The 57671-nt window shown below is 47.5% G+C and carries 50 protein-coding genes (1 of these 50 running past the window's edge); 25 read left to right on the forward strand and 25 right to left on the reverse strand.

What is annotated here, in order from left to right; translation table 11 throughout:
• Nucleotides 1-754: 754 nt before the first annotated feature.
• Entirely contained in the window at nt 755-1015 is a 261-nt protein-coding gene (locus RJ60_RS16350; RefSeq protein WP_258006329.1) for a hypothetical protein, read from the reverse strand.
• A gap of 98 nt (nt 1016-1113) precedes the next feature.
• On the opposite strand from RJ60_RS16350, the gene RJ60_RS12970 reads away from it, so the two are divergent.
• The 6 genes from RJ60_RS12970 to RJ60_RS12995 all read left to right on the forward strand — a co-directional run bounded on the left by RJ60_RS12970 (nt 1114) and on the right by RJ60_RS12995 (nt 7408).
• The gene (locus tag RJ60_RS12970; protein ID WP_103134985.1) at nt 1114-2451 is read left to right on the forward strand and encodes an MATE family efflux transporter; all 1338 of its coding nucleotides are present in this window, start codon (nt 1114-1116) and stop codon (nt 2449-2451) included.
• A 297-nt stretch (nt 2452-2748) separates the two neighbouring features.
• Nucleotides 2749-3852, forward strand: coding sequence for an ABC transporter substrate-binding protein (locus tag RJ60_RS12975; protein WP_103134986.1), 1104 nt, complete (start codon nt 2749-2751; stop codon nt 3850-3852).
• 65 nt (nt 3853-3917) lie between these two features.
• On the forward strand, nt 3918-4859 hold the full coding sequence (locus RJ60_RS12980) for a branched-chain amino acid ABC transporter permease (RefSeq protein ID WP_103134987.1): 942 nt from the start codon (nt 3918-3920) through the stop codon (nt 4857-4859).
• Nucleotides 4860-4864: 5 nt separating this feature from the next.
• The gene (locus tag RJ60_RS12985; RefSeq protein WP_103134988.1) at nt 4865-5911 is read left to right on the forward strand and encodes a branched-chain amino acid ABC transporter permease; all 1047 of its coding nucleotides are present in this window, start codon (nt 4865-4867) and stop codon (nt 5909-5911) included.
• Nucleotides 5908-6702, forward strand: a complete 795-nt coding sequence (locus tag RJ60_RS12990; protein ID WP_103134989.1) for an ABC transporter ATP-binding protein — start codon at nt 5908-5910, stop codon at nt 6700-6702. The genes RJ60_RS12985 and RJ60_RS12990 overlap by 4 nt, the downstream gene beginning before the upstream one ends.
• Nucleotides 6692-7408, forward strand: a complete 717-nt coding sequence (locus RJ60_RS12995) for an ABC transporter ATP-binding protein (protein ID WP_103134990.1) — start codon at nt 6692-6694, stop codon at nt 7406-7408. Before RJ60_RS12990 ends, RJ60_RS12995 begins: the two co-directional genes overlap by 11 nt.
• 12 nt (nt 7409-7420) lie before the next feature.
• On the opposite strand, the gene RJ60_RS13000 is transcribed toward RJ60_RS12995, so the two are convergent.
• The 12 genes from RJ60_RS13000 to RJ60_RS13055 all read right to left on the reverse strand — a co-directional run bounded on the left by RJ60_RS13000 (nt 7421) and on the right by RJ60_RS13055 (nt 20019).
• On the reverse strand, nt 7421-8050 hold the full coding sequence (locus RJ60_RS13000; protein WP_103135101.1) for a glycerol-3-phosphate acyltransferase: 630 nt from the start codon (nt 8048-8050) through the stop codon (nt 7421-7423).
• A gap of 10 nt (nt 8051-8060) precedes the next feature.
• Nucleotides 8061-8834, reverse strand: a complete 774-nt coding sequence (locus RJ60_RS13005) for a DUF1295 domain-containing protein (protein WP_258006331.1) — start codon at nt 8832-8834, stop codon at nt 8061-8063.
• Nucleotides 8835-8840: 6 nt separating this feature from the next.
• A complete protein-coding gene (locus tag RJ60_RS13010) occupies nt 8841-10655 on the reverse strand; it encodes a DAK2 domain-containing protein (RefSeq protein ID WP_099828609.1) in 1815 nt (604 codons plus the stop codon).
• A 136-nt stretch (nt 10656-10791) separates the two neighbouring features.
• The gene (locus tag RJ60_RS13015) at nt 10792-10992 is read right to left on the reverse strand and encodes a cold-shock protein (RefSeq protein WP_099828610.1); all 201 of its coding nucleotides are present in this window, start codon (nt 10990-10992) and stop codon (nt 10792-10794) included.
• 185 nt (nt 10993-11177) lie between these two features.
• The gene (locus RJ60_RS13020) at nt 11178-12593 is read right to left on the reverse strand and encodes a hypothetical protein (protein ID WP_258006332.1); all 1416 of its coding nucleotides are present in this window, start codon (nt 12591-12593) and stop codon (nt 11178-11180) included.
• The gene (locus RJ60_RS13025; protein ID WP_103134991.1) at nt 12580-13860 is read right to left on the reverse strand and encodes a DUF58 domain-containing protein; all 1281 of its coding nucleotides are present in this window, start codon (nt 13858-13860) and stop codon (nt 12580-12582) included. The genes RJ60_RS13020 and RJ60_RS13025 overlap by 14 nt, the downstream gene beginning before the upstream one ends.
• Nucleotides 13847-14797, reverse strand: coding sequence for a MoxR family ATPase (locus tag RJ60_RS13030; RefSeq protein WP_103134992.1), 951 nt, complete (start codon nt 14795-14797; stop codon nt 13847-13849). Before RJ60_RS13030 ends, RJ60_RS13025 begins: the two co-directional genes overlap by 14 nt.
• A 151-nt stretch (nt 14798-14948) precedes the next feature.
• Nucleotides 14949-15914: an extracellular solute-binding protein gene (locus RJ60_RS13035; protein WP_374704117.1), complete on the reverse strand. Its 966-nt coding sequence runs from the start codon at nt 15912-15914 to the stop codon at nt 14949-14951.
• A gap of 63 nt (nt 15915-15977) precedes the next feature.
• Complete coding sequence (locus RJ60_RS13040) at nt 15978-16766, reverse strand: ABC transporter permease (RefSeq protein ID WP_099828613.1); 789 nt, start codon at nt 16764-16766, stop codon at nt 15978-15980.
• Entirely contained in the window at nt 16766-17650 is an 885-nt protein-coding gene (locus RJ60_RS13045) for an ABC transporter permease (protein ID WP_103134993.1), read from the reverse strand. Before RJ60_RS13045 ends, RJ60_RS13040 begins: the two co-directional genes overlap by 1 nt.
• Complete coding sequence (locus tag RJ60_RS13050; RefSeq protein ID WP_103134994.1) at nt 17640-18767, reverse strand: ABC transporter ATP-binding protein; 1128 nt, start codon at nt 18765-18767, stop codon at nt 17640-17642. Before RJ60_RS13050 ends, RJ60_RS13045 begins: the two co-directional genes overlap by 11 nt.
• A gap of 70 nt (nt 18768-18837) precedes the next feature.
• Nucleotides 18838-20019 (reverse strand): DUF401 family protein, encoded by a 1182-nt coding sequence (locus tag RJ60_RS13055; RefSeq protein ID WP_103134995.1) that lies wholly within the window; start codon nt 20017-20019, stop codon nt 18838-18840.
• Nucleotides 20020-20085: 66 nt separating this feature from the next.
• On the opposite strand from RJ60_RS13055, the gene RJ60_RS13060 reads away from it, so the two are divergent.
• Nucleotides 20086-21021, forward strand: a complete 936-nt coding sequence (locus tag RJ60_RS13060) for an alpha/beta hydrolase family protein (RefSeq protein WP_103134996.1) — start codon at nt 20086-20088, stop codon at nt 21019-21021.
• 579 nt (nt 21022-21600) lie between these two features.
• On the opposite strand, the gene RJ60_RS13065 is transcribed toward RJ60_RS13060, so the two are convergent.
• Nucleotides 21601-22560 (reverse strand): GNAT family N-acetyltransferase, encoded by a 960-nt coding sequence (locus RJ60_RS13065; protein ID WP_103134997.1) that lies wholly within the window; start codon nt 22558-22560, stop codon nt 21601-21603.
• Nucleotides 22561-22679: 119 nt separating this feature from the next.
• On the opposite strand from RJ60_RS13065, the gene RJ60_RS13070 reads away from it, so the two are divergent.
• Entirely contained in the window at nt 22680-23849 is a 1170-nt protein-coding gene (locus RJ60_RS13070; RefSeq protein WP_103134998.1) for a TraB/GumN family protein, read from the forward strand.
• 573 nt (nt 23850-24422) lie between these two features.
• Nucleotides 24423-26924, forward strand: coding sequence for an ABC transporter substrate-binding protein (locus RJ60_RS13075; RefSeq protein ID WP_103134999.1), 2502 nt, complete (start codon nt 24423-24425; stop codon nt 26922-26924).
• A 433-nt stretch (nt 26925-27357) separates the two neighbouring features.
• Here RJ60_RS13075 and RJ60_RS13080 read toward each other — a convergent pair whose 3' ends face one another.
• The 4 genes from RJ60_RS13080 to RJ60_RS13095 form a co-directional block, all read right to left on the reverse strand.
• Nucleotides 27358-27981: a class II aldolase/adducin family protein gene (locus tag RJ60_RS13080; protein ID WP_102818706.1), complete on the reverse strand. Its 624-nt coding sequence runs from the start codon at nt 27979-27981 to the stop codon at nt 27358-27360.
• A gap of 924 nt (nt 27982-28905) precedes the next feature.
• On the reverse strand, nt 28906-30312 hold the full coding sequence (locus tag RJ60_RS13085; RefSeq protein WP_103135000.1) for an FAD-binding oxidoreductase: 1407 nt from the start codon (nt 30310-30312) through the stop codon (nt 28906-28908).
• A complete protein-coding gene (locus RJ60_RS13090) occupies nt 30309-31307 on the reverse strand; it encodes an electron transfer flavoprotein subunit alpha/FixB family protein (RefSeq protein ID WP_103135001.1) in 999 nt (332 codons plus the stop codon). The genes RJ60_RS13085 and RJ60_RS13090 overlap by 4 nt, the downstream gene beginning before the upstream one ends.
• Nucleotides 31300-32097, reverse strand: a complete 798-nt coding sequence (locus RJ60_RS13095) for an electron transfer flavoprotein subunit beta/FixA family protein (RefSeq protein ID WP_103135002.1) — start codon at nt 32095-32097, stop codon at nt 31300-31302. The genes RJ60_RS13090 and RJ60_RS13095 overlap by 8 nt, the downstream gene beginning before the upstream one ends.
• Before the next feature lie 396 nt (nt 32098-32493).
• On the opposite strand from RJ60_RS13095, the gene RJ60_RS13100 reads away from it, so the two are divergent.
• The 14 genes from RJ60_RS13100 (at nt 32494) to RJ60_RS13165 (ending at nt 46161) form a co-directional block, all read left to right on the forward strand.
• Complete coding sequence (locus RJ60_RS13100; protein ID WP_103135003.1) at nt 32494-34347, forward strand: diguanylate cyclase domain-containing protein; 1854 nt, start codon at nt 32494-32496, stop codon at nt 34345-34347.
• Nucleotides 34348-34518: 171 nt separating this feature from the next.
• Entirely contained in the window at nt 34519-35487 is a 969-nt protein-coding gene (locus RJ60_RS13105; protein WP_103135004.1) for an ABC transporter substrate-binding protein, read from the forward strand.
• 82 nt (nt 35488-35569) lie between these two features.
• Nucleotides 35570-36265 carry a deoxyribose-phosphate aldolase gene (deoC, locus tag RJ60_RS13110; protein WP_103135005.1) on the forward strand — a complete coding sequence of 232 codons (696 nt, stop codon included), beginning with the start codon at nt 35570-35572 and terminating at the stop codon, nt 36263-36265.
• A gap of 14 nt (nt 36266-36279) precedes the next feature.
• Nucleotides 36280-37803: a sugar ABC transporter ATP-binding protein gene (locus tag RJ60_RS13115; protein ID WP_103135006.1), complete on the forward strand. Its 1524-nt coding sequence runs from the start codon at nt 36280-36282 to the stop codon at nt 37801-37803.
• 1 nt (nt 37804) lies between these two features.
• Nucleotides 37805-38797, forward strand: a complete 993-nt coding sequence (locus RJ60_RS13120; RefSeq protein ID WP_103135007.1) for an ABC transporter permease — start codon at nt 37805-37807, stop codon at nt 38795-38797.
• 6 nt (nt 38798-38803) lie between these two features.
• Nucleotides 38804-39208 (forward strand): VOC family protein, encoded by a 405-nt coding sequence (locus RJ60_RS13125; protein ID WP_099830474.1) that lies wholly within the window; start codon nt 38804-38806, stop codon nt 39206-39208.
• 27 nt (nt 39209-39235) lie between these two features.
• The gene (locus RJ60_RS13130; RefSeq protein WP_103135008.1) at nt 39236-40168 is read left to right on the forward strand and encodes a ribokinase; all 933 of its coding nucleotides are present in this window, start codon (nt 39236-39238) and stop codon (nt 40166-40168) included.
• Complete coding sequence (xylB, locus tag RJ60_RS13135) at nt 40165-41694, forward strand: xylulokinase (RefSeq protein ID WP_103135009.1); 1530 nt, start codon at nt 40165-40167, stop codon at nt 41692-41694. Before RJ60_RS13130 ends, xylB begins: the two co-directional genes overlap by 4 nt.
• A 44-nt stretch (nt 41695-41738) precedes the next feature.
• Nucleotides 41739-42488: a GntR family transcriptional regulator gene (locus tag RJ60_RS13140; RefSeq protein WP_103135010.1), complete on the forward strand. Its 750-nt coding sequence runs from the start codon at nt 41739-41741 to the stop codon at nt 42486-42488.
• 14 nt (nt 42489-42502) lie between these two features.
• On the forward strand, nt 42503-42904 hold the full coding sequence (gene rbsD, locus RJ60_RS13145; protein WP_103135011.1) for a D-ribose pyranase: 402 nt from the start codon (nt 42503-42505) through the stop codon (nt 42902-42904).
• Complete coding sequence (locus RJ60_RS13150) at nt 42904-43557, forward strand: orotidine 5'-phosphate decarboxylase / HUMPS family protein (protein ID WP_258006348.1); 654 nt, start codon at nt 42904-42906, stop codon at nt 43555-43557. Before rbsD ends, RJ60_RS13150 begins: the two co-directional genes overlap by 1 nt.
• Complete coding sequence (hxlB, locus tag RJ60_RS13155; protein WP_103135013.1) at nt 43554-44114, forward strand: 6-phospho-3-hexuloisomerase; 561 nt, start codon at nt 43554-43556, stop codon at nt 44112-44114. The genes RJ60_RS13150 and hxlB overlap by 4 nt, the downstream gene beginning before the upstream one ends.
• A gap of 14 nt (nt 44115-44128) precedes the next feature.
• Nucleotides 44129-45115, forward strand: coding sequence for an aldo/keto reductase (locus RJ60_RS13160; protein ID WP_103135014.1), 987 nt, complete (start codon nt 44129-44131; stop codon nt 45113-45115).
• 11 nt (nt 45116-45126) lie between these two features.
• On the forward strand, nt 45127-46161 hold the full coding sequence (locus RJ60_RS13165; RefSeq protein WP_103135015.1) for a zinc-binding dehydrogenase: 1035 nt from the start codon (nt 45127-45129) through the stop codon (nt 46159-46161).
• Nucleotides 46162-46430: 269 nt separating this feature from the next.
• On the opposite strand, the gene RJ60_RS13170 is transcribed toward RJ60_RS13165, so the two are convergent.
• The 7 genes from RJ60_RS13170 to RJ60_RS13200 are packed head-to-tail and all read right to left on the reverse strand — an operon-like array spanning nt 46431 to nt 54446.
• On the reverse strand, nt 46431-47441 hold the full coding sequence (locus RJ60_RS13170) for an ABC transporter ATP-binding protein (RefSeq protein ID WP_103135016.1): 1011 nt from the start codon (nt 47439-47441) through the stop codon (nt 46431-46433).
• On the reverse strand, nt 47438-48415 hold the full coding sequence (locus RJ60_RS13175) for an ABC transporter ATP-binding protein (RefSeq protein WP_099830483.1): 978 nt from the start codon (nt 48413-48415) through the stop codon (nt 47438-47440). The genes RJ60_RS13170 and RJ60_RS13175 overlap by 4 nt, the downstream gene beginning before the upstream one ends.
• Nucleotides 48412-49503, reverse strand: coding sequence for an ABC transporter permease (locus tag RJ60_RS13180; protein ID WP_099830484.1), 1092 nt, complete (start codon nt 49501-49503; stop codon nt 48412-48414). The genes RJ60_RS13175 and RJ60_RS13180 overlap by 4 nt, the downstream gene beginning before the upstream one ends.
• A gap of 1 nt (nt 49504) precedes the next feature.
• On the reverse strand, nt 49505-50473 hold the full coding sequence (locus RJ60_RS13185) for an ABC transporter permease (protein ID WP_099830485.1): 969 nt from the start codon (nt 50471-50473) through the stop codon (nt 49505-49507).
• Nucleotides 50474-50528: 55 nt separating this feature from the next.
• Nucleotides 50529-52274 carry an ABC transporter substrate-binding protein gene (locus tag RJ60_RS13190; RefSeq protein ID WP_099830486.1) on the reverse strand — a complete coding sequence of 582 codons (1746 nt, stop codon included), beginning with the start codon at nt 52272-52274 and terminating at the stop codon, nt 50529-50531.
• A gap of 40 nt (nt 52275-52314) precedes the next feature.
• Nucleotides 52315-53430: an anhydro-N-acetylmuramic acid kinase gene (locus RJ60_RS13195; RefSeq protein ID WP_099830487.1), complete on the reverse strand. Its 1116-nt coding sequence runs from the start codon at nt 53428-53430 to the stop codon at nt 52315-52317.
• Complete coding sequence (locus RJ60_RS13200; protein ID WP_103135017.1) at nt 53427-54446, reverse strand: serine hydrolase; 1020 nt, start codon at nt 54444-54446, stop codon at nt 53427-53429. The genes RJ60_RS13195 and RJ60_RS13200 overlap by 4 nt, the downstream gene beginning before the upstream one ends.
• Before the next feature lie 917 nt (nt 54447-55363).
• Between RJ60_RS13200 and nagZ the strand changes: the two genes are divergently transcribed.
• Together nagZ and murQ are read left to right on the forward strand one after the other, a co-directional pair.
• Nucleotides 55364-56902, forward strand: a complete 1539-nt coding sequence (gene nagZ / locus RJ60_RS13210; RefSeq protein ID WP_103135018.1) for a beta-N-acetylhexosaminidase — start codon at nt 55364-55366, stop codon at nt 56900-56902.
• 1 nt (nt 56903) lies between these two features.
• Nucleotides 56904-57671 carry the 5' portion of an N-acetylmuramic acid 6-phosphate etherase gene (gene murQ / locus RJ60_RS13215; RefSeq protein WP_103135019.1) on the forward strand. Its footprint extends 141 nt past the window's final position, so 768 of the gene's 909 nt are visible here — the first part of the coding sequence; it begins with the start codon at nt 56904-56906; its stop codon lies beyond the right edge, outside the window.

Raw genomic sequence — 57671 nt, forward strand, 5'->3', positions numbered from 1 at the left:
GTTTGAAGCCTCCACCTGCATGGCGGCTTCGAGGGGCCCTCCCTCATCTTCGATTAAGCATGGCTTGAAGTTTCCTTCTTCGCCTTCTTGGCACACACGAACCCGCAACCCCCAACCCCGCCTTTTGCTTTCCCTTACAACTTACAACTTGTCACTTGCAAGTGTTCGCGTTTTTCGCCGCGTGGATCGAGATTCTGACAAGGACCTTCGTCAGCTACGAAAAGCAAGAAAAGACTGTCATCCACGTAGAACCTTCCCTTAAATCCACTCACTTAGCCTGACCTGTAATGCTCCTGTTCAGGGTCATCCCGTGATGGTTTTGCACGGGATCTGGGTTTCGTCTCATCGATCTCTCTCGCCTAGCTTTCAGCGGATCTTAGCCCACGAAGCCGGAACTAGCCTTTGCTCTTAATACACCCGATCTTCTTAACCCGTTTCTGATAAACCGCCCCTAAGAACCCGAATTCCTTAACCCGTTCCTATACTAGGCTCTTCCGCCCGGCGAAGTCGGAACTGGGCTTTGCGAAGCAAAGACTGGCCGCACGAAGTGTGACTGGTCTGCGTTAGCAGACTGGCCAGGCGGAGCCTCACTGCTATTTTGTTGCTTCCAGGCGCATAAACGCCAGCATCACTTCCGCCGATGTTCTTCGGCGCATCACTTCCTCGCGCAGCGAGCCTCACTTCTCACCTAAGGTGGCATCACTTCCTGACGAAGCCAGCCTTGCGTCCGCCGATGGTTTCGGTGCTTTGCGTCTTATTCCGCTCTTTCCAACCCCCAACCGTTATCCGCAACCTCGGTATTTTTTTCTCCCTCCTGGCGCGAAAGCGTCAGCATCACTTCCCCGGATGTTCCTCTGGGCATCACTTCCTCGCGCCAGCGAGCCTCACTTCCTGCCGGAGGCAGCATCACTTCTGCATCTTGCAACTGATCTTTTGCTCTTACCAACCCCCTACCACGAGCGGCGTGCAAAAGTATCACTGGCGCGCAATTTCCATCTTGTTCTTTGTTCTTCAAACCTCTGACCACCGTCCTCTAACCTCGGCTTCGCTTCTTATTTCGTAACGAATATGTTATAAATAAGTTGGTACGCATTCGAAATCATAGGAGTGAACATGAAACGAGTCAATATACTGAATGAGAAGATGATGGCCGCTCTCTTGAAATTGTCCTGGCCAGCGGTTATCACCATGTTATTTCAAACAGTCTACAACATGGTTGATGCTTACTGGCTTGGAAAACTAGGGAAGGTAGAGATCTCTGCACCGACGATTGCGTGGCCAGCGATATTTCTTCTGATTTCTATCGGTGGCGGACTTGCCGTAGCCGGGCTCGCACTTGTCTCTCAGAATATCGGAGCGGGCAGAAAAGAAGAGGCTTCTCATGTCGCCGGACAGGTAATATCGATAAGTTTCATTGTTGCCGTTGTTCTAGGTCTGCTTGGAGCGGTCTTTTCCGAAATGGTCTTGAAGCTTCTCAGCATTCCACCCGAGCTTCTCTCGGTGACAAATACGTATATGAGAACCATCTTCCTTGGAGCTCCGTTTACCTTCACAATGTTCACCTTCAACTCACTATTCACTGCCATAGGAGACACGAAAACCCCGATGTATCTGATGGGAATTTCCGTATCGGTAAATGCAGTGCTCGACCCACTTCTGATCTTCGGAATAGGCTTTCCGAGACTTGAGGTCTTTGGGGCGGCGCTTGCTACAGTTGTTTCCAGAGGACTTATAGTAATAGTTGCGACAGTCATTTTGTTCAAGGGGAAGAGAGGGTTCAAAGTCCAGTTGAAAGATCTCTGGCCAAGGTGGAATACTCTTACTAGAGTTCTGAGAATCGGTCTGCCGTCTTCGGCCGGGCAGTCGATAACGGCACTTGCCTTTCTGATAATAACTTCGATAGTTGCCAGATTTGGCTCCGTGGCAACTGCCGCTCTCGGTGTAGGCAACAGAATAACATCGCTTGCAACGATGTTCTCATTCGGCCTATCTCAGGCAACATCATCGATGGTTGGGCAGTATCTCGGGGCCGGAAGGAAGAATGATGCTTATTCAGTTGTATGGAAAGCGACGGGAATAAATGTGCTGATTGTTGGAATAATCTGCACAGGGACATTCTTCTTCGGAAAGGAAGTCACCGCATTCTTCATAGACGACCCGCTCGTTCTTATCGAAGGCGAGAAGTACTTCAGGATAGTCTCCTTTTCGATACCCTTCTTTGCTAGTTACAACATATTTGATATGGCCTTGAGGGGATCAGGTCACACTGTGCAGTCTATGGTACTTAACATCTCAAGATTGTGGGCTATCCGTCTCCCATTGATATATATGTTTGGTCTCTCTCTTGGAACCACGGGAATCTGGTACGCAATGCTCATCAGCAATCTTGTAATTGCTCTTGTGGCGGCCGTTGTTATTCTGAGGAAAAGTTGGCTGAACCCGGTAATATAGAAGTCGCAATGTCAAGTCTATTCAGAGGCGACTACATCCGCTTACACCCGATGTCTTCGATATGTTACCAAAATTCGCTTCATTGTTGCACTTGTTCATATTTCCTTATCGTCTTTAGTGGTAGTATTCGTACAACATGCAAGAGCTCGTATATCTTCGTTCGAGCTAGTTAGGCGTACTTTCGGGGGAATAATTAGCTTAGAACTCTGAATTTTGCACCTGTGAGGATTTGTTGAGATCTCACGATTATTGGGTTAGTCTCATTCACTTGTAACCACTTCAGGAGGAGGTAGAAGTATGAGAAAACTCTTTGTAATTCTTTTAGTCGTAATTCTTTCCGTGTCAGCACTTGCTTCAATCAAGGTGGGAGCAATTCTTCCTATGACGGGTGGAGTCGCTGCCTTTGGCCAGATGATTTGGCAGGGTGTCGAGCTCGCTAATGAGCTCTTTCCAGAAGTACTTGGGGAAAAGATCGAAATTGTCTTGCTTGACAACAACTCCGACAAGGTTCAGGCCGTTAACACCGCCCGCCGCGCAATAGAACAGGAAAAAGTAGTTGCGATTATCGGCCAGGTGATAAGTTCGAACACGATCGCAGGGGGAACGGTTGCAGAAGAGAACGGAGTCGCGATGGTATCACCAAGTTCAACTAATCCTCTCGTAACGCAGGACAAGAAGTATGTTTCTCGTGTCTGCTTCAGCGATCCATTCCAGGGAGTCGCGGCAGCTTTGCTTGCATTCAACAACATGGGTGCAGAAAATGTTGCCGTCTTCGTAGACGTTGAGCAGGATTACGCAGTCGGATTCGCGAATTACTTCAAAGAGACTGCACTTGAGCTCGGGGGGAGCGTTTTCTATGAGTATTACAAATCTGGAGATCAGGACTTCACCGCTCAGGTCTCTGATGCTATATCCAAAGGAGCCGGTGCCTTCTTTATCCCTGGGTACTATCAGGAGATAGCCCTTATTGCTATCCAGGCAAGGCAGCTGGGTTTTTACGAACCGATAATCGCAGGTGACGGCGCGGCCGTTCCCGAGACGATTGAAATCGGTGGAGATGCCGTCAACGGTTTGTACTTCACCACTCACTACGATGCCGGAAGCCCTGCGCTGACTGAGAACGCAAAGCTCTTTGTCGAAGCGTACACTGCGAAGTACGGCGAAGCACCAGGAACATTCACTGCCCTCGGGTTTGATACTTATCTCGTTGTAAGGGACGCAATAGAACGTGCGGGGAGCACAGATAGAGAAGCCATTGCCGTGGCCGTTAGACAGACAAAGGATTTTCCTGCCGTGACGGGGATAATCACGATTGATGAAAATGGCGATGCGATAAAGTCCGTAGCGATTGTAAGGATCGAAGACGGCAAGTTCGTGTACGATACAACGATCAATCCATAGAGCAGGCGGGGCTTTAATCGGCCCCGCCCTCTTCTTTCTCTTTCCAATCGGCCGGAGGTGTGAACTTGGATCCTAAGACTCTCTTACAGAACTTTGTCAACGGTCTCAGCCTTGGTTCCCTCTACGCATTGATAGCCATAGGTTATACGATGGTGTACGGAATCTTGAGGCTGATCAACTTTGCTCATGGAGATATCTTCATGATGGCTGTCTACTTTGCGTTTTTCTTTGTGACGCTGGCGCAGTTACCGTGGTATCTGGCCGCGGTACTCGCGATCTCTTGTGCGGCACTTCTTGGATTCACGGTTGACAGGATCGCCTACAAGCCGATAAGGAATGCACCGAGAATATCTGCGCTAATAACTGCAATCGGGGTCTCTTTCTTCCTCGAAAGCCTTGCCGTCGTCATCTTTTCGGGTATTCCCAGATCCTTCAGAACCATCTTCCCTCAGTCTTTGAACGAGATGATAATAATCGGAGGCCAGGTCGAGATGAAGTACGGCAGAGAAGTGATAGTTGGAGGAATAAGATTCCCCGTCATCTCCCTCATAACGCTAATCGTTGCTGCAATAGCACTGGTCTTTCTTTGGTGGTTCATTTTCAAGACGAAAGTTGGGATGGCGATGAGAGCCGTTTCTCTCGATATCCAGACAACATCGCTAATGGGCGTGAATGTTGATAAAGTGATTGGAATGACGTTTGCTCTAGGTTCGGCGCTTGCGGGAATTGGTGGCATACTCTGGGCGATCAGGTATCCACAGGTGTGGCCTTACATGGGATTCATACCTGGAATGAAGGCGTTTGTCGCCGCCGTTTTTGGCGGGATAGGGTCGGTACCGGGAGCGGTGCTGGGTGGGCTGATACTTGGAATAACCGAAGTAATGATGGTCGGGATAATGCCTGGAGCAGCAGGTTACCGGGACGCATTCGCTTTCATTATTCTGATTGTTATCCTTTCTTTGAAGCCTTCAGGGCTCATGGGTAAACCGGAAATAGTGAAGGTGTGAATGGTATGTCGAAAAAGACCAAGACTCTACTCACGCTGTCTGCCCTGCCGGTGATAGCGCTTCTATTGTTTCTCTCGCAGGAACTGCTGAACAGCTACTATTCGAGAATAATAACTCTAATCGGAATATATGGAATAATGGCGGTAAGCCTCACACTTGTCAATGGCATTTCTGGTGTCTTCTCCCTTGGGCATGCCGGCTTCATTGCACTTGGTGCATACACTTCCGCCCTTTTGACTCTCTCTCCCCAGCAGAAGGAGATGACTTTTCTAATCGAGAAGCTGATCTGGCCCCTCAATTCGATCCAGATCCCATTTTTCTGGGCGACGATAATTGCGGGTTTGGTTGCTGCATTGTTCGCCTTCTTCATCGGATGGCCATCTCTTAGGCTCACCGGTGACTACTTTGCTATTGCAACTCTCGGTTTCTCCGAGATAATAAGAATCTTAGCTCTCAATCTCAATTCGATCACTAACGGGGCACTCGGTTTGAAGGCACTTCCCGATTACTCAAATGTTTGGTGGGCATGGGGTTGGCTACTTGTGACAGTCGCATGTGTGATGAGTCTTTCTTACAGCTCCTTTGGAAGGGCCTTGAGAGCTATTAGGGAAGATAGAGTAGCGGCACAGGCTATGGGTATCAACGTCTTTAAACATCAACTGATGGCATTTGTAGTAGGAGGGTTCTTTGCGGGTATCTCAGGCTCTCTGTACGGGCACTGGCTAAGCACAATAGATCCCAGAACAAACACTTTTGGCATCCTTCTCACATTCAATGTACTGATAATGATCGTGCTTGGCGGTCTGGGGAGCATAACAGGAGCGATTATAGGGGGTGCGCTATTCGCATTCTTGAGCGAATGGCTGCGATTCCTGGAAGGACCCATGAATCTATTTGGCTTCAAAATCATGGGGATGAGCGGGATGAGAATGCTTGTTTTCTCCGGTCTCTTTGTAATAATAATGATCTTCTGGCCTAGAGGAATAATGGGAAGGAGCGAGTTCTCCTGGGAGGGGCTCGTCTCACTCTTCAGGAGAGGAGAAAAGAAATGAGCCTTTTGACTCTAGATAATATTACGATGAAGTTTGGAGGACTCACGGCCATAGGAGAGGTAAGTCTTGAGGTAAAGGAAAGAGAGATATTCGGGCTTATCGGACCTAACGGAGCCGGTAAGACAACAGTATTCAACATGATTACCGGCCATTACAGGCCAACAGAGGGGCGAGTTCTATTCAAGGAGAAAGAGATAACGGGACTGCCGCCGGACAGAATTACCAGAAATGGAATTGCCAGGACTTTTCAGAATATAAGATTGTTCAAGGATCTCACAGTTCTCGAGAATGTTATGGTGTCTCAACATCATACTATTGCCAGCAACGGAGAGGCTATGAGCTGGTTCTTCAAGAGCGTTTCAAGAATAGGCTATTCGCCAAAGGAAAGTGAAATGAGATCTAAGGCGGTAGAGCTCTTGAGCGTTTTTGATCTTGACGGACATGCAGACGAGAAATCCAGCTCTCTTCCTTATGGTTCACAAAGACTTCTTGAGATTGCAAGAGCCATGGCTACTGGTGCAACTCTACTCCTTCTAGACGAACCGGCCGCCGGAATGAATCCCTCGGAGACAATTGGCCTGGTGAATACCATAAGGAGAATCCGGGACGACTTTGGCTTAACCGTATTGCTCATAGAGCATGACATGAAGCTTGTGATGGGTCTATGTGAGAGAATCATGGTTCTAGACCATGGGAGGACGATTAGTGAAGGAAATCCCGCCTTTGTTCAGAAGGATGTGAAGGTTATCGAAGCTTATCTGGGAAGGGAGTGGGTTACCCTTGGGAAGTGAAATCCTCACTGTAGAAGAACTTCAGGTTTCCTATGGAGTTATTAAAGCCGTTAAGGGTATTACCCTCTCCGTAGAAGAAGGCAGTATTGTGACGATAATCGGTTCAAACGGAGCGGGCAAGAGCACAACTCTTGGAGCTATCAGCGGCTTGATAAGGCCATCCGGAGGATCCGTATCGTTCAGAGGGAATAACATAAACCGACTTGGTGCCGCTAGAACAGCAAGAAGAGGAATATCTCTCGTGCCTGAAGGAAGAAGAATATTTTCGAATCTTACGGTTAGGGAGAACCTTCTAATGGGTGCATACAACAGAAAAGACAAATCGGAAATCGAAGCGAACTTCGATACGGTTTTATCCCTCTTCCCGGTACTGAGAGAGAGACTTAAGCAACTGGGCGGGACGCTCTCGGGTGGAGAACAACAGATGCTGGCGATAGGCCGCAGTCTTATGGCAAACCCAGATCTGATTATGATGGATGAACCTTCACTTGGTCTGGCGCCGATTGTCGTCGAAGAGGTTTTTGAGGCTATTGAGAAGCTTAGTTCTAAGGGAGTAACGATACTCCTGGTTGAACAGAACGCCGCAAAGGCTCTGGAGATCTCTAGATTCGCTTACGTCCTTGAAACGGGAAGGATAACCCTTCAAGGACCGGCAAAGGAATTGCTCGAAAGTGAAGAAGTACGCAAGGTGTACCTGGGTATCTGAAAACATTCACCTTTAGGCTCCCCGTTGCGGGGCCTCTTTCTTTTTTCTTATGTGCGCCCTCAGCCCCGGTTCTTCTCCACGCAAAATCCTTTGGATATTCTCGAGATTTCTGCCTATCATAATCACTGCAATGGGTATCAGCAGAAGAGATATTCCCCATCTGTATCCGAAGATTCTGAAAAGGAAGATCATTACTGAAGAGACGGCGATAACACCCGGAGCTGCGTAGTCCGTAATCGCGATAAAAGCGAGAAGTATGACCATACAGATCAGCGCGACCTGGTAATCAAGACCTACGAGGCCACCGGCCAATGTGGCAGTTCCCTTACCACCCCTGAACTTCAGAAAGATGGGATACATGTGGCCGATTGTCGCGAAACTTGCCGCAATGAAGAGCATCTGATATGTCCAATGAGCTGAGAGCCCTTTGATTATAAGAATCGTGCCCATTCCCTTCATGAAGTCAATTGCCCCTGTTAGTATGCCAATCTTCCAGCCTTTAACGGCCACCATATTTGAGGCGCCCATGTTTCCTGTGCCCTGCTTTCTTATATCAAACCCATAGAGAATCTTCCCAAAAAGAAACGCTGTTGGAATAGATCCTACTAGATAAGCGAAGATGGCGGAGTAAACAACTTCCATGTCAATCACGCTACTTCTTTCGTGGGAACCAGGGAATGAAGGCGTTGGTCTCTTTCAAGTACTCTTTGAAAGCAGGGTAATCTCTGTACTTCCTCTCCAGATAAGGTACCCCCGAGACGAATCTCAACAGTATGGTTATGGTTATCGGACTTATGATAGCCCAAAGTCCGCCATCGATAGAAAGGGCAATCACGAAAATGCCCCACCACTGCACGGCTTCTCCGAAATAGTTTGGATGCCTAGAGTACCTCCACAGCCCTCCAGTCATAACCTCTCCTGGCTTCTTGGTTTTCACAAAAGCCTTTAGCTGAGCATCGGCGATCGATTCGACAGCAAACCCGGAGGCCCATATCAAAATGCCGAGTATATCGGCAAGTCCAAATTCCCGGCCTGAATGGCTATTTATCAACATGACGGAGTACGATATTATTAACATGAAAACCCCCTGGAGCATATAAATCTGAAGGAAGGATCTTACAAGTACCTTGTCTCCCCATTTCTCCCTCATCTGTAAGTAGCGAAAATCCTCTCCCCGTCCCCAATTCCTTCTGAATATGTGGGTACTCAGCCTCGTTCCCCAGAATGTGATCAGCGTGGTTGTGATTATCTGCCTGGCGTTGAACTCACCGTACACGAAGAGCGTGAAAAAGGCCACCATAACGAACCCGGCACCCCAGCCGATGTCTACGACAGAGTTATCCTTCTTCGCTGTCCCGATTACGAAGAATGCAGACATATAGGCGACTACGACTAAAGCATTGAAAAGGATCACATATGCCATCATTGCACCTCACTTTATTCTTACATCGGGGGCCCATGTGTCGCTTTTGCAAAGTACTGAAACGCTTATAGCTCCAACTCCTGCGCTGATGCCGACAACAGGAGAGACCTCCATTATGTATTCAGGCTTCCTGCCGAGCAGTTTGGTCAGACTGTCTTCATAAGCCTTTGCCGTTTTATGAGCGTGGGCATGGGTTATATTGTATGAGACAACGTTGCACTTGCGGTTCAGCTCCTCGACGAATCCAAGTATCTTCTTCATATTGCCCAACTTGCTGAAGGCCTTTCCATAAAGCTTTGAATTGCCTTCCCTGTCGACTGAGACTATTGGCTTCAAATTCATCACCTTTCCCACAAGTCCAAGAACAGGGCTTACCCTCCCGCCTTTCACCATGTATTTGAGAGTATTGACGCTTACGAAGATCCTCGTGTTTTTTGTCAGGGACTCGATCGTCTCGACGATATCATCGTGGACACTCCCTTCTTCGATCATCCGGGCGGCCTTCAGTGCTAGCAGGCCGATCGATCCGGAAACATGGCGGGAGTTGATAACACTGATCTTCTTCTTTAGTTTTTCGGCGGCTTTGGTGCTTGCGTTCCACGTGCCGCTGAGTTTGTCTGAGACATGAATGGCGATTATTGAGTCATAGTGAGTTCCTAGAAAGTGGTAAAGGTTCTGGAGAGTGTTCATACCAGGTTGTGCTGAAACGGGGTATTCATCTGCGGAATCGAGCAAAGAATAGAACTGATCGGCCTTCATGGTTATCTTGTCCAGATACTGGCTTTGACCAAAGTTCAGATAGAGAGGAACCATCTGAATCTGGTAGTAGTCTATCACTTCCTTCGGCAAGTCGCATACCGAATCAACAACGAGAGCGATTGGGTATTTCCGTTTCTGGCTAACTCTATACTGCATCTCCATGTCGTCAACCTTCTGCTGAGTGACAGCACCGAAATCTTTAAGCTTGTAAAACAACTCAGCCGGTTCGTTTGTGTGAACATGAATTCTTACTTTGCTCTCGGTGCCGGCAACAAGAGCGGAGTCTCCAGATTCGCTAATGATTGACTTAATTCCTTCGATATTCAGTTTAGTACCTTCAATTATCGCTTCAGTACAGAATCTATTCTCAATGTTCCCTTCGTCGATGTGAACGTGATTTCTTAGCTCAACATCAGGGATTATCTCATCTTCGAGATTCACACTCTTGCCGCTTAGAAAGGTTTTGATCCCTTCAATAAATGCAACAAAGCCCTTTGCGCCGGCATCGACTACGCCGGCCTTTTTCAGTATGGAGAGTTTCTCAGGGGTTTCTTCGAGCGACTTCTGAGCGACTGCGTGCGACTGAGTTATCACTTCGAGCAGCGATTTGTCGGAACCGTCAATAGTATTGAGAGCATCGGCCCAGTCTTTCATAACGGTCAGCATAGTTCCTTCAACTGGAGTAACCATTGCGTTATAAGCGTAGGATATTGCTTCTTGAGCCGCTCGTGCGAAAGTCTGCCTGTCTATGCTTTCACGATTTCCTATTGCAGTACTGAGCCCATGCATGTACTGGGCAAAAATCGCTCCTGAATTTCCCCTCGCACCCATTAAAGCAGCATCAGCGATTGATCTGGTCGTCTTGCCTATCGATTTGGAGACAGAGGTGAGCTCAAGTATATACTTCATCGTTGAGGCGAGATTAGTTCCGGTGTCACCGTCTGCGACCGGGAAGACGTTTATCTTGTTCAAATAGTTTTGCTCCTTGATAACAGCCGTAGCACCCGAAGAGAAGGCACTGAAGAACATGGTTCCGTCAAGTAGATTCATTGATCTGGAGTCCATCGTTTCCTCCCGTTGTTTAGTTTGATTATTGATATGTTAGCACAAGGATGAATGATTAGTCAGATGATCATAAGGGAGAGCGACAAAAAAATCGCCCGCTAAAAGCGGGCGATCCGGTTCCTATATGGACAATCGATTACTTCGCAATTCTAACTTTTGCTGCCTGAGGACCCTTTGGACCGTCTTCAACATCGAATTCGACTCTCTGTCCTTCGTCAAGGGTCTTGAAACCGTCCATCTCAATAGCTGAAAAGTGAACGAAAACATCCCCACCGTCATCCTTAGTAATGAATCCATAACCTTTTGTTCCGTTGAACCACTTTACTGTTCCTGTCATACCTAAATGTTCCTCCTTAAAACTACCTTGCACCACTTGCAAAGCGATAGTGTCCTTTGGACAGATTGATTATAACACAGACTTTCGAATAAAATGCAAGTTGACCGCAAAATTAATTTGACTATCTCTAATATTCAGGCGTTTTGTCTTTGAAACAATCACCAAAACAAAATCCGTAACATCCTTTACATGGCTGTGATAGCCGTCTCCAGCGATTTAATTAGTTCCAAAAAAAGTCTTTCGAATTTCTCGCAGCTGGTTCTTTCCGGATCACGATTTCCATACTTGACAGGAACATATATCGCTGTCAGTTTGGTCAACAGACTTTTTGTTATGCCCTTTGTTTGCCAGACCAGTTCGTACGGAGTCAGCTGACGATAATCGCTAAAGTACATTTCTCTGAGCCATTGATAAGCTGATATTATGAACTCCTTCCCTTCTCCATATGCGGGGAGTTCGGTTACAATGCGATGCACTTCCTCCTCGATTGGTTCTTCTGCCTCAGGCGTCGAAGGATTCATCTGGCGTCTTCTAGTGATAAAGAATACCATGTAGGCAAGAGCCGCCGAGAGAAGGGCTATACCGGTGAGGGTGGCAACTCTTAGGATCAAGTAGAACGACCGCCCGGCACTGGCAATCTCTACAGACGGAGGCTCGCCTTCCTCCTGCCGAGCAACTTCCCCTCCAGAGGAAGGCATAGAAGTTGAAAGATCGCTGGAGATACCGCCTGTTCCAAATACGATATCTTCTGAAAGCGGTAACGATCTTAGGTACATGAAACCCCCGACAAGAACTACAACTACAGATACCAATATCATAAGAGGCGGAACAAGTCGTACCCACCCTTTGAATTCTCTCAGAGCCTTCCTTGCCACTGAAATCACGAGAATCAGGATGATTGTGTAGAACCCAAAGAGAAAGATAGAATCTATGAAGCCGACTTCGAGGACCTCTTCTGGAATAGCGATTTCAAAACCGCCGTCGGCTCTCTGTGCCATTGAAGATTCTGCTTCTTCAGAGAAAAATGAAGGTTGCTCCTCGTCTCTCGAAGACTCTATCTCGCTTTCTGAGACCTCAGAGACAGCGGCTCTGTTTGCTGAAGGAATCAACCCTCCTCTGTAATCGCCCAGAAGGGCTATGGTCAGCAGAGGAAGAAGGACCGCTAGAGTAAGGAAGACTCTTGGTGCCTTCGGTATTAGAAGCAGTCTTACGAATATCAATATCAGAGTGACATAGGCTCCAGTGTGGTGTAGAACGGGACTAACCGAAAGAGAAAATCCCACAATGAAGACTCCTGCAACTGAGATGTATTCGTTTCTGTCCATCGAGAGAACGATTCCTGCCATAGCTCCCAGTGCGGAAACCGACAGAGCTAAACCGCTTCTCAAAACTCCAAACAACAGAATAGTTGTTGTGAATAGCAGGGTTGGAAGAAGCAAGTAGACGCTGCACCCCGTCTTTGTTCGTCCGAGGTAAAAGAGAAAGGCTACAAGTCCAGCAAGACAGACGGCAAAAACGGCTCCTCCAGCGAAGAACAACTGCACGAAGCAGATCAAAAAGACTGTAGCGGCCCCCGTCACCGAGGTTCTATCGATTCTCAAGATCGATCAGCACCTCCTGGATCGACTGATTGTCTCCTACGATACGTACGATTATCTGTTCCTGTTCAAGAAGGACGGCACGCCTTCTGAGCTCTTCGATAGTTCTGGGAAGCATTTGGTAAGAGATAGTACGTTTGGTCCACGGTTCTCTGGGATTGAACGGAACAATAATAACAACTACACGGCTTGAGTGTGACCTTGCTTTAAGCAGATGCGGCAGGATCTCCTCTCCGAGATAAAGCGAGACTATTACGACCGTAGTTGAGGGATCGAAGCGTTCAAGATCTCCTTCCAGAACATCTGGAAGCTGGGGGCCCTGATCACTGCCTTTACTTTCGGAGAGCGCTTCGGCGAAATCTGTCCAGTCTCGGCCCGAATCGCTCAGCCTAAGTATCTTTTCACCGACAACTACGAGTCCTATACTTCCTCCAGTTTCATATGAGAACCTGACAAGACCAAGAGCAAGCTGGACTGCGATCTCTTCATAGTCGATTCTGATTTTCTCCCACACATCGCGGGCGAATATCTCCTTTGAAAGGTTGAGGTCGAGGTAGAGCAGGGTTTTGCTAACGGCGGTGTAGCCAAACTCCTTGCTCATGAGTTTTCCGAGCCTGGCAGATGCGTTCCAGTGGATCCTGTTAAGAGGCTCTCTTTCATACTCCTTAATACCCTTGAAATCGACCGGGTCCTCCATCAACTGGAAATCGCTTCGCTTACCTGGAAGGAGTTCTCTGAGTCTCAGGGGAAAGGAATCGAGATTCAGGACTCTCGGAAGCACAAGAACGGATTCGACTGCCGAATATGTTGCAGTGTGCGAGAAAAACCTAAGCGGATCTCTTGAAATGAGAACTACACGCGATATATCTTTCTTACCTCGCTTCCTGAAAGTCAGCCTAGTTTCTACTACAGAGTTATTGTCCGAAGAAAGGATTACTGAACTCTCCTCGGATCCAAGGTATTCTCTCTCCGCTCTTATGACAGGAAATATAGTACAGTTAAGAGATACCAGAGAGCCACCTTCGATTGTGTATTCAACAGTGAGAGATTCACCGGAGAAAAGCCTTTCTCTATCCGGGGAACGACTGATAACTAGCTTTCTTATAGTCGCTCTTGTGATGCAGTAATAGAGCCATACAATTGCTGAGAGAGTGAGGAATGTTGCCGAATACGCGTTGAAGAACAATATCGACCAGCAAATGGAAACTGCCGTCATTATTATTAGCGGTTTTCCTTTCGAGTTTATCTCCTCGAGTTCAAGCCTCTTCATAGTCCATAGGGATCGGTACAGACTCGACGATGTCCAGAACGATTTCTCTGCTAGATCTCCTCATGAGACGGGCTTCTGGCTTGATCATTATTCTGTGAGAGAGAATATCTGGAGCCACTTCCTTTACATCGTCGGGAATGATGTAATCCCTGCCTCTCAGTCCGGCTAGAGCCCTGGCGGTTTCCATCAAAGCGATTGAACCTCTTGGACTAGAGCCTAGCTGAACATCTTTGTGTCTTCTTGTTGCATTGACAATGGAGACAATATACCCGAGAAGGGAGTCCTCAATTGCGACCTCTTTGACCAGCCGAAGGACTTCGTTCAGCTCCTCGCAATTGGAAACAGATCCTAACGAAGTTATCGGATGCTCCCGAAAGATTCCCTTAAGCAGACTCTTCTCGCTTTCCTCGCCTGGGTAGCCCATTGTCAAAGATATGGCAAATCTATCCAGTTGAGCTTCGGGAAGAGGGAAAGTCCCTTCAAATTCGACGGGATTTTGAGTCGCAATAACGAAGAAGGGATGCTCCATATTGAAGGTCTTGCCGTCTACTGTGACTTGTCTCTCTGCCATAGCTTCGAGTAGGGCAGATTGCGTTCTCGGAGTTGTTCTGTTCACTTCGTCGACGAGAAGAATCTGGGTGAAAACCGGCCCCCTTCTGAACGTGAACTCTTTGGTCTTGAGGTTAAGAATACTGATGCCCGTAACGTCTCCTGGGAGAAGGTCGGGAGTACACTGCAGTCTGTTGAAATCGAGTCCCAGGGAAATGGCCAGACTTCTGGCCAACATCGTCTTCCCAACTCCGGGTACATCGTTTATCAAGACGTGGCCGCCGCTCAAAAGGACTGCGAGAACTCTCTCGATAATAGGTTCTTTGCCTACTATCACTTTCGATATGTTATTGGTGAGCTTGCTTCCGAAATCTTCAATGGAAATCATAAACCACCTCTTCAAATTCTATGACCTGTAGAGTCTAGCACAGGTTAACGCAAACTATCAAAGATATGTGACTCCCAAAGAAAAAGCGTATCTCTCTGAAAAGGAGATGCGCCACTTTCGTCAAGCTCAAAGAATCTTCAGAGTATCCACACTAGAGACCGAAACGAATCTCGTTCCACAGAGTGTTGTAAAGTCTAAGGTCCGGCCCGAGATCTTTGATCAATTCGGTGCTTTCCATTTCTTCAAAGGTGTAGACGGGCTCTTCCTCCATAAGCTCTCTAGCAGGCACGTTTGGAGAGGGAAGAAGTAGATAGTCTGAGATCATAGCCGCTATCTCGGGTCTCAGAATGAAGTTTATGAACAGATGAGCGTTCTCAACGTTATTCGAGCCTTTTAGAATAACGAAACTGTCGATCCACATCGTGCTGCCCTCAAAGGGAATGAAGAAATCGATGTCCTTAAGCTCTTCTTCGGTTGCCTCATAGAAGATGTTTTCTCCGTATCCGTGGACTACCCAGAACTCACCGGAGATTATTCCTTTGGCAAAGAGCTCGTTATCAAACTTGGCGATATTTCTCTTCCAGTTCAGGATTAGGTTCTTTGCTTCCTGAAGCTCATTGACATCGGTCGTGTTGACCGAGTATCCGAGATACTTCAGGGCGGCCCCAAAGACCTCTCTCATGTCGTCGAGCATTGTCATCTTTCCCTGGAGTTGAGGCAGTTCGAAGATCTTCCACGACCTCGGATAACTCTTGATGTACTTCGTATTGACTGCAATTCCCGTTGTTCCTACCATATAGGGGATGCTGAAGTTGTTGTTAGGGTCGTAATACATCTGTTCTATGACATTGGGATCAATATTGGCAAGATTGGGAACCAGCGACTTGTCTATCGTGAGCAGCATCTCTTCCTTGATCATTATGCTTGTGTAATCGGCTGAAGGCATAGCAAGATCGTAGCCGCGGGCACCTGCTTTGAGCTTTGCAAACATCGTCTCATTTGAATCGTAAGTGTCATAAGTCACTCTAATGCCGTACTCCTGAGAAAAAGCCTCGATAACCTCATCTGGTATGTAATCCGACCAGCCGTAGATGATCAGATTTCCCTGACCTAGCATCAGCGCGGAAACCAGAAGCGCAACAGCTGTAATGGTAAATCTCTTAATCAATAATCCCACCTCCTAGAAGATTAGCTTTCTGAATCTGCTTCCAAAGAAGGAAATAAACATAGTACCAACCAGAAGCAGTGTGGAAAGCGCGTTTATTACCGGGGAGACCCCGAACTTAATCATTGAATAGATCTTTAAAGGCAGTGTTGTAGATCCCGGGCCGGCGACGAAGAATGTTATTACGAAATCGTCTATTGACAGAGTGAGACTGAGCAGGAAGCCGGCAATGATTCCGGGCATGATAATTGGAACGATCACTTTTCTGAAGACCTCATGGGTTTTGGCTCCAAGATCTCTTGCAGCTTCAACCACAGAATAGTCGAAGTCTTCAAGTCTGGTCATAACCGTTACGGTAACGTAAGAGACACAGAAAGTAACGTGTGCCACGAAGATCGTAAAAAGGCCAAGAGGAACGCCGACGGCGACGAAGAAGATCAGCATCGAGACTCCCATCAAAATGTCCGGGATTATCAGAGGCGTGTACACAAGAATGCCCAGATAACCCTTCAGCCTTGACTGATACCAGTAGAGAGCCATAGCTGAGAACGTTCCTATCGCTGTGGCGGCCAGAGAAGAGGTCAATGCGATTATTACTGTATTGAGAAATGCCCTCCAGACATCGGCCTGTCTGAACAACTCGGAATACCACTTCAGGGTGAAGCCCGTCCAAGTAACTCCCTGTCTTGCGCTGTTGAAAGAGAGTACAATAAGCGCCACGATCGGCAAATAGAGAAAGACGAAGGCGAGCGTTGTGATCGTCATGGAGAATCTACGTCTTCCAATAACCTTCTTTGTCTCCATCAGATCTCTTCCTCTCTCATATAGTTTTCGCGGATCGTAAGCCGCCTCTTATTCTGTACCTTGTTTATTCTCATGTAGACCAGCAGGCCCAACGTAGATATCAGCAGGAAGATCATTGAGATCGCCGAGGAAGACGGCCAATCTCTTGCCACAGTAAGCTGTCTTGCAATAAGGTTTCCGAGCATAGCTCCATCCGTTCCGCCGACCAGATCGGGAATCGCGTATGAGCCGAGAGCGGGAATGAAAACTAGAATGATTCCCGCAATAATGCCTCCTCTAATGGAAGGAATAAGAACCTTGAAGATGGCCTCGGTTCTCTTCGCTCCTAGATCCATTGCAGCCTCAATAAGCCGGAAGTCGAACTTCTCTATTGCACTATAAAGAGGAAGAATCATATAGGGGAGATACATATACACTATGACAAGGATCACCGCACCTGTTGTATACATTAGAGTAAGAGGCTCTTCAAGACCGAGCAGCTGCAGGAAAGAGTTAATTACCCCGTTTCTGCCCAGAATGACCATCCAGCCGAATATCCTTACGAGGAAGTTGGTCCAGAAAGGAACGATAACAAGAGTGAGGTAGATGTTGCTTCTCTTCGATGTCGCTATGAAGTAGGCAGTCGGCAAACCGATTCCCAGGCAAATCACGGTGGCAACCAGAGAAATCCAAACAGTCTTCCAAAGTATCTGCCAGTACCCTGCGTTACCCAGCATCCGAGTGTAGCTTTCCAAAGTGAATGGAAGCTCCACTCCACCATATATTCCCGACGTCAGGAAACTGTACAGTATGATGATGAAATATGGTATCAGAAAGAAAACCGTCAACCAGAGAACTCCAGGCATCGAAACGAGGAATCCGGCCAGATTCCGATTACTCTTCAACTGGAACACCGCCCGTTTCTCTAAGAACGTAGCTATCATCTGCGAACCACCAGACAAAGACATCATCTTTCCAGGAGATGATGACTTCGTCTAGCAGATATCTAACATGCTGCTTGAACGCTTTCATATAGTATTCGCCGATAGCTACGGTGTACTTCGTCTGGTTTCCAAGATAAATGGTCTCGTCGACCACTCCCTTCAAGACGTTGAGCTTGGCGCCTTCGGGGACAACGGGTTTGTCCTTTGTAATCTTCACCTTCTCGGGCCTCAATGAGACCTGTATTTCCTGCCCCTCTCTTACTTCCATATCCTTGTAGAACCAGACTTTTCCGAATCTCTCGGTAACCAGCAGGAAGTATTCGGATTCTACTTTCTCGACGTTCCCGGTGAAGAAATTCGTCTCTCCAATGAAATTAGCAACAAAAGCATTCACCGGGCTCTCGTAGACCTCGAAAGGAGTCCCCAGCTGAATAATCTCTCCATCGTTCATCACGGCCACATGGTCGGAAATCGACATGGCTTCGCTCTGATCATGAGTCACATATATGAAGGTGATCCCCACTTCATCATGTATCGTGTCAAGCTCAACGAGCATGTGCTGTCTAAGCTTTGCGTCCAGTGCGGCGAGAGGTTCATCAAGCAGCAACACGGCAGGGTTTCCCACAAGGGCTCTTGCGATCGCCACGCGTTGTTTCTGACCTCCGGAGAGCTGTGAGGGCATCTTTTCAACGTGTCCGTTGAGGCGTGTAAGATCTATCATTTCCTTAACCTTGCGCCGGATTTCATTCTCGGGTTCCTTCCTGAGTCTCAGGCTGAAGGCTATGTTCTCAAAAACACTCAAATGAGGAAAGAGTGCGTAATTTTGAAAGACGGTATTTACTTCTCGTTCGTTGGGAGGAGTTCCAATTATGTTCTTGCCATTGAGAGTTATATTGCCGGAGGTAGGGTCCTCAAACCCGGCTATCATTCTTAGAATAGTTGTCTTTCCGCAACCGGAGGGCCCAAGAAGAGAGAAGAACTCACCCTGTTCTATCTTAAGAGAAACGTTGTCCACAGCTGTAAAAGAGTTATCGAAAACCTTCGTCACGTTCGATAGGACAACGGAGTGTTCTTTCAACTATTCTCACCTCCAGTCATCGTTAAAGCAAGTAACAGTATACCCTACAAAGCTCCGGAATTGTGTTAATTCAATTTGACTTAAGGAGTACAAAGACAACTACACTTGCCGTTATTGATAGCAAAGTAGCAACGGCAATTCTCCTCACAATTCTTGGATACTCAACCTTGAAGTATTCGCTCGTCAATACTAGGCAGAGATGGACTGGTGAAACAAGAACTCCCACAACTGCAAAAGTGTAGGCGAGAATCGTTGTAGAGAGTGTACCATAACCGTTGCCCATACTTAGAATCAGTGGAAGACTGAGTCCGACGCCGGCCTGAGTTACCCCAGTCATGAACCCCATGAGAAAGGGCAGAAGTACTACGAGAGTCAGCGGTGCAATCGACCAGGCCGTAAGTTCCGAACCCATAGATTGTGGAATCCCGACGGTCTCAACGAGGTTCTTGTAGAAGAATACTGTTAGAAGAAGAATGAAAGTCTTGTATTTCAAAGAAGAAACGAGAACCTTCTTCTTGTTTTTGTTTATAAGCATATATACTATCGAGGTTCCCAGAACTGCCAGCCACCCTGGCTGATTGAGAATTACAAGCACGATCACGGCGATAATCGGCCACGCGCTGATAATAAGCTCTCTCATCGCGAAATGGCTGTAACGGATTCTAATAGGTTTGCGAATCATAAGTAGATAGCCCGCAACAAGCGCAACGGCCCCAATGGGCATTAGCCATATTACCAGTGTGTTCAAACTGATTCTAGATATCCCCGAGGCAATTACGAGGGCTGGATAGAGCGGCCAGAAAAACTCCATCGCGTGTCTGAACCAGTAATTGAACACTAGTCCGTCTTCATTGGAAATCGTGGGATCGGCCCTTGCCAGATCTTTCACCATTGGAGCAGAAAACATCGCCCCTCCAGGCATTGGAAGAAGACCGATTATTGCCGGCATAAGGGCTATCGAGACTCTCGGTTCGGGGAAAAGCCTTTCAATGGCTTTCACAAACCTTGAAGAGTTGCCGCTCTTGTCCATTGTTTCTCCCATGAGATAAATCGAGAAGACTGTAATGATAACCTTCCAGAATTCCCAGTCTGTAATCTCTTCAACAAACGCACTAAGATAGTTTGTCGGGGAGATCATTAGCACAATACCAAGACCAATGACCGAGATCAAAAGCGATAAGGAAATGTCTTTGAGGATCTTTAGAGATACAATTAAAACAACGATAGCTATTGCAACTGCTAGAGTGTTCATTGATTCCTCCCAAGGGTACAGGTTAGCTTATCGAATTATTATATAATTTTGTTGAGGTAGAAGTAAATGGAGAATGTGGTTTTTGCAAGACGTTATTCCGATCATCCTGAAATAATAGAGAGATCCGATAGCGATAAAGGCTCAAGAATAATTCTGAAGTCCAACTATCCGAGTGGCTTTTCAGAGAACGGAGATCTTCCTCTATACCTTTACAACGGAGGAAGAAAGGGGACTGTTCTCTTCTTTCATGGAAGGGGGGAAAAGAACCTCGATTACCTGAGGTGGTTTCCCGAAAACCTTGCGAAGACGGGTTACTCCGGTGCTATGATGATACTTCCCTATCATTTCGAAAGAACCCCCATAGGCTACAGATCGGGAGAGCTGTTTCTCGATCCTAGAACAGATGTTCTTAGAGAGCGTTTTGAAAACGCGGTTGTTGACGGTCTTACATGTTTGAATTACCTCAAATGGGAGTGCCCTCCCCCTTACTTTCTGATGGGATACAGCTTTGGAGGCTTCATATCTGTCATAACGGCGGCTCTCGACAGGTCGATCTGCGCACTCTCGCTCGTCGTCACGGGCGGGAATTTCTACCACATAACCTGGAAGAGCTTCGTGACAGGTGTGATGAGAGTCAAATACGAAGAGGACGGGTCCTGCAACAAGGAGAAATGCAAGAAACTGCATAGTGAAGATTACGAGAGATACATCCGTTCCTTGGAGGGCCCTGAGCTGGAAATCGGCAGTGCTCCAATATCTTGCTTTGAGTACGACCCACTGACATTCGCGAAGTTTGTCAAGTGTCCGACTCTCATAAACGGTGCCCTCTTCGACATTTTCGTCCCCAGACGCTCCACAAAGGAACTCTCAGAGAGGATACCAAATTCGACACTCCGATGGATGCCTACAGGCCATTTGACCTCAATACTCCTCAAGAAGACGATTCTGAAAAGATCAATAGATTTCTTCGAAGGAAAATGTAAGAGGGAAAGCCGGGGTTAGATCTTCGTGGCAAGAGTTAGGAGATAAGAAATTGGTGCTCCGTTGAACGGCGCGAGAGAAAGAGTCTGTTCATCGTTCCAGAGCAGAGCGAGGATCTGTTCTTCGTTCTTGGTTTAGATACAAAAACCACGAACACGAATTCTGAATGGAGTTCATAATGACGGATTCTTCGCTCAGCGACCAGCGGATTTTTTCTCTTAAGTACACAGCGGTTCTTATGCTTGCAACTTGGAACATGCAACTCGCAACTGTTCTTTCGAAGGACGGGTCCTTGCTCTTGGACGGTCAACGGATTACGTCTCTTTCCAGCGTTCAGCGGCTCTTTTTTTGCTTCCTGCGAAGCGGCATCACTTCCCCGGATGTTCTTTCGGGCCTCACTTCCTGCCGAAGGCAGCCTTGCGTCCGCCGATGTTCTTCGGCGCCTACCTTTAGTCTGATCTTTTGTTTTTCGCACCTAGATCTTGCAACCTGGAACTGGCAGCTGGTCTCGGCCGCGAAGCGAAACTGGCGAAGGCGAAGCCTTCACAGGCGCTATGATTTTCGCCTTTTGACTGGACTCTGTCAGCAGACTGCTCCTCATCACACGTAATCAAAACCGTAGTCTGGAAGAGTTATAGGAAGACCCTTGAACTTGCTGCAGCATAGAATCTCCTGGTTAAGCTCGGCCAAAGAGAGTCTTTCAGCACTCTCCAGAAATCTGTCGTAATCCTCCGAAAGCATTACCTCGGTGAAATAGCTTTCCATCTGATCGAAGAAGTGGCGTTTCGAAATGACCTTTGCCGTTCCCGGAAACTCGCATGGCAGGCTTTCTTCGCTTCTGAATAGTCTGTCGGCGATTATAGTGCACTCTTCAAGTCCTTCTTTTTCTATGAAGCTTCTTGTCAAGGATATTACGTCCTTGCTGCTGCCTCCATATTCCACAACGTGATTCCCCGTTTCCATTTCCACAACGGTGATGTACGCTCTGTCGTTGATATAGGTCTTTGTCTTTCTGGCCACTGCGTATCCTGTCGAGAAGATCTTCTCAAAATCCGAAAAGCTTCTGATGTATCTGACGGGTTTCAGTCGGTACAGGTCAAGAATCCTTCCGATGTCGGTACGCTTCGCTTCTCTCATCGCGGTTGCTCTACCATGTTTCACTACAATCTTTTTGAGACCGGGGGGTTTGACCGCTCCAAAACGCTGATACATCCCTCTTCCTCCGGATATGATGAGCAGTGATAGTCCCAGATCTATAGCCAGTTCCTCTGCCTTGGCAAGAGTCACGGCGCCGTAATTCTTTCCGCGGTAGTCTGGGTGAGTGCATAGCGAACCAACGAGTCCAACTTTCATTCTGTGACCGAATAGAGATATTTCTCTGGGAAGGAGCCCGATCATCGCTACAGGTCTTCCAGCCTCTTTGACAACGGTTATGTTCTTAACGTTTTCCTCGGAGAAAAGCACAGGAAAGATCTTGCCCATTTCAGTATTGAAGACCAGAGATGCGAGCTCAATAGCTCCTTCGAGATCTCCGATCTCAGCTCGGACGGGGCTGCTCAAGAGAACACCTCCCAACATCATCTTAATCAGCTATATAATTGATAATCTCATAAACACGAGTTAGCTGCAAGATTTATGATTAAATAGAGTTTGATAATTAAATCGAAAGGGTGATTTCGTTGTCCGAGACAGTGCACAGAATAATGCTTGATGACAAAGAATTGATAGTTATTGGTACCGCCCACGTATCAAAGAACAGCGCCGAAGAAGTGAAGACGATCATTGAGGAAGAGAAACCCGATTCCGTTGCTATAGAGTTGTGTAATTCCCGTTATCAATCGATGCAGGATCAGGATAGATGGAAGAAGACCGATATCGCAAAGGTTGTTAAGGAGAAGAAATCCTTTCTTCTTCTGGCAAATCTCATACTCTCTTCCTATCAGAAGAGAATGGCGAAGCAGATAGGAATTCAAGCTGGACAGGAGATGCTGCAGGCTATTGAGTCGGCAAAAGAGATAGGAGCGCAGCTTGTTCTCGCGGATAGAGATATTCAGGTTACTTTCGCAAGAATATGGGGAAATCTCGGCTTCTGGGGAAAGACGAAACTCTTCTTCACTCTCGTTCTGTCAATTTTCAGCGATGAGAAGATAACCGAAGAAGATCTTGAAAAGATGAAGTCGGGTGATATGCTTACATCGGCTCTTAGTGAACTTTCAAAGTCTTTTCCGCAGCTGAAGGAGACTCTTATTGACGAGAGGGACAAGTTTCTTGCCCAGAAGATCAAGACGGCTCCCGGAAAGAAAGTAGTCGCAGTCGTTGGTGCCGGACATGTCCCGGGTTTGAAAGAGGCTATAAAAGAGGATCAGGACCTTGCGGCACTCAGCAAGATCCCTCCGAAGAAGAAGACCGGTAAGATTATCGGCTGGACCATATCAATAGTCATTATTGCTCTCATAGTATCTACTATTATCGTGAACAGGGATGCCGGATTAGACCAGATACTGGCCTGGATCCTCTGGAACGGATCGCTTTCTGCTCTGGGGACTATTGCAGCTCTTGGCCACCCTCTCTCTATATTGACTGCTTTCTTCATCGCTCCGGTGAGTTCCTTGAACCCTATTCTCGCTGCCGGGTGGTTTGCCGGTCTTGTGGAGGCGCTGGTGAGAAAGCCAAAGGTCTTCGACTTTGAAAACTTGAACGAAGATGTAAGTTCATTCAAGGGGTTCTGGAAAAACAGAGTAACTAAAATCCTTCTCGTTGTTGTCTTCGCGAACGTTGGAAGCAGTGTGGGGACTTTTATCGGGGGAGCCGAGGTCATTAGGATCTTTGTTAAGTCTTTCTTCGGATAAGAGGATGCCTGCGTTCTTGAATGCTTTCATTGTAGAACAAAGAGACTGACGAAATTGCTGAGAGTGTACCCAAGGTTGGTTTCTAGGAGCACATAGGTTCCTGAAGGAAGGAATTTCAAACAGCCGGCTACTTCTGATCGGGAGAAGATTTGCCGATTGGGCCCTTGCAGCCTACTTTATTCTTGATGAAGATGGTTTCTCAGTTGCGTAGAATGTCCTTGGCACGGTGAGCTTATCGAAGGAGAGGGATACGTCGATAGAGAGAAGTAACAGACATCGGTTTATCCGGCAAATTCTCAGTAACTAAGGCTAGTTTGTTCTGTAATGCATCACAATTAAATCTACTCAAGAGAGAAGTTCTTCGTCTTTTGAGTCCAAATGTAATATAATAGTATCGTAAGACATTGCTTTTTTATGAAGCGTTGATTACTTCAGTATCGATCATGGATTACACTGTTTTTTTTGCTCTTTGATAATCTCTCTCGTTTCTTGTCATTACCTAGGTGAAACATCTTTATCCCAGTCAAAACTGTGTCTCTTACGAACTGGCAACTACAAAAGGAGGCGAAAAAAGTGAAGAGAAGACTAACAACTTCTGTGTTAGTGATATTGTTGCTGCTCGGCGGGCTTGCGCTTGCAGTGCAGAAGGGGCCCTATCCTGATCTTGTCTATTTCAACGTTAGGATGTCCGAAGATATCGCTCTGAAAGATACTGCCGAAGGGATGACCGATATCTTCATGTGGGGTCTATCTGGTCCCCAGATCTTCGGACTCGATCAGGCCACCAGAGACAAGCTCGATTTGTATGCCGTTCCATCCGGTTCGTGGTCGCTGCTGATGAACCCGATTCCCAACGAAGCGCCCTATGTAGTAGAAGTTGGGGGCAAGGAGTACTTCAATGCCTTTGCTATCAGGGATATCAGGTTTGCGATTAACGACCTGATTAACAGACAGTACCTAGTCGATGAGATTCTTGGAGGTGCAGGCACTCCGGCCTTCACTATGGCTACAACGGGACAGCCTGGAACGTACCGTTATAACCTTCTCGCAACGAAGTTTGGCTTTACAGCAGAGGGTAACGAGGCAAGAGCTTTGGAAGTAATAGAAAGCTCTATGCAAGCTGCGGCTAATCTTCCGGAAAATGTCGGAAGGCTTGTGAAGAGAGCCGATGGCTTCTGGTACTTTGACAATGAGCCCGTTACGATCAAAATCGCCATTAGAGTGGACGACCCTCAAGGCCGCCTAAAGGAAGGAGATTACATCGCCGATCAGCTGGAAAAGGCAGGACTGAAGGCTGAAAGGCTTTATTGGGACAGGATCAAATGCAGCAGCGTTGTTTACGGTGGAGATCCGGCGGAATTCACCTGGCAGATGTACACAGAAGGCTGGGGAGCAGGAGCAACAAGAGCCTTCTGGGAGCATATCGTCGCCCAGATGTATGCCCCGTGGTACGGGTACATGCCAGGTGGAATGACGGAAGGCTTCTGGAACTATCAACAGGATGAGATTGATGAGGTTACACTGAATGCCTATACCGGAAACTTCCTGACCGAGGAGGAGTACTGGGAACTGGCGCTGAGAGGTCTTGAGCTGGGTCTTGAGGATGCAGTCAGGATATATGTTGTAAATCAGTTGGATTTCTTCGTTGCCAACTCGGCGAGACTGAAGCAAAGATTCGCTTATGGGCTTGGGGACGGTCTCAACACCTGGTCGATAAGAACTGCCGTTACAGATGACCGAACGCTATTCATAACGCAGTTCTCAGCTATGGGGTCGCTCTTCATGGATGCCTGGGACCCGATAGGGACGGACGGTTTTGACAGCGTATACTCGAATTACATAGCCGGAAACCTTTATGATTCCGCGATGTTCGAAAGTCCGGCATCAGCTATCCCCACACCTTTAAGAGCGGTACCGGTTGAAGTTGAAACCAGGGCAAGGCGTAACGAAGAGGGAGATGTAGTAGGCGACTTTGATGTTCCCGCAAATGCGATAAATTACTGCCCGTTCAACGAAGCCTGGCTGAAGGTTGGAGAAGGGAAAAAATCGATGTCTATGGCTACGTATGAGTTCAGATTCGGCAACTTACATCATGGACAACCAATTTCGGTAGTTGATTTTCTGTACGCTCAGGGCTTCCAGATGGAATGGGCCAACAAAGAGGGCGATGATGACCTCCAGTACGAGCGGGCGTATTCCTCGTCGCTTAAGAATTCGTTGGATACTATAATAGGCTGGGTATTGAACGAGGATGATACCATAACGGTGTATTTCGACTACAACTTCCCCGCGAGCAAGGAAAGAGTTGCTAGTTGGGGAGCGCCGGGTATAAGTGTCTCTGCATCGGGCCATGCGGTCGGTTGTGCATGGGAGATCGCAGAAGCAATGTCGTTGCTTGTAACTGAAGGCAGCAAGTCCGGCACTTCTTACTCAATAACTATGGATCCTGCCTTCACCGAAGTCGATGCTATTGCTCCTGCGTGTGTGAAAGACATCAGAGCTAAACTTGTCGAGATGAAGGAAAGGAAACACATTCCAAACTACATCAAGGAGTTTGTGGATGAGCAGTATGTTCTCGAGAGATACGATGCGGCGATCAAATTCATAGACAACTACGGTCATGCTTACATCAGCAACGGTCCGTTCTATCTCTCAAGGTTCGATTCAACATCTAACTTCATGGAACTAAGAGCTTTCAGAGATCCAAGCTATCCATTTGAAGACACCTACTGGATAGAGGAACTGAAGACGCTAAGACTGGAGATTGAGAGTATCGAAACCCCCGCCTTCATAGGGAAGGGTAGCGATCTTCCAGTAACGGTTCACGTCGCGGAAGTCACGTACCCGATTGACGAGTCGGTTCCTGCGACAGTCGGAGAAGTAACGGTTTCTTTGATTATCGGTCAGGAAAGTGTCGAGTTCAAGGCTGTTATGGTCCAGCATGGCGTCTTCGAGTGCACGATACCGGCAAGTGTGTTTGAGAAACTCGAGTCTGGATCATACGTTATCATGGCTATTGCGGAGCTTGAAGGAGCTATCCCAGCTTCGGCTTCCACTTCGGTGGTCCTCTTCTGATAGCTTTCTGAAGAGCTATTTGAAGAGTAGTTCGCAATTTGGAGAGGTAGTGTTTTTTGCACTGCCTCTCCTTCAGTTTCTCAAGGAAACGCGGGTTCGAGAAATGAGGTGCGATGAAAGAGATTTTGCTCTGTAAGGTAGATCTCGAGAATCTTCTGCTGTCTGCAAGACGGCAGTCACTGTTGGACAAACTCAACGTCTATCGATGAATGAGAATGGGACCAGTTCATGACCGAGTGAAGATAACTCAAGAGATACCCCAGAAAATCTGGGATCTTGTTACTTCATGAAGCATGGCTACAAGGAGAAGAACTCTTCTTAAGTCTCAAGAACTCTCTTTTGAACAGACCCGCAAATAGGGTATCGAAAGTCGTCTCAACATAAAAGAATCAGAAATCGCTCCAGTGAGATTAGTTTAGAACCTACGGTGCTTCTAGTATCCCCTAACTTTTCTCAAGAACCTTTCAACTTCTTCAGAAGGGATCTCCAGATGGCCGGGCCTTGCGCCTGAGAGATGGGTTATCTGCGCCAGAAATTCCAGTGTTTCGAGCTTGGCGTAAGCCTCTTCTATGCTTTTACCGGTAACAGTGACACCGTGATTCCTGAGAACAAAGGTTCTCGAACCCTGCTTCAGGCCTTCACCGAATACCTCTGCGAAATCGTCTGTGCCTGGCATTTTGTAGGGCAGATAAGTTATTGGAGCCAGCATGAGCGCCGTTTCGGGCAGGACGTTTACCGGGAACTCCTTCTGTTGAACGGCCATAGTCGTTGCATGAACAGGATGAGCGTGAAAAACGGATACAACTTCGTTACACTCTCTGTAAATCTTCAAGTGCATCCTGTATTCAGACGATGCTTCTCTTCTTCCTCTCACCTTGTTTCCCGCAAGATCGACCTCAACCAGATCCTCTTCCGTCAAAAAATGCTTCACCATTGTTGTAGGAGTTATCACAATATGATCTCCGATTCGAACGCTCATGTTTCCGCCGGTGCTTTCCGTTAGTCTTCTGTCCCACGCCAGCCTTGCAAAAAGGACCAGTTCTTCTCTCAAATCCATAATGGCCTCCATTCTGTTCGATATTCTGCTCTATATAATATAGAATGAAATAATTATAAGTCGATTTTATTATAGCGGGTTACTTTTCTTTGCCGAGAACAGTTGCAAGTTGTCAGTTGCAGTGTGCCAAGATGACGTCAAGGACTGTCATTCGAGAGCTTAAACTTCTGAGCCTGCGCTGGAATCCACTCACTTTCTCATCCTGTAGTGGTTCTGTACGGGATCTAATCTCGACCGTCTTGAGCTGCGGACGATGTAAGAGGTTTGAGGCTAGAGGTCAGAAAGGCAAGATCTAATTGCTCTTCTTACCTCTTACCTCTTACGTCTTTTTTTTGCGATCTCGATCTTGCGAATTAGTGCACACCCTCTGCCACTGCTTGGCCCTCCTTTTTCAAGAGAGGACTTAAGATCAGGATCATCAGGAGCCAAATGCTGCATACACTGCCAAGAGAGAAGAAGCATAATATGATTTCTTTTAGCTCCCTAACTTATGGGTAATGATGAACTCTCGAGAGAGGATCAAGAGCTTTTCAAGGCTTTTGGAGATCCCGGACCCTTGCCTGCCCTCTTTGCTTTTCCCTTCTCTTTATTCATTTAAATGGAAGGCTTGACCAAAAACGAAGAACAGATCCTCGCTTTGGAACGAATAACGGGTTCTTTGTCAACGAACGGAGAACCAGTTTCTCTTGCTCTTTCGAACCCCCAACCACAAACCTCCGACCCCGGCCTTCGCTCTTACAACTAACAACTTGCATCTTGCAACTGATTTTTCGCTCTTACCAACCCCCAACCTGCAATCCCCGACCTCGGCTCTCCCTTCACAGCGTTCAGCGTATCCTAGCAAGCAGCGAGCGGCTCTTTTCGGCGAACCAGTCTCTTTTGCTCTTCCAACCTCTGACCACTGACCTCTAACCTCGGTCTATTTCAAAGATCGACAATCTTCCCTGGATTGAGCACATTGTTCGGGTCAAAGACCTTCTTTATGCCGCGTATTAGTTCAAGCTGGGATTCATCGATTATCGATGCGAGATACTTCTTTCTCTTGATTCCTATGCCATGTTCTCCGCTGATACAACCTCCGAGCTCTGTTGTTTTCGAAAAGAGCTCCCGTTCGGCAAGCGGGAGATTTCTGTCCCATTGGTCTTGAGGAAGGTTTCCTTTTATGAAGGTTACGTGCACATTTCCATCGCCTGCATGACCAAAGGAGATCATCTCAAGACCATACTTCTCGGCTATCTCTTCGGATGCTTTTATCAGTCTTGGTATACTTGCCATCGGAACGGAGACGTCTTCCATGCTGTGTATTGGGCTTACTGCCGCGAGGGCTTCAGCAATCGATTTTCTTGCCTTCCATAGTTTGTCTCTTGTATTTCTGTTGTCCGCCACGAAGGCCTCAAGACCACCGGCGGCCATAGCTGCCTCGCCTAGCTTCACATAGTCATCAAAGATCGAATCCTTGCTGTTGCCTTCTACTTCAATTATCAGATGGGCTCCGGCATCTGAGTATGGGAACTCCACATTCAGGAATCTGCAGGTTGCTTTGATAGATGAGGCGTCCATGAATTCAAGAGAAGTCGGAACAACTCCGGAGCCGCTCATTAGTTTCGGCACTGCTGATATCGCAGTATCAATATCTGGATAGGGCACGAGCAGTGCGACTGAATACTTTGGCTTCGGAAGGAGCCTTAGGATAATTTTGGTCACTATTCCAAGAGTTCCTTCCGAACCGACCAAGAGGTGAACGAAGTCAAATCCGCTGACATCTTTGAGCCTCTTCCCGCCGAAAGTTGTCACCTCACCGGAAGGTAGAACCACCTCGAGACCGTAAACGTGAAATCCGGTGGGCCCATACTTCATGACCTTATTTCCGCCGGCATTCTCAGCAACGTTACCCCCGATCGACGAGCTTTCGCTGCTGCAGGGATCCCCCCCATAAACAAGGTTGTGCCTGTCTGCCAGTTTCTGGATCTCTCCGGTGATAACCCCCGGCTCCAAAGTAATCATCATGTTGGCTTCGTCGAATTCAAGGATCTTGTTCATCTTTTCAAAACTCATGACAATTCCCCGGAAAGACGGAACTGCACCTCCGGATAGTCCGGTTCCTGCTCCACGCGGAGTTACTGGAATCAGATGCTCGTTTGCAAATCTCATAATCTTCGAAACCTCGGCAGTGCTCACCGGGAAAGTAATTACCTCGGGTCTCACGGCTTTCACTTCTGCCGTCTCATCTCTCGAGTATCGATCCAGAGACTCTTCGTCGTACTTCACAGGGATTTGTAGATGCCTTTGAAGCTCTTCTATTAGGTTGGCATTAAGCTGTCCGTATTTCATTTTTTCACCTCCGACTCGAGGGCTTCTACGAGATCGTTCAAGATCTCTACGGCATCTCCTACAAGCCCGATGTCTGCGAAGTTGAATATCGCTGCGTTTCTGTCTCTGTTTATTGCAACTATGAATTCAGCAGTCTGCATTCCTGCAATGTGCTGAACGGCTCCGGAAATTCCTGCAGCGATGTAGATCTTCGGCTTGACCGTGTGGCCGCTTAGTCCTACCTGGGCTTCATGTCCGACCCACTTCGAATCTACTATCTTTCTGGAAGCACCTACGGTCCCATTAATCAGCTTTGTAAGTCTGTAGATCGGTTCCATGTTCTCAACTTTTCTGAGACCCATCCCTCCCGCGATTATTACCTCTGCGTCTTGAACGCCTTTCTTTCCTTCGCCTATTGGTTTGAACTGGAGAAGCGTTGCGTTTGTCTCGATCATCTCTGGAGTAACCTCGAAGGATTCCGCTTCGCCGCTTCCCATGTAGGGTTCCTTCAAGGCCGAGAATGTCTTTGGCCTAACCGTTGCCATCTGGGGCCTGTGGTTAGGGGTCTTGATCGTAGCCATTATATTGCCTCCGATTGCCGGTCTGGTTTGCAGCAGATTTCCTGTGTCCTCCTCAATATCCAGTCCGGTGCAGTCGGCAGTAAGGCCGGTCTTCAACAGCGCGGCCAGTCCGGGCATGTAGGTTCTCCCCGAAGTCGTCGCCGGGGCAAGCACGATTTCCGGCGAGAGTTTCTTGACGATCGCGGCAAGAGTCTTTGTGTAGGGCTCAAAGTTGAATCTTCCGAGACTCTTATCTATAGCCATGATAATTTTGTCGGCCCCACCGGAGAAGAGGGATGCCGTTGCATCTTCTTCAAGTCGATTGTCAGAGAGGACCGCTACCGAAACGTTGAAGGGACGCTTGAGTGAAAGTTCTCGGGCCTTCCCCAGTAGTTCATATGTACTCGAATGGATTTCGCTTCCTCTTCTTTCTGCGATTACCAGGAGATCACTCATGATTCACCTCCAGATATGGAAGCAGTCTCTTTTTTATCTCATCTATCCCATGTTTTAGATCGCTTCCTTCGTACATCTCGACCTTTCTTGAGAGTTTTGGGGTTCCTATCCTTACTACTCTCGTAGGTGAACCAGTCAGACCGGTCTCCGATGGATCCATTGCAAGAGAATCGTTTCCGATTCTCTCAACGGGCGCATCTTTCGCCAGTTTCTTGCCACTCAATGTCGGAAGTCTCGGCTCGTTAACGTCTTTTGTCACCGATATTAGTGAAGGCAGAGGGAGATTCCATATCTCTTTGCCGTCCTCTACTTCGCGTTCAACGGTAATCCCGTTATCCTCGAGATCGACTATGCTGGAAACATAGGTCGCTACCGGTATGCCCAGCATGGCTCCCGTCTCGGGTCCGACCTGCCCTGTCTCGCCGTCTGTTGCCTTTTCCCCAGCAAGGATCAGGTCAAACGGGCCTTCTCTTTCCGCGAATCTCGCTAGAGCCATGGCTGTGGCCCATGTATCGGCTCCCGCAAATCTTCTGTCTGTAAGGAGAACCGCCCTGTCGGCTCCCATGGCAATCGCCTCTCTTACGGCCTCTTCTGCCACAGGAGGTCCCATAGAGACCACGGTGATCGAATGATCACCTGCTTCCTTAAGCATCAAAGCGGTCTCCAGCGCATGAAGGTCAAGCGGATTAATAACTGTCCCAACTCCTTCTCTTATCATCGTCCCCGTTTCGGGATTGAGCTTAACTTCATCGGTATCCGGAACTTGTTTTAGAAGAACAAGAATCTTCAAAATGAACTCCCCCTCGAACTGTCATCTCTATTCAATATTAATACACAGGTCGATCACTTTCTCACAGGAGAGCAGCAGGTAAACAAACTCGGCTTGAGAGATTGGTTCTGTCTGATTCGGGAAGAAGAGAATCCGCGAAACCGTTACGGTTCAAAAAACCAAACCAATGAATGAATGAAGAGAATGAAATACCAACACTTTGCCGGAAGTGAACAAACCTATCGAGCACAATTATGATTATATTACTCTTAAGTTAGGTGAGAACTTACGAGATTTGCTACTTGCAATGAATATAGCTATTACAGTCAATACTCAATAGACTGCTTTTCATGAAGACTTTCTTGTTTTTTGTAATGATCGTGATATGATATTTGGGACCGGGGTGAATCGACAATAATGAAGAAAACCTTTCTCACATTGCTTGTATCGATTCTGTTGTTTACATCAGTAATTGCAGAAAAGCTCGTTTTTGGTGGGGATAATGCTTATCCACCGTATGAGTTTGCTGATAAAAACGGCGAGTCCACCGGTTTCAATGTCGATTTGATGCGTGCGGTTGCAGACTCGGCCGAACTGGATATTGAGATTGAGCTTGGTGAGTGGAACAATGTTGTCGAAAAGCTTCAGTCGGGAGAACTTAACGGTCTATTAGGGATGGCCGTTACTCCCGAGAGACAGAAGATATATAGCTTCTCGATTCCCCACAATACCCTCCATATGGGGATATTCTATAGAAAGGGTCAAAAGGAAACGACAGTTGAAGACTTGTTCGGTAAAGAAATAGTAGTTCAGCGCAACGGAGTTATGCATGATTATCTGCTCGAGAATTCAATTACAGACAAAATCATTGCCGTTGAATCTCCGATAGAGGGACTGAAGCTTCTATCCTCAGGAAGTGGCGACTTTGGTCTTTTCGAGAAGTACCAATGTCTCTACTTTGCCAAGGAGAACAAGATCGATAATCTTGAAGTTTCGAGTACCGCGCTCTTCGATAGAGACTACGCTTTCGCAACGGCAAAAGACGACTTCGTTCTTCTCAATAAACTGAATAAGGGCCTCCTGCTTGTAAGAGAGAGCGGGGAATACGGCATGATTTTCGAGAAGTGGTTTGGCTCTGCAAACTGGTTCGAACAGAATAAGAAGCATCTGTTGGTGGCCGCAGGACTTCTCGTTTTCTTTGCCATTGGTCTGTTTTTCCTCTGGTTCTGGAATCACACTCTTAAAAGACGTGTCAAGGCAAGAACCGAGGAGCTTGAGAAGAAGGCAACTGAAAACGAGCGCCTGAGGGCCAAGATAAGAAGTCTCCACGATATTGCCTTCAAGATGGAGAGCTGCACAGAAGAAGAGGAAGTCTATGATCTCATTGTTAAAGCAGCCACCGATATTCTGAGTTTCGACTATTACACTCTGGATGTTGTTGAAGGAGACTATCTAGTTGTCAAAAGACATTCTGGTAACATTGAGGTCAACTCTCGCGTTCCGAAGTATGAGGGGATTGCGGGAAGAACATTGAGAACAGGGAAGACAGTGATCCTCGATGACATCTCGAAAGAAGATGATGCTAAGCCTTCAAGCAGTAAGATTAAGGCACTACTTAGTGTTCCTATTGGAAGTTTCGGTGTTTTTCAAACGGTCACCATTGAATCGGGAAGCTTCAAACAAGAAGATGCCGAGCTTGCCGAGTTGTTGATGCTTCACGCTCTTGGAGCCTTTGAAAAGATCAAGAAAACTAAAGAAATACGTTTCCTTGCTTTCCACGATTCGCTGACTGGCCTCTACAACAGGACCTTCTTCGATGAAGAAGTGTCCAGGGTTGACACTTCGAGGAATCTTCCGATTTCAGTCATTTTTGCGGATGTCAACGGGCTGAAGGCACTAAACGATTCCTTCGGCCATTTCTACGGCGACGATTATCTGAAGACGATATCTCGCACAATTAAGGAATCCTGCAGGCACGAGGATCTCGTCGTTCGATGGGGTGGAGATGAGTTTGTTGTCCTTCTTCTGAGAACAGACACCGAAAAGGCAGAGGAAATCGTCTCAAGGATAGAGGAAAACCTGAGCAAGGTGGGATGTTTCTCTGTGGAAGCTAGCGCCTCTTTTGGAGTTGCCACTAAGAAAGATCTGGTAACTGATTTTTATGACGTACTTAGGAATGCAGAACTTGCAATGTATTCGAAGAAAAGAGAACTGAACAGTAAGACTGATTCCAGAGGGCCAAACTTTCCAGAAGCAATCCGCGATGATTAAGAGTGATTAAAGACGATTATGTCTTCTTTCTGACTCCAAACTTCTAATTACGAAAATTTTCTCTGTTTTTCAAATTTGTTGCGAGTTCGTTCGCTTGCTATAATTATTTTGTTTGTACGTACATGTGTACGTGCGTATGTACAGAACAACCATATAAGGAGGGTTTTGCTTATGCGTAAAGTACTTATGTTACTCGTTATGGCTTCACTTCTATTCGGAGCCACTCTAGGTTTTGCAGTTTACGAAATTGCCTTCATAGTTAAGGCAACCGACTCTGACTTCTGGCAGTACACAATTGTGGGTGGCAAGAATGCCGAACACGATCTCCAGGGACTAGTTAACGTCACGGTCTACGGACCTCCGTCCGAAGCCGATATCGATCTTCAGATATCCATACTCGAAGATGTTGTTAACAAGAAGCCTGATGCAATAGTCATCTCATCCACAAGTTCAGAGGCTCCTTCTCTTATTCTGGATGAAGCTTTCAAGCAGGGAATCAAGATAATCCTTATTGACAACTTTGTCTATGACACTGGTTACAACTCATTCCTCGCAACGAACAACGCCGTTGGTGGCGCTGCTGCCGCTGACAAGCTAGTTGAGGCTCTAAAGGCTAACAACAAGCCTCTCGACGGAAAAGTTGGCTTGATTAGCGCCATGGCTGGTGTCCAGGTTCTAACCGACAGAGACAGTGGATTCATGAACAGACTGAAGGAGATCGCACCCAATCTGACAGTTCTTCCGACGATCTATGTTGACAATGACATTTCTAGAGCAGCCAACGCAGCAGAGGATCTACTTGTTGCTCATTCCGACCTGGTTGGTTTCTTCGCTGACAACAACCACACTGGTATCGGTGTTGCGAGAGTTATCGAACAGAGAGGTCTAGAGAACCAGATAATGGCCGTTGCTTACGACTCGGATCCTCTGGAAATCGAGGCACTTGACAGCGGAGCACTTAAAGCACTTATTGTTCAGGACCCCCATGGTATGGGATATAAGGGTGTTATGTACGCCTTCATGGCAATTCACGGCGAGCCTCTTCCCGAATACTATGACACTGGTGTCTATATCATCACCAAGGACATTCTTGAAGAGTCTATGGAGATACTTGATCCATTTTCTAGAAAGAGGTATTGATTCTTAAGTTGTTTTAAATGAACACGATGGGCAGCGAAAGCTGCCCATTTTCAGAAATTCTTGCCTATCCCGGGAGGTACTTATGAATAGAGATATTCCTTTTAACAGGCGTTTCGATAACACTTTGTTGAATCCTGAATCGAAGTGGGAGGATATTGAGAACTTCGTTGACGAAACACTAGAGTACAATTTCAGAAATGTAGTTGTTCCGTGGTATGCGATCCCTACTTATGTCATTGAAAAAGTGGAGGGAAGTGAAGTTGGAATTAACGTGGGTCCAGGAGGGTTTCCGCTCGGCATGGTTCCCATTGAGTTGAAAATGAGGGAAATCGAATACTACATGTCTCTCGGAGAGGCGGTTACTGATTTCGACATAGTGATCAATGTTTCCGCTGTGAAGTCGAATAAATGGGATCTCGTTGAGAGAGAGTTTGTAGTTCTTTCTGAGAGAGTGAAGAAAGGAAACAGAATCTGCAAGTTTATAATAGAGACCAGCAGACTCACAGAAGATGAAATTGTGAAAGTCTGTGAACTTATAGTTGATGTGCCAACAATAGATTTCGTTAAGACCGGGACTGGTTTTGGCCCAAGAGCAACGTCTTATCGCGATGTTGAACTGATTAACTCCGTCGTTTCCGGGAAGAAAGAGATCAAAGTTTCCGGTGGCGTCAGGACTCTCGAACAGGTCGAGAAATTCATGGAGCTGGGAGCGACCGTTTTCGGCTCAAGTGCCAGTGTTTCAATTCTCAAAGAGTATGAGAAGAAATACGGGAGCTAAAGGAGTGCGATGGCATGCCTGATGAAAAGACTGTAATCGAGCTTGAAGGGATAAATAAGAGTTTCCCTGCTGTTAAGGCTCTTGACGACGTCTCCCTCTCCGTCAAGAGTGGTGAAGTAAGGGGTCTTGTAGGAGAGAACGGAGCAGGTAAATCAACTCTGATAAAGATAATTACAGGAGCTTACACGAAAGATTCGGGGGCCATGATCTTCGAGGGAAGCGAAGTGACCAGGAACTCTCCTCTGATTTCCAAGGCACTCGGGATATATGCTGTCTATCAGGACGTTATGGTAACGCCCGATCTTACCGTTGCGGAGAATTTCTTTCTTGGACAGCAGCCCATGATCGGTCCATTTGTCAACTGGAGAAAGATGTACAAAGAATCCAAGGACTTTCTGGATGAAATAGGGTTGGATATAAACGTTCACAGAAACATCAGAGAGCTAAGTATAGCCGAGAGCGAAATGATAACTATTGCCAAGGCGCTATGGCAGAAACCGAAACTGGTCATTTTCGACGAACCCACTGCCGTTTTGACAAGGAACGAAACGAAAATTCTGTTCAGGATCATTAGAGATCTAAAAAAGAAGGGGACTGCGATTATCTACATTTCCCATAACCTTGAAGAAGTCTTCGACATCTGCGATACGGTGACGGTTTTGAAGGACGGAGCTACAGTTGGAACATATACCACAGAGGAACTTGAAGATGTTGAGAAACTAATCCCCCTAATGGTTGGAAGATCAATAGAAGAAATGTACTATAAGAAAGATACGGAACCCGGCGAAGAGCTTTTGAGAGTAGAGAATCTCTCCGGCGACAGATTTGAGAATATCTCTTTCAATGTAAGGGCCGGCGAAGTGGTCGGACTTTTCGGTCTTGTCGGTGCAGGAAGAACGGAAATAGCGAGAGCTATTTTCGGAGTCGACAACCGAAGTGAAGGACGTATCCATGTAAGGGGTTCAGATGTTCCAATCAAGAATCCTAAAGATGCATTGGTACACGGAATCGGTTATCTGCCGGAAGACAGAAGAAAACAGGGGATATTCTTGCAGCAGGATATTGATTTCAATATAAACATAATCAATTTTGGCAAAACTATGACGGGTCCTCTAATCAACTATCGGAAAGCACACATGCAAGCAAGAGATTATGTCGACAAACTCTCCATAAAGATCGGGAGCATATTCCAGAAAGTCTCTGAGCTGAGCGGTGGAAACCAACAAAAGGTTATTATCGCGAGATGGCTCTGCAAGAACACTGATGTACTGATATTCGATGAACCGACTGTCGGAATCGACGTTGGAACTAAGTCTGAAATTTACAAGTTGTTCGGAGAGATTCTGGCATCCGGAAAGGGAATTGTTCTAATCTCTTCCTATCTTCCCGAACTAATGGGAATGTCTGACAGAATCTACGTAATTTCAAACGGAAAGATGGCAGCCGAGGTGGAAAAGAAAGACTTCTCAGAGGAGCATCTCTTGACACTGGCAATGAAGAACCTTGTTTCGAAAGAAAAGATAAAGGAGGCAGTCTGAAATGGCTGGAAAGAGGGATAGAAAGGCTTTTACCGAAAGAAACCTTCTGATAATCTTAGTTGTGATGTGGGTCTTTCTGGCCATCGCAACAAAAGGAAACTTCTCGTCATGGGCTAACATTACTAATTTGATCAGGCAGTCCTCGATAAACGGTGTTGTTGCGATAGGAATGACTTTGATTATCATCACTGGAGGTATAGATCTATCTGTTGGTTCTATAGTAGGTCTCAGCGGAATGGTATTCGCGATATTCACTTCCACAAGAGGAGAGTTCCAGTTTCCGACCTTTGTAGGAATACTTATCGCTCTTGGAATAAGTGCGTTGGTAGGGCTGATAAATGCCGTGGCGGTTCATGACGGAAAAGTGCCTGCCTTCATAGCAACGCTTGGTATGATGACGCTCGTAAGAGGCGTTGTTATGTACATCTCAAGCGGGAGAATGGTTACCGGTGTTCCTACTGAGTACAGGCAGTTTGCAGTTGCCGAATTTCTCGGGATACCGGCCCTGGCATGGACGTGGATTGTTCTTGCAGCTTTTATGATGTTTGTGTTGAAGTATACGAAATTTGGAAGGAATCTGTATGCCATAGGAAGTAACGAGGAGGCAGCCAGACTATCCGGTATCAATATCCGACTTAATATGTATTCCTTCTACATCGTTGCTGCGATTTTCAGTGCTATAGCCGGTTTGATGCTCGGAACGAGAATGGCTGCAGGAGTACCGACTGGAGGAAACGGCTACGAGCTGGACGCTATAGCCTCGGTCGTCATCGGCGGAGCCAGTCTTAGTGGTGGAGTCGGTACTGTTCTTGGTACGGCCATGGGTGCCCTGATAATCCAGACGATCAGAAATGGCGGTAATCTGCTGGGAGTAGATCCCTTCATAATGCAGATTGTCATCGGAGCGATTATCATACTAGCAGTATTCTTCGACCAGTTTGTGAAGAGTAGAAAGAAGGGCGAAGGTCTGAAGAAACTCTTAAAAAAGGCGTGATAGATAATGAAGATAAATAAGTTCTTTCATGTGGCAGTAGAAGTTCCAAATCTCGATGATGCGTTAGAGTTCTATATAGGTCTTCTCGGACTGAGACTTGTCAACAGAGAGAAGCTTCCTGAAAAGAAACTCGAAGTAGCATTTGTTGCCGGCGAAGGCTGTGAAATAGAGCTCATGTGTTACGAAGATAGCAAAGAGAGGGAGTTCGCTCCCGAATCACAGTCTCACTTTCAGCACCTCTCTTTTGTTGTGGATGACATTGAAAAGGCAATGGATTACCTGAAGAGCAACGGCATTGAACTCGAATCGCCCGATCCCATCCCGGTTTTTGACGGAAAAATCTTCTACAACACGTTCAAGGGTCCGGGCGGTGAATTGCTGGAGATCGCTGAAGAGAAGAGACCCAGATAGAATCATTAGATTGCTTGGAGGTATCAAATGAATAAAGTGACGGTATTCGGTAGCTATGTCATGGATCTCACTACCCTTTCTCCCCACATTCCCGTTGTAGGAGAGACTGTCTTTTCCGGTCCATTCAAGATGGGCCCTGGAGGCAAGGGATTCAACCAGGCTGTGGCTGCCAGAAAGGCTGGATCTGATGTCAAGTTCATGACGAAGATCGGCAAAGACTTGTTTGCTCCATTTGTCAAGAATGCATTTGACAGATTTGGAATTACTAAGGAGTATCTTCTCGAGTCGGATACTGCCGGAACCGGTGTCGCTCTGATAATAGTAGATGAGAACAATGGAAACAACGCTATTGCAGTTGCACCGGAGGCATGCAATGAGTTGACTATTGATGATGTAAAAAGGAATAGAGATATCTTCATTTCTTCCGATGTTTTTCTTACACAGTTTGAAGCAAATCTCGACGCAACTTATGAGGCGATAAAACTCGCCAGGGACTCCGGGGCAAGAGTCTTGTTAAATCCCGCACCCGTAAAGGAATTTGATCATTCGATCCTCAAATATGTCGACGTTATTATGCCAAACGAGATAGAGGCCAGCCTCATGACAGGGATTCCCCTCGACGGCATGGATTCGATAGAGGAAATAGCATCTGAATTGAAGAAGTCGGTGGACACTGTACTGATAACTCTTGGAGGTAGGGGAGTCTACTGTCCATCGATAAATGGAGGACTCGTCCCCGCCTGCAGGGTGAAGACTATCGATACAACCGGGGCTGGAGATGCATTTGCCGGCGTTTTTGCGGCATATCTCTCAAGGGGAGAGGGATTGGAAAGAGCTATCGACTACGCTCGAGCCGGAGCCGCTATTTCCACGACAAGATTCGGTACGTCTCCTTCAATGCCGGAAAGAGAAGAAATCGAAGCTCTCGTTAATGAGATGATCGGGGGCGATAAGAAATGAAATACGTCATCGCATACGATCTGGGAACTACCGGGAACAAGGCGACACTCTATGGAGTGGACGGAAAACTCCTGGCGAGTTCTTTTTCGGGTTACAAGACCTATCATCCCGGTCCGAATCAGGTAGAGCAAGATCCTCTGGAGTGGTGGGAGTCCGTCAAAAAAACCACCTCGGAGCTCATCGGGAGGGCTGCTGTCAATCCTGAAGAGATAGTCTCTATAAGCTTCAGCGGACAGATGATGGGAGCCATCCCCGTGGACAGGGACGGAAAGCTTCTTAGAAGAGCCATCATATGGGCCGATCAGAGAAGCGTCGAACAGTCGGAAAGGCTCGAAGACGTCGGCAATGATTTCGTCTACAGGCTTACAGGATCGAGGATAACACCAACGTACTCCGGCCCGAAGATTGCCTGGATAAAGGAAAACGAACCTGAAATATACAATATGGCGTATAAATTTCTGAATGCAAAGGATTACATCGTCTCCAGGTTTACCGGAGAGTTCGGAACGGACCATTCAGATGCGTCGATGACGCTTCTCTTCGATATCGAGAACCTGAAGTGGTCGGAAAAACTCGTTGAGGTTCTCGGACTTGATATGGAGAAACTTCCTGCCGTGACCTCCTCAACGAATGTCGTCTCAAAGATTCTTCCGAAAGTGGCTGAGGAACTTGGACTGTCGAAGAAGACTCTAATAGTCCGCGGCGGCGGAGACGGCGCCTGCGCCTGCCTGGGAGCAGGGGTTGTCAGTCCAGACGAGGCTTATCTCTATCTTGGTTCGTCGAGCTGGGTAAGCACATGCTCCAAGGAACCGCTCTTCGACGAGAAGTCGAGGACATTTAACTTCGCATATCCCATTGAGGGTTTCTATTGCCCAACTGGAACAATGCAGGCCGGGGGAGCTTCGTATCACTGGGCTAAGGACGCTCTCTGTCAGCACGAAGAAGAGAAGGCAAAGGCACTTGGGCTGAGCGCCTTCACTATTATGGACGATCTTGTTGACCAGACTAGACCCGGAGCGGGAAACCTAGTCTTCCTGCCTTATTTGCTTGGGGAGAGAAGCCCGAGGTGGAACATAAATGCTAGAGGCGCCTTTATAGGACTGTCCTCGACACATAGAAAGGCCGACATGTTGAGAGCGGTACTTGAAGGAGTTGCCTTCAACCTGAAAATAGTCCTGGATATTCTCGAGACTAAGGGGAAATTCGACAAGATTCGTCTTATCGGCGGAGGAGCAAAAGGAAGGAACTGGAAACAGATTGTGGCCGATATCTTCGGTAAGACGGTTACGGTACCTGAGTATCTTGAAGAGGCAACGTCAATGGGAGCGGCCATTATTGGGGCTGTTGGAGCCGGAGAGATGACGTTCAAGGAAGCGTCTACTTTTGTGAGGGATGTTCAGTTCATCGAGTACAACCCGGAGAATCACAGGTACTACGAAAGGCTTTTCGAAGTTTTTGATAAGGCCTACGGTTCTCTCATAGAGACCTATGAAGACCTTGCCAAACTGAGACAGTATTCGAATTAGCCTATTAGTTTCTCGAGTACCGTAAAGAAGGATGTGATTTCATCATGCTTTTCAATGCAGATAGAAGAATAGCCCTTGATAGAGCAAGTCCGGTTCCACTATACTACCAGATTTATAGAATAATTTCGGATTATATGAAGGAACCAGGCGCCGTTGGAAGGAAACTCCCAACGGAAGAAGCAATGATGAAAGTGTTTGATGTCAGCAGGGCGACCGTGAGGAGAGCCTTGCAGGCTCTGGAAAGCAGCGGGCAGATCTCCAGGTCACGTGGAAGAGGGACTATCGTAACGAATAACGCTTCTCAGGAGCAGCTTACAACTATCCGAAGCTTCACTGAACAGATGAGGCTCGAGAGTCATGTGCCGATAACGAAGGTTGTTGAGGTAAAAAAAGTCAAGGCCGGTCCGGAAATGGCAAGAATTCTCCAAATCTCGGAAGACGAAGAGTTGCTTCAGGTTGCCAGACTGAGGGGAAATGAGTCTTATTTTCCCCTTGCTCTATTCATATCCTTTCTCACTTCTCGCTCGAACCTCACTGGAGAAGAGAACTTCGAGGGTTCACTATATGAACTTATGAGAGAAAGGGGAACGGCCGTTGTTGAAGGAGACGCGATAATCGAGGGGAGGCTCGCAGAAGGAAGAATTGCGAAACTCCTGAAGATCGAAGAAGGGGCACCGATACTATACTACGAGAGAGTCGGTTGTGCAGCCAATGGCGAACACGTGGAACTGGTGCAATGCTGGTATGAGGCTACACACTACAAGTTTCGAATACATTTGACTACTAAGATTTGAAGGGAGCTGTCAAAATGAAGAAAAACGGCATTCTAAATAAGGAAATCTGCAATCTAATTGGTTCTATGGGTCATACCGATCTTCTTGTTATCTCGGACTCGGGACTGCCTATTGCTTCAGACAGATACAGGATAGATGTAAGTATTGTAGGCGGAAAGCCAGGGGTCTTCGATGTTCTTGATCCTGTGCTCGAAGAGCTCGAAGTCGAGAAGGTAATCTTCTCTGAAGAGATGAAGACCGTAAGCCCTAGATGTCTAGAGGATACTTTGAAGCACCTGCCCGAAGGAATAGAAGTGGAATTCGTTCCCCATGTCAGGTTCAAGGAACTCACCAACACGCAGTCAAAAGGAGTAATCAGAACCGGCGAGCAGATACCGTACTCCAGTATCATTCTCGTTGGTGGGGTAACCTATTGATGATACTTCTACAGCTCGCAAACGATACCCATGTCAAGTCCGATTTCATTCGCACTGCCGAAGAAGTTGCAAATTACATAGATATCATAGAAGTCGGAACCCCTGCTATTCTTGCCCACGGCACGGCGTTGGTTCGAGAGATTAGCGATAAACTTCCCGATCATACTATTCTTGCAGATATGAAGATCGTTGACGGGGGATATGTCGAGGCGGTCATGGCTTTTGAGAATGGGGCCGATATAGTAACGGTTTTGGGATTTGCCTCTTTCAAGACGATTTCAGAGGTGAGAAGAGCGGCAGACGAATTTGGCGGAGAAATGATGCTCGATACGATCGAGATCTCCGATCTCGAATCATTTGCGGAAAAGGTATCTCCACTGTCGCCTGAGTATGTCTGCGTTCACACTTCTGCCGATCTGAGCGGTGTGGGGGAGAGCATGCATCTGCTCGAATATGCGAAAAAGATAGAAATTATAAGGAGAGTCCTTCCAGAGGCAAAGATCGCCGTTGCGGGTGGGATTTCTCCCGACAATCTCTCCCATGTCTTCCCGTTGAAGCCAGATGTGGTGATCGCTGGACGATCGATCTGGGAAGCTGAGGACCCTGCAAGAGTAGCATCGGAGATAAAGAAGAGACTGGAGAAGGGCTCATGAAATTCGAAAGCACGCTTGACATTGTTATTGACGAGATAAGATCCGTCCTTTCGGGAGTTAAGGATTCATCGATCGAAGAGCTCTCCGAAAGTATTCTAAGGGCAAGAAGAGTCTTTCTCTTTGCAATGGGCAGGTCTGGTCTGGCTATCAAGGCCTTCGCGATGAGACTAATGCATCTAGGTTTGAAGGTCCATGTTGTGGGGGAAGTAACCAGTCCATCCATGAAACGAGGAGATCTCTTCATAGTTGGTTCTGCTTCGGGAGAAACGCCTTCGGTCGTTCTTAACTGCAAGAAGGCTCACAAACTTGGGGCGGAGATAGCGTCGATAACTGCCAGCAGAGAGTCGACTGTAGCAGGACTCAGCGACATAGTCATTACGATTCCCACGAAGACACCCAAAGTCCCCGATAGGGCTGGCATCTCTTCGGTTCAACCAATGGGGAATCTATTCGAACAATCACTGTTGATATTGACCGATATCATCGTAATGAACTTAATGGAGAGATTGAGCATTGATTCTGGAATGATGTTCAAGAACCACGCAAATCTCGAATAAGGGAGGTTAGAAAATTGAAGTATAAAAAAGTGGAAAAGATAGAAGAGAAGCTATCGGTACTCGGTTACGGCTGTTGGGGAATTTCCGGTCCTTCTTTCTGGGATGGAACGACCGACGAAGACTCGATCAAGACGATCCAGAGGGCGATAAGCGGAGGAGTAAACTTCTTTGATGTAGCGCCAGTATACGGTCTCGGACATGCAGAGGAGGTCCTCGGAAAGGCAATGAAGGGCTCGAGGGATAAGATCTTCATTGCAACCAAGTGCGGTCTTCTTTGGGACGATCAGGGAAGAACGAGAAACTGTCTCAAACCGGAGAGCATAAGAAGAGAGATCGAAGAAAGTCTCCGAAGACTCGGAACGGATCATGTCGATCTCTATCAGCTTCACTGGCCCGATCCAGAGGTCGAAATCGAAGAGACTATGGAGACAATGGTCGAGCTGAAGAAAGAGGGAAAGATCAAATACATAGGGCTGTCAAACTTTTCAATTCCCGAGGCAAAAAGGGCGATGAAGGTTGGAGAGGTATGCAGCATGCAGGGTCTCTACAACATGCTCGAAAGGAATCCAAAGAGCTACCACAATATTCCGCTCGATTACAGGGTCGAAAAGGAAGTCCTTCCCTTTGTTCTGGAGAATGGGATGGCCTTTCTGCCATATAGCCCGCTCTTCCAGGGCCTCTTGGCTGGAGCGATAAGTGACAAGAAGAAGTTCAGCGAGCACGATGTGCGGGCCGCAAATCCGAAGCTAAATACACCTGAGTTCAAGAAATACTACGAGGTCGTCGTGGAACTGAACAGGCTGGCGAATGAGATAGGGAAGCCTCTGAGTCACATAGCCATCAATTGGCTTATCCGAAATGAAGCGGTGACATCGGTTATAGCCGGTGCCCAGAAAGTCGAGCAGCTCGAAGAAAACCTCGGAGCAGTCGAATGGGATATGGATGATGGATTATACGAAAGGATAGAAGAGATAATCTCTAGTTCCAATTTGGAGCTCTAGGGGGTGTCTATGTGAAAGCCGCGTTTGTAAAATCACCATTCAAATTCGAGATCCGTGATGTAGATCTTCCCTCTCTGAAACCGAATGACGTGTTGCTTAAGATAAAGGCCTCAGGAATCTGCGGGACAGATCTTCACACAGCTAGAACGGAAGCCAAAGACTGGCAGACTTTCGGCCACGAGATAGTCGGCGTTGTCGAAGAGATCGGCTCCAATGTAGAGAATGTAGAAGTGGGACAGAGTGTTATGGTCGAAAGCGGTTCTTTCTGCGGAAAGTGTGAAGACTGTAGAAACGGGCGAGTCGATCTCTGCCATAACAGAGCACCTAACGTCTTTATAAGAGCCGAGAGAGAAAATCTGACCATGGGCTTTGCCGAGCAGGTAATAATCGATAAACAGAATGCGGTGCCATTCGAAGGAGTTCCGTTCGAAGAAGCTTCTCTCGTCGAGCCAATGGGAGTAGCGCTCGATCTGACATACACTGTCGATCCAAAGTTCAACGATGATGTCCTTGTCGTTGGTCTTGGTCCCATAGGTCTCATGGCCGTTCAGATAGTCAAGGCCATGGGAGCAAGAAAGGTCTTCGTTGCCAATCATTCCAGATCTAAGATAAGGATAGATGTCGCAAAGAGCTTCGGAGTGGAGGATGTCATACTCGTCGACAAGACCCCGATTGGCTCCTACAAATTTCCCAAGGGAGGCGTTGATAGAGCTCTTGTCACCGCACCTCCTTACGTAATCCCCGAAGTGCTCGATGTCATGAATTTTGGAGGAGTGGTGGGCTTCATAGGAATCGATTACGGCGAAGGCCGCTTCATAAAGTTCGATGCCAACAAGTTCCATTTCAACAAACTTCAGTTGAGAGCCTCCCACGCAGTTCCAGCTCTGTACTTCCCCAGATGCATCGATATGATAAAGAGCGGAGCAGTAAATGTGAAGCCTTTGATAACCGACACCTTCAAGCTGGAAGAAATCGGTGAGATGATGGTCAAGGCGGAAAATGAAAGAGACAAAGTAATAAAGGCAGTCATGATTAATTGGGTATAGTCGGAAGGGCCCGCCAAGACGGCGGGTCTTTTCTTTGAGATCAACGTCAGAGGTATGAGGAAAGAGGTCAGAAAACCAATATCCTTCTGAGAACTCCCACATTTCTTCATGCCCTAAAGTAGGAGACGTCTTTCGATAAGAGCGAGCCTCACTTCCTGCCGGAGGCAGCATCACTTCTGTTCTTGCTCTTACCAACCCCCGACCTCCGACCCCGGCCTTCGCTCTTACAACTAACAACTTGCAACTGATTTTTCGCTCTTTCCAACACCCTACCCGCTTTGCCCGACCACGTCTTCCCTCTCATGAAGCCAGCAGGCAGCAGAATGGCTTTCGGATACTTGGAAGCTATCTGGCATCTCTTTGCTGCAGATGTCCATCTTATATGGGCATCTCGGGTGAAACGGGCAGCCGGGAGGCGGATTGATCGGGCTGGGAGGTTCCCCTTCAAGCTTGATGTTCTGGAGCTTCCTTTCCTGAGGATCCCAGTTTGGAATTGACGCCATCAGAGCCTTTGTGTAGGGGTGAGCAGGGTAATCGAACAGCTCCTTCGCTCCGGCAGTTTCAACAACATTTCCAAGATACATTACCATTATCCTATCGCTCATATGATGTACGACATCAAGGTTATGTGAGATGAATATGTACGACATCTTGATCTCGTCTCTTAGCTCCTGCAGCAAGTTGATGATCTGGCTCTGAACAGAGACGTCAAGAGCTGAAGTCGGCTCGTCGCAGATTATCAACCTCGGGCTGACCGAGATAGAACGAGCTATCGCGATTCTCTGCCTCTGCCCTCCTGAAAACTCGTGAGGGTAGCGCTGAGCGTATTCTGGATACATGCCCACCTTCATCAGAAGCTCTCCGACATAATCGTCTATCTCGTCTTTTGAAAGTAGATTGTGTGCTTCTATAGGTTCCTTGATAATGTCTCTTACCGTCATTCTGGGATCCAGCGAGTCAAACGGATTCTGGAAAATCATCTGAACGTCGCGTCGAAATTTCGAGCGGACGTTCCTTGCAAGCCCTTTGGTGATGTCGTATTCATTTCCCTTATCGTCATGATAGATTATCCTTCCTCCGGTCGGTTCATAGATCTTCACTATTGTTCTACCTAGAGTGCTCTTCCCGCAACCCGACTCGCCGACAATGCCGATAGTTTCGCCCTTACTTATCTCCATGGTCACAGATTGCATAGCTCTTACGTAGCCAACAACCTGGAGAAAGACTCCGGCCTTAATCGGGAAGAACTTCCTAAGCCCTTCGGTCGAAAGTATCTTCATGTTTCCGACCTCCCATCGAACAGCCAGCAGGCGACCGAATGGCCGGCATTCAAAGAAAACTCGGGAGGATCTTTCTCTCGGCAGATCTCCATTACATGAGGACATCTGGGGTTGAATCGGCAGCCGTCAGGGAACTCGTAAGCTCTTGGAACATAACCCTCAATATACGGCAGCTTCTTTCCCTTGTAGGATCTCATCACTCTGGAGTTCAGCAAGCCCTTTGTGTAAGGATGAGAAGGAGATGAATAAAGTTCATTCACGCCTGCCTTCTCGACTATCTTTCCGGCGTACATTACGTGAACTCTGTCAGCCAGCTCCGCAACTACCCCGAGATCATGGGTGATGAAGATTATAGAACTGCCGAATTCGCCTTGGAGCTCCCGCATAATGTTGAGGACTTGAGCCTGTATTGTAACATCCAGTGCGGTGGTTGGTTCGTCCGCTATGACTATCTCTGGATTGGTTATTAGAGCCATTGCAATCATGATTCTCTGGAGCATTCCGCCGCTCATTTCGTGGGGATACTCCTTGCATCTCTTCTCGGGTTCAGGTATGTTGATTCTACGAAGAATCGAAATAATCTCTTCATAGGTTTTGCCTTCATCCCAGGGCATGTGTGCCCTTGCAACTTCCTTCAGCTGGTATCCTATGGTGAATAGAGGATCGAACGTCGACATGGGTTCCTGGAATATCATGCTGATTTCCTTGCCCCTTATGTCTCTGTACGCCTTGTTCGACAGTCCTGCCAGGTTCTTTCCCTTGTAATAGATCTCTCCTTCGACCTTTGCGGGAGGTACCTTGATAAGCCCCAGTATAGTCTGGACGGTTACGCTCTTTCCGCATCCTGATTCTCCAACCAGAGCCAAGATTTCTCCCTTCTCGACTTTGAAGCTGATGTCATCTACTGCCTTAACCAGACCATCTGGGGTTCTGAAATATGTCTTAAGGTTCTTGACTTCAAGAATTGTGCTCATACTTTTTCCACCGCCCTGTAAGGATCAACTGCATCTCTCAAGGCGTCTCCTACGAAGTTGAAGGAGAGAACAGCCACTATTATGAATAGCCCTGGAATCATCAGCCAGGGATGAGCCTCCAGTTCAGATAGAGACTGCGCCTGCTTCAGCAGCAACCCCCAGCTGGTCATAGGCTCCTTTATGCCAAGGCCGAGAAAGCTAATAGCGCTCTCACCCAAAATCATTCCCGGTATTGAAAGAGTCGAAACGACTATCAGATAACTGATTGTGTTTGGGATAAGGTGACGCGTTATTATCTTCATGTTCGAAACACCGGATACTTTGGCGGCAAGAATGAATTCCTTCTCTCTCAGGCTCAAGACCATTCCCCTAACAACACGTGCAACCCCCATCCAGCCGATCAGCGACAGGACAATTACGATTCCGAAATAGACCCACGTGCTAGGCCACTGAGGAGGTAGTATCGTGGCTAGTGCCAGCCACAGCGGTATCCTAGGGAAGGATCTTAAGAGTTCTATGAAACGTTGTATCAATACGTCGATAGTCCCGCCATAGTAACCTGAGAGGGCCCCCACTATGGCGCCTATGAAAACGCTTATCAGGGTGCCCACAAGACCCACGGTCATTGACACCTTGCCGCCAACAAGAACTCTAGAGAAGAGGTCTCTTCCAAACCTGTCCCCTCCAAATAGAAGTACCATTGCTACATCTGAAGACTCCTCGACACCAAAGAGATGAAGATCGGTCTTGAAAAGTCCCCAGAAAGTGTATTCTTCACCCCTTACGAAGAGTTTTATCGGTACTACGTTGTTCTTGTCTTCCGTGAATTCCAGTCTATACGTAACGGGGTTTCTGACCTTGGTCATTCCGTACACGAAAGGACCCCGCCAGTTGCCTTCTTCATCGAAGAAACGTATCTTTGAAGGAGGGGCATAGACGAAGTTTCTGTGTGCCGTTATGTAGTTGTAAGGAGCTATGAAATCGGCGAAGACGACCAGCAAATACATGATCGAGAGGGCGATAAGCCCAACGACTCCAAGTTTATGCTTAAGGAAGTTTTTTGCAATTCGTTCTTTCGTACTCTGCATGTCAGCTCATCCTTATCCTTGGATCGAGAATAGCCAGAGCTATGTCTGCAAGTAGATTTCCGATCTGGGTTATGATGGCTATGAACATCAAAAATGTCATAACTAAATATTGATCGTGGTTAAGAAGCGCATTATAGAAGAAGGGCCCCATTGTCGGAAGGTTCAATACGATAGCGGCGATTATAGTTCCGCTGAACACATTCGGTAGCTCCGTTCCGGCTATGCTGACCATAGGATTCAGAGCGTTCTTGATCGCGTGTTTCTTGACGGTTTTCTCATCGAGGCCATGCGCTCTAAGGGAAGTCACGAAAGGAGAAGAGATCACGTCTAGCATGTTTCCTCGCATTACCCTCATTAGCCCGGCGAGACCGCTCATTCCAACGACTATGAGAGGAACCCAAATGTGTTTCAGAAGGTCGACAAATTTTGCCAGACTGAAGGGCGCCCCGACAAACTGGGGCGAGAAGAGACCCCCAACCGATGCCGCCCCCATCTGCAACATTAGATACATCAAGATCAGTGCCATGAAAAAGTCGGGTATGGAGACTCCTATGAAACCGATCACTGTTAAGGTGTAATCCCCAAATGAATATGGATGCAGCGCCGAATAGATACCCATAGGAACTGCAAGAATCCACTGAAACACAATCGCCCCAAGCGCAATGAATATGGTCCAGCCCATTCGCTCCCATATCAGTTCTCCAACTGGTCTCTGGAAGGCGAAAGAATATCCGAAATCCCCGCGGGTGACTATTCCCTTTATCCAGTTCCAGTATCTGACATGTGCGGGTTCGTCTAGGCCGAGGTTCTTTCTAAGCAATTCGATCTGAGCCGGCGAGATTCTCGGATTATCGAGGTACTGGCTTACGAAATCGCCCGGCTGAAGCTCGGTAATGACGAAACAGATCACCGATATGAAGAACATCATTGGAATCATGATAAGCAATCTTCTTACGATAAAAGACCACATAACCTTCCTCCAGAGAAATGAAGCGGGAGGAGCTTCTCCTCCCGCAAATTACCAACTACTTCTTAAAGACAGTCCAGGAAGCGTAAGAGAGAAGACCCTCTTCGTTCTGTTCGACATTTCCAAGAGACTTGTTGGCAGCATAAAGATTCATACCTTTACACACAAATATCACGGGTAAGTACTCTGCGTAAATCTCCTGCCATTCGTCGTAGAAGGTCTTTCTGACTGCGTGGTCCATTGCGACTTGACCGAGTTCAAAGAGCTCATATACTCTCTTCTCCCAGTCAAGCATGTTCTCGAATATCGGAAGATTTGTCTCGGGATCCCTTGTCGTTCTGTGCCAGTAATACAGTTGTGTGCCCGGCTGCCATATAGCCTTTCTCAACTGAGGATCGGGTTGGTTTCCGAATGCCCTGAGCCCGGCTTCGAAGCTACCTGCGCCGAACATCTGACCGGTAAGAGAACTATCGAGTATCTGCAGGTTCACCTTAATTCCGATGCTAAGTAGATCCTGGGAGTATATGTAGGCGATATCCTGATATTCTTGAGGAGAGCTCTGAAGAGTCAGGACGAATTCGAACTTGCTTCCGTCTGGGTACTCTCTCAGGCCATCACCGTTGACGTCCTTGAAGCCTAATTCGTCAAGGAGCCTTGCTGCTTCGGCAAGGTTGAACGGTCTTCGGATCTCTTCAATCTTTGGGTTGTAGAAGGCCTTATTCGAAGGAAGAACGGGCACTCCTCCGAGAACGGCCAAACCGTTGTAGACCTCATCGATTATTCTTTCTCTGTCCAGAGCATACTCCATTGCCTGGCGGAACTCGGTTGTCTTGAAGACTTCTCTCAGTTTTGGATTCTCAGCATCGAAATTGAAGGCGATGTGAATAGGGCTTGGGGTCGGCTGGGTCGGCTCGGCGAGGAAGACTCTAAATGGACCGCCGGCAAGTTCTCTCTCCTTCAGTATCGGGAAGTCATTTCCCGAGACGGCCATGTAATCGAGTTCACCGGCCATGAACTTCGCCAGCCTTACCTGAGCGTCGCTCACGATAATGTATTCAACCTTGTCGACATACGGCAGTTTGTTTCCGTGAGAATCGACTTTCCAGTAATTGGGGTTCTTCGTCATAACTACTTTCTGATCGATTATGTATTCCGAAAGAACGAACGGGCCGTTTGCCGGAATCTCGCTTGGAGGAGTGTTTGTGAGCCATAGATCGTTAACGGAGTCGGGTCTGTCTTTGTCTATCTTGTCCTCAAGTGCGTGTGAAGGGTAGATATAAGCGTGCGAGAGAACGGTGAAAAAGGCTGCGTAAGGTGCGGGAAGAATTGCTTTGACGGTGCTGTCATCTACCTTCACCCACTCTATGGGCTGTGCTTCGATCGTGAATCGATCAACAGAATTTCCCCTTGCGACCGGGTTCATGATGAAGTACTTGAAGGTGAAGATTACGTCGTCTGCTGTAAGGGGTACCCCATCTGACCATTTCACATCTCTCAGATGGAAGGTGACCTCTTTGTTATTCTCCGAAACTACCCAAGACTCTGCCAGGGCCGGTCTGATTGCCGATGTGACGGGATGAGCCTCGACAAGTCCTGTTAGCATCTGACCTACCACCGTGTATGCGTTGTTGTCAAGGGTACCGTAGAAGTTGAATGATTGCGGAGATCCGGTAAGAGCTAGATATAGGGTACCTCCCATCTTCGGGTTTGGATCCGGAGTAAGCAGAGTATCTTCCACAAATGGAGCTGCCATCAACATGGCGGTGAAAAGAACCGCGAGAATCAACAGAAAGATTCGCCTCACTGTAAAAACCTCCTTTATGATTTCTCTCCCGTCGGGGAGATTAAGGTAATGCCAGTTTTCCAAGGACAACTCTTTGTCTCGCCCCTGTTACTGAGGGAACGTTTGCCCCGACGCCATTGAAGAACTCCTGGGCAAGGACGGCCATCCCCATGGCTTCCTTGGCCTGCAGAAAGGTTCTATCGGGTACGACTACCTCCAATCCGCTCAAGCGTTGTAGATCTTCAAGCATGACAGGATTCAGGGCGCCTCCTCCGGTAACAATCATTCTCTTCCCCATAGGCAAATAAGAAGTAATACTCTCAACTAATCGTCTTACACTGAACCTTACAAGTGTTCTAACTAGGTCTTCGGGTTTTGTTGCAGAGATCCCTTCCAGGAAAACCTCGTTGTAGAGCTCCCTTCCCGTTGACTTTGGAGGTCTTCTTTCGAAATAGCTTCTGTCTCTCTCTAGAAGGGCATTGAGGATCTCATCATCGACCGCACCGCTGGCCGCTATCTTACCGTTTTCATCAAACTCAAGGTTGTAATGCTTCTTCGTGACCAGATCTAAAAGGCAGTTGGCCGGCCCCGTGTCAAAGGCCTTCACATTCTCAAGATCATCGTCTACATAAGTCACGTTTGCAATGCCCCCGAGGTTTACTGCGTAAGAGCCGCTTTCAAAATAGATCCAGTCGAAATACGGGATGATTGGTGCCCCTTCCCCTCCGTAAACCATATCCTTCTTCCTGAAATCGAACACAACGGGAAGACCAGTTTCTGATGAGATAACGTCGGCCTCTCCTATCTGAAGAGTCGCCCGATTTTCAGGGTCATGGTAGACGGTCTGCCCATGATAAGCAATAGCTTCCACTACTACTCTCGTCTTCTCAAGATAAGACTTTATTGCCGCTGCGTGCCTTCTGCCAATTACGAAGTTCATCAAATTGACCCTGTCAACGCCGGAAAGGTCAGGATCGTACGTCTTCACTATCTCATCGTGAAAAAAAGAATCGAACCGAACGGAAAAATGGTCAAGAAGTTCGATCTTCATTGACTTTCCGCTGCCAGAACAGCTTACCAGAGCCAGCTCCAGCCCATCGGCCGAAGTCCCCGACATTACGCCGAGGATATTCCTTCTCCTGCTGGCGAGCAGTCCTCTCATTCGATTCCAGATCATCCAAGACTCCCAAAGACCAAATTATGAAGCCGTCTTCTAATTCTCTGCATCTGAGGTATAGTGTCTCTTCTGCTTATATTAGTCCGATTAGACAACAGTATCACATACAGCCCGGTAACTGGATCGACCCAAAGCGAGGTTCCGGTGAAACCAGTGTGCCCAAATGCATCTTCTCCAAGAATATCGCCCGCACTGGATCCTCTGGAGGGAGCCAGCCATCCCAGATGTCTTCTATCTCCTCCAATGCATACCGTCTCGGATACGAACGTTTCAAAGACCCTGGATGGTACAAGTCCTGCACACATTAGACTGGAGACAAACCTGAAAAGATCTCTTCCCGTTGAAAAGACGCCCGCATTTCCGCTGACCCCTCCAAGATAATATGCCAGCTCATCGTCCGGAAGACCTTTCAATACTTTTCCATCGCGTTCGCATGTCGGTGCTACATTCGACAGTTCTTCTGGAAGAAAGCCAGAGGAATTCATTCCAAGAGGTCTGAAAACCTCCTCTGAACAGAACTCGGCGAATGACATCGAAGTTGTCTTCTCTACAACTGCCATCAGAGTTATGAAGTTGAGACATGAGTAGTTTATCTTCTCCATCAGACCGTTTTCCGGTTCGAGAGAAATGATCGACTCAAGAAGCTCTCTTCCCTTGAGATCGCGCCATGCTTCCGAGTAGGGCTGCATGCCAGAAGTGTGAGTCAGCAAATGAAAGACCGAAATACCTTTCTTTGACTCAGGGACATCGAGAAGATCGCCCAGAGTATCCCAAAGCGAGAGATCGCCCCGAGAAACCAGAAGCATGATGGCGCTAGTGGTTGCTACGACCTTGCTCATACTCGCGAGGTCATATACGGTCTCAAGCGTGACGGCAGTATTGTCATCGACAGCAAGGAAGCCGTATGGTTTCTCGTAGAGAATCTCGGTATCCTTCCCGACAACGACGACGGCTCCAGGGTACACTGCCTTTTCAATACCACAGGATACTATCTCATCAACTTTATTCCAGATCAAAATAGACCTCCTTTTGTATTACGTTCAATGTAAGCCGTCCTTGGTCCTTCGTCCAAGATCATGAACCCGTCCTTCGAAAGAGCAGTTGCAAGTTGTCAAAGAACCGCTGTGCGCTTAAGAGCAAAAACCCGCTGGTCGCTGATGAAAACCACGTTGTCCGTCAACGGTCCACCGCCAAGAAGACCGGTTCTTCGTTCCGACGCTACGCGTCCAGGTTGTTCGTTCTTGGAACCGGATCCCTTATCAAGTATGGGATACAGCAAATGGTTATTCCGAAAAGGCTAGATTCCGTCATTCCGACAAAGCTCCTGGTCGGAATCTTGATGCTCTTGCTTCAATGGCCCTAACCAAGAACGAAGAACAGATCCTCGCTCTGGAACGAATAACAGATTCTCCTGGTGAACGGAGAACCGCTCAACGGTGAACCGGTTTCTCTTGCTCTTTCGAACCCCTAACCACGGTTTCTCGAAAGCCCAGATCCTGAACAGGAGCGCTTCAGGATGACAGAATAGGTTCGTCCTGATCAGATTACTTTAATTTGCTTGCTATTTTTCTTTGGTTTTTTGCCTCCTGGTGCGTAAGCGCCAGCATCACTTCCCCGGATGCCCTTCCGGGCATCACTTCCTCGCGCCAGCGAGCCTCACTTCCTGCCGGAGGCAGCATCACTTCTGTTCTTGCTCTTACCAACCCCCTACGGCTACCCCCGACCACGGTTCTCCCAACAGCAATGCTATCTTATTTTCGTTTTTCCTCCAAGTTTTTCCTAGGCTGGTTAGCTGGAACTATAGTCAACTAAAGTCGATGAGCAAGGGTATTATTGATTATGTATATTCATACTAGACAAATATACAATTGACAATACAACCAATTAGAAATTAGAATTGTGCTGTAGAAAGCGAATGAAGGAGAGTTTTCATATGAATCTAGATGAAGCCGTTGGACGGCTGTTTCTCATTGGAATTCCCGGACCGGAAATCGATAGCGACACGGAGAAGACGCTTGTACAAGTCAAGCCTGGAGCGGTGATTCTCTTTTCGAAAAACATTGTCGATGCAGCTCAGGTTAGGGCTCTGGTAGACGAGATTGAGAGAGTACTGGGATACAAGCCCGCAATAGCTATAGATCAGGAAGGCGGAATTGTGAGCAGACTCAGGGAAGGCTTCTCTGTTTCTCCTGGCGCGATGGCAATAGCGGCAACCAATAGAGTTGAGAATTCCTTTCTTGCGGGTAGTATCATGGCCAGAGAGATGAGAGCTATCGGTGTCAACTGGAATCTTGCTCCTGTAGTTGATGTAAACTGCAATCCAAAAAACCCTGGAATTGGAGTTCGAAGCTTTGGAGATTCTCCGGAGCAGGTAATCTCTTACGCAAGGGCATTTGTTGATGCTATGAGTGAAAATGGTGTTATGAGCTGCCTTAAGCACTTCCCTGGCAAGGGAAGGGTGGACGTAGACGCTCATCTGGATCTGCCGGTACTGGACGTTCCACTCAGCACCCTTGATTCTGAAGAACTGAGGCCGTTCAAAGAAGTTCCTGCCGATTCTATAATGCCCTCTCACATATTCATGCCGCAGCTTCAAGTTAGGCGCGTTCCGGCCTCAATGTCTAGAGAGATCCTTACCGATCTCGCGAGGGATTACTTGAAGTATCAGGGAGTGTTGGTCGCTGACGATCTTGGCATGGGCGGAGTGAGCAATTACTTCAAACCCGAGGAAGCCGCGATAGAGGGTCTGAAAAACGGTATGGATTATCTTACTTACTGCCATGAACCGGAAATTCAGAGAAGAGTCAAGAAGATTCTGATAAAGGAAATTGAGAGATCTTCCGAGCTTGAAGGTCGTCTTCAGCAGTCGCTGAGCAGAGTAGAGAGATTCAGGATGAAGGCTGTCTCATCGGCGAGAGTATCGCTCGAAGGGATAGGTTCACCGGAAAGCCTTGAGACGATGCAAGAGATCTCAGACAATTCAATTACGGCCATTCTGAATGACAGGTCTCTGCTTCCTCTACCAGTAAGCGATGTCAGCACGATATTCGCGGTCAGACTTTCCAGATTGGTCCAGGTAGAGGATGGTCCCCAGAAAGGGGTTCCTGCTGTGGCCAGAGAGATCGCGCAAATAACGGACAGTCCAGTAGTTGATTTTGCACCTAATCTCACCGTTGATGAAGCGGCCAGAATAGCAGCTAGTGCCCCCGGAAAAGGCATAAAACTGATTTTCACCGAGAACGCTCACCTGCACGATGGTCAAAGGGAGCTACTCTTTAGGCTTTCGCAGAGAACGGGAAGGATGCTTGTGATCGCTTTGAGAAACCCATACGACGCGTTTGTGAACGGTGTGAAGAACTGCATTCTAAGTTACGGCTACGAAGCTGTTTCGCAAAAGAGCATCATGAAGGTCTTGAAGGGTACGATAGTGGCCGAAGGAAAACTTCCGGTCAAGATACCGCAGGAGGTCTAGGATGAAGTTTGAAAAGCTTGATACGGAGAGGTCGAATCCCAAATCAATGAATTTGGATGAACTATCGACTTATGAAATGTTGAGGATCATGAACGAAGAGGATGCAACGGTACCTCTTTCTGTAAGAGAAGTCCTCGAAGAAATCGCTTCTGCGGTTGAACTGTGCGTCGAATCTCTTCAGTCGGGAGGAAGAATAGTCTATGCAGGGGCAGGTACCAGTGGCCGTCTAGGAGTCTTGGATGCTGCGGAGGTCGTTCCGACTTTCGGTGTTTCAAAGGAGCTATTCGTGACACTTATGGCTGGAGGACAGGAAGCTCTTGCCAACCCCGTAGAGCACGCCGAAGACAGTGTTGAACTCGGAGAGCAAGAGGCTGAGAAAGTCGCTATATCTGAAAGAGATGCTGTAATCGGGATTTCGGCTTCGGGCCGGACACCTTACGTTGAAGGAATACTGAGACACGCTAGAAAGCAGGGAGCAAGAACGATAATCATATGTAACGTAGGGAATCCTCGCCTTGCGGAGCTAGCAGATGTCACTATTGCCGTGCGAACCGGTCCGGAGGTAGTTACTGGCAGCACGAGATTGAAGGCCGGGACGGCTCAAAAGATGGTCCTGAATATGATAAGCACAATAACGATGGTCAGGGTAGGAAGGGTTTTCGGAAACTACATGATAGGCGTGAAGATTCTCAACCGAAAACTGGTTGATCGTGCAACAAGAATAATCTCGGAAATCAGTGACCTTTCTTATGAAGAATCCGCGAAGATA

The sequence above is a fragment of the Mesotoga sp. B105.6.4 genome (assembly GCF_002896535.1).
Classification (GTDB): Bacteria; Thermotogota; Thermotogae; order Petrotogales; family Kosmotogaceae; genus Mesotoga.

Excerpts from the sequence above, each read along its gene's own strand:
- RJ60_RS12970 (WP_103134985.1), top strand. The coding sequence starts at position 1,114 with ATGAAACGAGTCAATATACTGAATGAGAAGATGATGGCCGCTCTCTTG.
- RJ60_RS12975 (WP_103134986.1), top strand. The coding sequence starts at position 2,749 with ATGAGAAAACTCTTTGTAATTCTTTTAGTCGTAATTCTTTCCGTGTCA.
- RJ60_RS12985 (WP_103134988.1), top strand. The coding sequence starts at position 4,865 with ATGTCGAAAAAGACCAAGACTCTACTCACGCTGTCTGCCCTGCCGGTG.
- RJ60_RS12990 (WP_103134989.1), top strand. The coding sequence starts at position 5,908 with ATGAGCCTTTTGACTCTAGATAATATTACGATGAAGTTTGGAGGACTC.
- RJ60_RS13000 (WP_103135101.1), bottom strand. The coding sequence starts at position 8,050 with ATGGAAGTTGTTTACTCCGCCATCTTCGCTTATCTAGTAGGATCTATT.
- RJ60_RS13005 (WP_258006331.1), bottom strand. The coding sequence starts at position 8,834 with ATGATGGCATATGTGATCCTTTTCAATGCTTTAGTCGTAGTCGCCTAT.
- RJ60_RS13010 (WP_099828609.1), bottom strand. The coding sequence starts at position 10,655 with ATGGACTCCAGATCAATGAATCTACTTGACGGAACCATGTTCTTCAGT.
- RJ60_RS13015 (WP_099828610.1), bottom strand. The coding sequence starts at position 10,992 with ATGACAGGAACAGTAAAGTGGTTCAACGGAACAAAAGGTTATGGATTC.
- RJ60_RS13025 (WP_103134991.1), bottom strand. The coding sequence starts at position 13,860 with ATGAAGAGGCTTGAACTCGAGGAGATAAACTCGAAAGGAAAACCGCTA.
- RJ60_RS13030 (WP_103134992.1), bottom strand. The coding sequence starts at position 14,797 with ATGATTTCCATTGAAGATTTCGGAAGCAAGCTCACCAATAACATATCG.
- RJ60_RS13035 (WP_374704117.1), bottom strand. The coding sequence starts at position 15,914 with ATGCTAGGTCAGGGAAATCTGATCATCTACGGCTGGTCGGATTACATA.
- RJ60_RS13040 (WP_099828613.1), bottom strand. The coding sequence starts at position 16,766 with ATGGAGACAAAGAAGGTTATTGGAAGACGTAGATTCTCCATGACGATC.
- RJ60_RS13055 (WP_103134995.1), bottom strand. The coding sequence starts at position 20,019 with ATGAACACTCTAGCAGTTGCAATAGCTATCGTTGTTTTAATTGTATCT.
- RJ60_RS13060 (WP_103134996.1), top strand. The coding sequence starts at position 20,086 with ATGGAGAATGTGGTTTTTGCAAGACGTTATTCCGATCATCCTGAAATA.
- RJ60_RS13080 (WP_102818706.1), bottom strand. The coding sequence starts at position 27,981 with ATGGATTTGAGAGAAGAACTGGTCCTTTTTGCAAGGCTGGCGTGGGAC.
- RJ60_RS13085 (WP_103135000.1), bottom strand. The coding sequence starts at position 30,312 with ATGAAATACGGACAGCTTAATGCCAACCTAATAGAAGAGCTTCAAAGG.
- RJ60_RS13090 (WP_103135001.1), bottom strand. The coding sequence starts at position 31,307 with ATGAGTGATCTCCTGGTAATCGCAGAAAGAAGAGGAAGCGAAATCCAT.
- RJ60_RS13100 (WP_103135003.1), top strand. The coding sequence starts at position 32,494 with ATGAAGAAAACCTTTCTCACATTGCTTGTATCGATTCTGTTGTTTACA.
- RJ60_RS13105 (WP_103135004.1), top strand. The coding sequence starts at position 34,519 with ATGCGTAAAGTACTTATGTTACTCGTTATGGCTTCACTTCTATTCGGA.
- deoC (WP_103135005.1), top strand. The coding sequence starts at position 35,570 with ATGAATAGAGATATTCCTTTTAACAGGCGTTTCGATAACACTTTGTTG.
- RJ60_RS13115 (WP_103135006.1), top strand. The coding sequence starts at position 36,280 with ATGCCTGATGAAAAGACTGTAATCGAGCTTGAAGGGATAAATAAGAGT.
- RJ60_RS13120 (WP_103135007.1), top strand. The coding sequence starts at position 37,805 with ATGGCTGGAAAGAGGGATAGAAAGGCTTTTACCGAAAGAAACCTTCTG.
- RJ60_RS13125 (WP_099830474.1), top strand. The coding sequence starts at position 38,804 with ATGAAGATAAATAAGTTCTTTCATGTGGCAGTAGAAGTTCCAAATCTC.
- RJ60_RS13130 (WP_103135008.1), top strand. The coding sequence starts at position 39,236 with ATGAATAAAGTGACGGTATTCGGTAGCTATGTCATGGATCTCACTACC.
- xylB (WP_103135009.1), top strand. The coding sequence starts at position 40,165 with ATGAAATACGTCATCGCATACGATCTGGGAACTACCGGGAACAAGGCG.
- RJ60_RS13140 (WP_103135010.1), top strand. The coding sequence starts at position 41,739 with ATGCTTTTCAATGCAGATAGAAGAATAGCCCTTGATAGAGCAAGTCCG.
- rbsD (WP_103135011.1), top strand. The coding sequence starts at position 42,503 with ATGAAGAAAAACGGCATTCTAAATAAGGAAATCTGCAATCTAATTGGT.
- RJ60_RS13150 (WP_258006348.1), top strand. The coding sequence starts at position 42,904 with ATGATACTTCTACAGCTCGCAAACGATACCCATGTCAAGTCCGATTTC.
- hxlB (WP_103135013.1), top strand. The coding sequence starts at position 43,554 with ATGAAATTCGAAAGCACGCTTGACATTGTTATTGACGAGATAAGATCC.
- RJ60_RS13170 (WP_103135016.1), bottom strand. The coding sequence starts at position 47,441 with ATGAAGATACTTTCGACCGAAGGGCTTAGGAAGTTCTTCCCGATTAAG.
- RJ60_RS13175 (WP_099830483.1), bottom strand. The coding sequence starts at position 48,415 with ATGAGCACAATTCTTGAAGTCAAGAACCTTAAGACATATTTCAGAACC.
- RJ60_RS13180 (WP_099830484.1), bottom strand. The coding sequence starts at position 49,503 with ATGCAGAGTACGAAAGAACGAATTGCAAAAAACTTCCTTAAGCATAAA.
- RJ60_RS13185 (WP_099830485.1), bottom strand. The coding sequence starts at position 50,473 with ATGTGGTCTTTTATCGTAAGAAGATTGCTTATCATGATTCCAATGATG.
- RJ60_RS13195 (WP_099830487.1), bottom strand. The coding sequence starts at position 53,430 with ATGATCTGGAATCGAATGAGAGGACTGCTCGCCAGCAGGAGAAGGAAT.
- nagZ (WP_103135018.1), top strand. The coding sequence starts at position 55,364 with ATGAATCTAGATGAAGCCGTTGGACGGCTGTTTCTCATTGGAATTCCC.